42 protein-coding genes are annotated in these 47,024 nt (G+C 62.4%); 24 read left to right on the top strand and 18 right to left on the bottom strand.

Annotation, left to right across the window (positions count from 1 at the left end; all coding sequences use genetic code 11):
• Positions 1–201 (top strand): hypothetical protein (locus C8D99_RS15260; RefSeq protein WP_166670184.1); only part of this gene is annotated, 201 nt, incomplete at its 5' end.
• A 62-nt stretch (positions 202–263) separates the two neighbouring features.
• Here C8D99_RS15260 and C8D99_RS12940 read toward each other — a convergent pair.
• Complete coding sequence (locus C8D99_RS12940) at positions 264–737, bottom strand: Fur family transcriptional regulator (protein ID WP_133958922.1); 474 nt, start codon at positions 735–737, stop codon at positions 264–266.
• Between the two features lie 114 nt (positions 738–851).
• Positions 852–1,733, bottom strand: a complete 882-nt coding sequence (locus C8D99_RS12935; protein WP_133958921.1) for an NAD(P)-dependent oxidoreductase — start codon at positions 1,731–1,733, stop codon at positions 852–854.
• Between the two features lie 150 nt (positions 1,734–1,883).
• On the opposite strand from C8D99_RS12935, the gene C8D99_RS12930 reads away from it, so the two are divergent.
• A complete protein-coding gene (locus C8D99_RS12930) occupies positions 1,884–2,942 on the top strand; it encodes a class I fructose-bisphosphate aldolase (RefSeq protein WP_133958920.1) in 1,059 nt (352 codons plus the stop codon).
• On the opposite strand, the gene C8D99_RS12925 is transcribed toward C8D99_RS12930, so the two are convergent.
• Both C8D99_RS12925 and C8D99_RS12920 read right to left on the bottom strand, forming a co-directional pair.
• A complete protein-coding gene (locus C8D99_RS12925; RefSeq protein WP_133958919.1) occupies positions 2,890–4,686 on the bottom strand; it encodes a histone deacetylase family protein in 1,797 nt (598 codons plus the stop codon). The genes C8D99_RS12930 and C8D99_RS12925 overlap by 53 nt on opposite strands.
• A 12-nt stretch (positions 4,687–4,698) precedes the next feature.
• Positions 4,699–5,181, bottom strand: coding sequence for a pyridoxamine 5'-phosphate oxidase family protein (locus C8D99_RS12920; protein WP_133958918.1), 483 nt, complete (start codon positions 5,179–5,181; stop codon positions 4,699–4,701).
• 61 nt (positions 5,182–5,242) lie between these two features.
• On the opposite strand from C8D99_RS12920, the gene C8D99_RS12915 reads away from it, so the two are divergent.
• The 3 genes from C8D99_RS12915 (at position 5,243) to C8D99_RS12905 (ending at position 7,855) form a co-directional block, all read left to right on the top strand.
• Positions 5,243–6,055 (top strand): polysaccharide deacetylase family protein, encoded by an 813-nt coding sequence (locus C8D99_RS12915; RefSeq protein ID WP_133958917.1) that lies wholly within the window; start codon positions 5,243–5,245, stop codon positions 6,053–6,055.
• Positions 6,056–6,130: 75 nt separating this feature from the next.
• Positions 6,131–7,546, top strand: a complete 1,416-nt coding sequence (locus tag C8D99_RS12910) for a hypothetical protein (RefSeq protein ID WP_133958916.1) — start codon at positions 6,131–6,133, stop codon at positions 7,544–7,546.
• 27 nt (positions 7,547–7,573) lie between these two features.
• Positions 7,574–7,855, top strand: a complete 282-nt coding sequence (locus C8D99_RS12905; protein ID WP_133958915.1) for a hypothetical protein — start codon at positions 7,574–7,576, stop codon at positions 7,853–7,855.
• 8 nt (positions 7,856–7,863) lie between these two features.
• Here C8D99_RS12905 and C8D99_RS12900 read toward each other — a convergent pair whose 3' ends face one another.
• A complete protein-coding gene (locus C8D99_RS12900) occupies positions 7,864–9,423 on the bottom strand; it encodes a ClC family H(+)/Cl(-) exchange transporter (protein ID WP_133958914.1) in 1,560 nt (519 codons plus the stop codon).
• Between the two features lie 149 nt (positions 9,424–9,572).
• Positions 9,573–10,709, bottom strand: coding sequence for an aldo/keto reductase (locus C8D99_RS12895; protein ID WP_133958913.1), 1,137 nt, complete (start codon positions 10,707–10,709; stop codon positions 9,573–9,575).
• A gap of 114 nt (positions 10,710–10,823) precedes the next feature.
• Here C8D99_RS12895 and C8D99_RS12890 point away from each other — a divergent pair, with 114 nt between their 5' ends.
• Positions 10,824–11,630 carry a GNAT family N-acetyltransferase gene (locus C8D99_RS12890; protein ID WP_133958912.1) on the top strand — a complete coding sequence of 269 codons (807 nt, stop codon included), beginning with the start codon at positions 10,824–10,826 and terminating at the stop codon, positions 11,628–11,630.
• Here the strand turns inward: C8D99_RS12890 and C8D99_RS12885 are convergent.
• From C8D99_RS12885 to C8D99_RS12850, 8 genes are all read right to left on the bottom strand, one after another.
• Positions 11,627–12,727 (bottom strand): aspartate aminotransferase family protein, encoded by a 1,101-nt coding sequence (locus C8D99_RS12885; RefSeq protein ID WP_243833939.1) that lies wholly within the window; start codon positions 12,725–12,727, stop codon positions 11,627–11,629. The genes C8D99_RS12890 and C8D99_RS12885 overlap by 4 nt on opposite strands.
• Positions 12,724–13,929, bottom strand: coding sequence for an aspartate kinase (locus C8D99_RS12880; RefSeq protein WP_133958911.1), 1,206 nt, complete (start codon positions 13,927–13,929; stop codon positions 12,724–12,726). The genes C8D99_RS12885 and C8D99_RS12880 overlap by 4 nt, the downstream gene beginning before the upstream one ends.
• Before the next feature lie 30 nt (positions 13,930–13,959).
• Positions 13,960–14,661, bottom strand: a complete 702-nt coding sequence (gene dapD, locus C8D99_RS12875) for a 2,3,4,5-tetrahydropyridine-2,6-dicarboxylate N-acetyltransferase (RefSeq protein WP_133958910.1) — start codon at positions 14,659–14,661, stop codon at positions 13,960–13,962.
• Positions 14,640–15,293 carry a 4-hydroxy-tetrahydrodipicolinate reductase gene (locus tag C8D99_RS12870; RefSeq protein ID WP_133958909.1) on the bottom strand — a complete coding sequence of 218 codons (654 nt, stop codon included), beginning with the start codon at positions 15,291–15,293 and terminating at the stop codon, positions 14,640–14,642. Before C8D99_RS12870 ends, dapD begins: the two co-directional genes overlap by 22 nt.
• The gene (gene dapA / locus C8D99_RS12865) at positions 15,290–16,174 is read right to left on the bottom strand and encodes a 4-hydroxy-tetrahydrodipicolinate synthase (RefSeq protein WP_133958908.1); all 885 of its coding nucleotides are present in this window, start codon (positions 16,172–16,174) and stop codon (positions 15,290–15,292) included. Before dapA ends, C8D99_RS12870 begins: the two co-directional genes overlap by 4 nt.
• Positions 16,175–16,557: 383 nt before the next feature.
• The gene (locus tag C8D99_RS12860; protein ID WP_133958907.1) at positions 16,558–19,125 is read right to left on the bottom strand and encodes a hybrid sensor histidine kinase/response regulator; all 2,568 of its coding nucleotides are present in this window, start codon (positions 19,123–19,125) and stop codon (positions 16,558–16,560) included.
• Positions 19,126–19,142: 17 nt separating this feature from the next.
• The gene (locus C8D99_RS12855) at positions 19,143–19,724 is read right to left on the bottom strand and encodes a DUF1847 domain-containing protein (RefSeq protein WP_133958906.1); all 582 of its coding nucleotides are present in this window, start codon (positions 19,722–19,724) and stop codon (positions 19,143–19,145) included.
• A gap of 1 nt (position 19,725) precedes the next feature.
• Positions 19,726–21,993, bottom strand: a complete 2,268-nt coding sequence (locus C8D99_RS12850; RefSeq protein WP_133958905.1) for an FAD-dependent oxidoreductase — start codon at positions 21,991–21,993, stop codon at positions 19,726–19,728.
• A gap of 128 nt (positions 21,994–22,121) precedes the next feature.
• Between C8D99_RS12850 and C8D99_RS12845 the strand changes: the two genes are divergently transcribed.
• The gene (locus tag C8D99_RS12845; protein ID WP_133958904.1) at positions 22,122–22,415 is read left to right on the top strand and encodes a ubiquitin family protein; all 294 of its coding nucleotides are present in this window, start codon (positions 22,122–22,124) and stop codon (positions 22,413–22,415) included.
• On the opposite strand, the gene C8D99_RS12840 is transcribed toward C8D99_RS12845, so the two are convergent.
• Both C8D99_RS12840 and C8D99_RS12835 read right to left on the bottom strand, forming a co-directional pair.
• The gene (locus tag C8D99_RS12840) at positions 22,412–24,019 is read right to left on the bottom strand and encodes an amidohydrolase (RefSeq protein ID WP_133958903.1); all 1,608 of its coding nucleotides are present in this window, start codon (positions 24,017–24,019) and stop codon (positions 22,412–22,414) included. The two genes, C8D99_RS12845 and C8D99_RS12840, sit on opposite strands and share 4 nt — an antisense overlap.
• Positions 24,016–24,291, bottom strand: a complete 276-nt coding sequence (locus C8D99_RS12835) for a hypothetical protein (RefSeq protein ID WP_133958902.1) — start codon at positions 24,289–24,291, stop codon at positions 24,016–24,018. Before C8D99_RS12835 ends, C8D99_RS12840 begins: the two co-directional genes overlap by 4 nt.
• A gap of 98 nt (positions 24,292–24,389) precedes the next feature.
• Here C8D99_RS12835 and C8D99_RS12830 point away from each other — a divergent pair, with 98 nt between their 5' ends.
• The 13 genes from C8D99_RS12830 to xylB all read left to right on the top strand — a co-directional run bounded on the left by C8D99_RS12830 (position 24,390) and on the right by xylB (position 38,847).
• Complete coding sequence (locus C8D99_RS12830; protein WP_133958901.1) at positions 24,390–24,812, top strand: PaaI family thioesterase; 423 nt, start codon at positions 24,390–24,392, stop codon at positions 24,810–24,812.
• 50 nt (positions 24,813–24,862) lie between these two features.
• Positions 24,863–26,140, top strand: coding sequence for a serine hydroxymethyltransferase (locus C8D99_RS12825; protein ID WP_133958900.1), 1,278 nt, complete (start codon positions 24,863–24,865; stop codon positions 26,138–26,140).
• A 294-nt stretch (positions 26,141–26,434) separates the two neighbouring features.
• Positions 26,435–27,619, top strand: a complete 1,185-nt coding sequence (locus C8D99_RS12820; RefSeq protein WP_133958899.1) for an NAD(P)-dependent malic enzyme — start codon at positions 26,435–26,437, stop codon at positions 27,617–27,619.
• A gap of 48 nt (positions 27,620–27,667) precedes the next feature.
• Entirely contained in the window at positions 27,668–28,642 is a 975-nt protein-coding gene (locus C8D99_RS12815; RefSeq protein ID WP_133958898.1) for a TRAP transporter substrate-binding protein, read from the top strand.
• Positions 28,643–28,718: 76 nt separating this feature from the next.
• Entirely contained in the window at positions 28,719–29,192 is a 474-nt protein-coding gene (locus C8D99_RS12810) for a TRAP transporter small permease (protein ID WP_133958897.1), read from the top strand.
• Positions 29,189–30,481, top strand: a complete 1,293-nt coding sequence (locus tag C8D99_RS12805; RefSeq protein ID WP_133958896.1) for a TRAP transporter large permease — start codon at positions 29,189–29,191, stop codon at positions 30,479–30,481. Before C8D99_RS12810 ends, C8D99_RS12805 begins: the two co-directional genes overlap by 4 nt.
• 55 nt (positions 30,482–30,536) lie before the next feature.
• A complete protein-coding gene (locus C8D99_RS12800) occupies positions 30,537–31,292 on the top strand; it encodes an SIR2 family NAD-dependent protein deacylase (RefSeq protein WP_208321190.1) in 756 nt (251 codons plus the stop codon).
• Positions 31,293–31,479: 187 nt separating this feature from the next.
• Positions 31,480–32,829: a short-chain fatty acid transporter gene (locus C8D99_RS12795; RefSeq protein WP_133958895.1), complete on the top strand. Its 1,350-nt coding sequence runs from the start codon at positions 31,480–31,482 to the stop codon at positions 32,827–32,829.
• Positions 32,830–32,882: 53 nt separating this feature from the next.
• The gene (locus C8D99_RS12790; protein ID WP_243833938.1) at positions 32,883–34,376 is read left to right on the top strand and encodes an amidase family protein; all 1,494 of its coding nucleotides are present in this window, start codon (positions 32,883–32,885) and stop codon (positions 34,374–34,376) included.
• Positions 34,377–34,432: 56 nt separating this feature from the next.
• Positions 34,433–34,663, top strand: coding sequence for a hypothetical protein (locus C8D99_RS15465; protein ID WP_208321189.1), 231 nt, complete (start codon positions 34,433–34,435; stop codon positions 34,661–34,663).
• Positions 34,660–36,261, top strand: coding sequence for a bifunctional metallophosphatase/5'-nucleotidase (locus C8D99_RS12785; RefSeq protein ID WP_133958894.1), 1,602 nt, complete (start codon positions 34,660–34,662; stop codon positions 36,259–36,261). Before C8D99_RS15465 ends, C8D99_RS12785 begins: the two co-directional genes overlap by 4 nt.
• A gap of 14 nt (positions 36,262–36,275) precedes the next feature.
• A complete protein-coding gene (locus tag C8D99_RS12780; protein ID WP_133958893.1) occupies positions 36,276–37,361 on the top strand; it encodes an Ldh family oxidoreductase in 1,086 nt (361 codons plus the stop codon).
• A 16-nt stretch (positions 37,362–37,377) separates the two neighbouring features.
• Complete coding sequence (gene xylB, locus C8D99_RS12775; protein WP_133958892.1) at positions 37,378–38,847, top strand: xylulokinase; 1,470 nt, start codon at positions 37,378–37,380, stop codon at positions 38,845–38,847.
• A 55-nt stretch (positions 38,848–38,902) separates the two neighbouring features.
• Here xylB and chrA read toward each other — a convergent pair whose 3' ends face one another.
• Positions 38,903–40,117 carry a chromate efflux transporter gene (gene chrA, locus C8D99_RS12770; RefSeq protein ID WP_208321188.1) on the bottom strand — a complete coding sequence of 405 codons (1,215 nt, stop codon included), beginning with the start codon at positions 40,115–40,117 and terminating at the stop codon, positions 38,903–38,905.
• A gap of 26 nt (positions 40,118–40,143) precedes the next feature.
• Positions 40,144–42,195, bottom strand: a complete 2,052-nt coding sequence (locus tag C8D99_RS12765) for an NAD(+) synthase (RefSeq protein ID WP_133958891.1) — start codon at positions 42,193–42,195, stop codon at positions 40,144–40,146.
• Positions 42,196–42,758: 563 nt separating this feature from the next.
• Here C8D99_RS12765 and C8D99_RS12760 point away from each other — a divergent pair.
• The 4 genes from C8D99_RS12760 to C8D99_RS12745 are packed head-to-tail and all read left to right on the top strand — an operon-like array spanning position 42,759 to position 46,933.
• The gene (locus tag C8D99_RS12760; protein WP_243833937.1) at positions 42,759–43,847 is read left to right on the top strand and encodes an Ldh family oxidoreductase; all 1,089 of its coding nucleotides are present in this window, start codon (positions 42,759–42,761) and stop codon (positions 43,845–43,847) included.
• Positions 43,848–43,861: 14 nt separating this feature from the next.
• A complete protein-coding gene (locus C8D99_RS12755; RefSeq protein WP_133958890.1) occupies positions 43,862–45,154 on the top strand; it encodes a nickel-dependent lactate racemase family protein in 1,293 nt (430 codons plus the stop codon).
• The gene (locus tag C8D99_RS12750; RefSeq protein WP_133958889.1) at positions 45,151–45,645 is read left to right on the top strand and encodes a TRAP transporter small permease; all 495 of its coding nucleotides are present in this window, start codon (positions 45,151–45,153) and stop codon (positions 45,643–45,645) included. Before C8D99_RS12755 ends, C8D99_RS12750 begins: the two co-directional genes overlap by 4 nt.
• Positions 45,646–45,649: 4 nt before the next feature.
• Positions 45,650–46,933, top strand: coding sequence for a TRAP transporter large permease (locus C8D99_RS12745; RefSeq protein ID WP_133958888.1), 1,284 nt, complete (start codon positions 45,650–45,652; stop codon positions 46,931–46,933).
• Positions 46,934–47,024 lie beyond the last annotated feature (91 nt).

Here is a 47,024-nt window from a genome sequence, read left to right as displayed (position 1 = left end):
GGGGCGGACATCAGCGAGCAGGTGGAGAACATCAACCGGTCCATGGAAGAGCAGGGGCGTGTGACGGAGTCCATCGCGAAGGCGGCGGAAGAGCTCGTGAGCCTGTCGGAGGAGATGCAGAAGTCCGCGTCCCGGTTCAGGGTCGAAGAAGAGGCCGAATCCGGTCTCGTTCCCTCCGAAGAGGAAACGGAAAAAGCCTGATTTGTTCGGTTTGCGGTCATTACAAAAGGGGAGTCTCCGTCCGGAGCCTCCCCTTTTTCTGCTCAGAATTTCTTCAGGGCCCTCTTTCCCGCTCCCTTTCCCGGCGGCGGAAGCCCCTTGTCCCTGCAGTCGGGGCAGATGCCATAGAGAGTGAGCTGCTGCTTCAGCACCTGGAAGCCCTCCAGCGCACCGGAATAGGACTCCGGCCGGGGAAAATCCACATGGACGTCAATCAGGGACCGGCAGGAAAGGCAGAAGAAATGATTGTGGGAATCCGCGCAGGTATCGTACCTGATTCCTCCGTCGCTGAGATCCTGCACTTCCACTACCTCTCCAAGGGAGGCCATCTCCCGTATGGTGTTGTAGACCGTCGTTCGAGAGACTTCGGGCATGGTGGACACCACCTGGCGGTACACTTCATCCACCGTGGGATGGGTCCTGTCCCTGGAGAGAATTTCAATGATCAGGCGACGCTGGGGAGTGAGTTTGAGCCCCTTCTCCCGCAGGCTGGCAGCTATTTTGTCCACGGATCGCATGAAGCATCCCTCCTAGTTTCAAGAAACTACGTTGTAACCATTATAAATAAAAAAACTTTTCCGTCAACAGCAGTTCTGCCCTCCATCCGCAGAAGGAAGGCAGAGGGGCTGGTCCTAATCGCCGTAAAGCTTGTAGAGCGCCTGGGTGCCCTCGTTTTCAAGGCCAAGGGCGGCGACTTTCCCGTACTGCTCGAAAGCTTTCTTCAGTCCGGCGGCGTCCATTCCCATGCGCTCCGCCTCGTCGAGAGCTATCTTCATGTCTTTTATGAAATGCTTCACGAAAAAGCCGGGGGCGAAATCGCCCGCCAGAATCCTGGGGGCGAGATTGGAGAGGGACCAGCTTCCCGCAGCGCCGCCGGAGATGCTCGACAGCACTTTTTCCGGATCGAGCCCCGCCTTCTTCGAGTAGGCGAGGGCCTCGCAGACCCCCATCATGTTGGAGGCAATGGCGATCTGGTTGGCCATCTTGGTATGCTGGCCGCTGCCCGGCCCCCCCTGAAAGACGACGTTCTTTCCCAGAAGGGAGAAAAGGGGCATCATGTCATTGAAAACAGTTTCATCGCCGCCCACCATGATGGACAGGGTCCCCTCCCTGGCTCCTCTGTCGCCCCCCGACACGGGGGCGTCGAGGACAGGTACCCCTTTTTCGGCTCCCGCCGCGGCGATGCGGGCCGCCAGGTCCGGGCTCGAGGTGGTCATGTCGATGAGCACCGTTCCGGGCCGGGCCCCGGCAAGGAGACCTCTTTCACCGAGATAGACCTCCTCCACGTCGGCGGGGAAACCCACCATGGTGATGACCACGTCGCTTTTTTCCGCCAGGGAATGAATGTCGTCTTTCCACACTGCCCCCTGGGTCAGCATGTCCAGGGCCTTCGCCTTCGACCTGTTGTAGACGAGCAGGTCGTAGCCGCCCCTCATGATGTGTCCCGCCATGCTGTGTCCCATGACTCCGAGACCTGCGAATCCGACGACCGTTTTTCCCTTTTCGGGTTTCATGCAGTGCACCTCCGGTTGTATTCTGCCTTTATCGCTCCTTTCCCGTCCTATTGTTCCCAGATACTCCATTCTCGGGTACAATGCATGAAGGAAAGAAGGGTCAGTTTTGATTGTACCCTTATCATTACCGATTGAGAAGGAGGCAGATCCATGAACACTCTGGAACAGATCGAGCAGCTGCTTGGAAACGAGGCGGAATATCTGCTCGGGCACACATGCGGAACCATAGGCCGGGAGATGCTCACCATACCGGGACCTGATTTTGTGGACAGGGTGACGGCGCTCTCCGACCGCTCCATTCCGGTAATGCGGTCCATGCAGGCTCTCTTCGGCGCGGGAAGGCTGGCCGGAACGGGGTATCTTTCCATCCTCCCCGTGGACCAGGGAATCGAGCACTCCGCCGGGGCCAGCTTCGCTCCCAACCCCATCTATTTTGACCCCGAGAATATCGTGAAGCTCGCCCTTGAGGCCGGATGCAACGCCGTAGCCAGCACCCTGGGAGTTCTCTCGTCGGTGGCCAGGAAATACGCCCACAAAATCCCCTTCGTGATGAAGATCAACCACAACGAGCTGCTCTCCTACCCCAACAAGTACGACCAGATCCTCTTCGCCTCGGTGGAACAGGCCCGGGACATGGGAGCGGCTGCCGTGGGAGCCACCATCTATTTCGGCAGCGACGAATCCACCCGGCAGATCCAGGAGATCAGCACGGCCTTCGAGATCGCCCACAGCCTGGGCATGGCCACGATCCTGTGGTGTTACCTGCGGAACAGCGCCTTCAAGACGGCGGAAAAGGACTACCACGTGGCCGCCGACCTCACGGGGCAGGCAAACCACCTCGGGGTAACCATCGGCGCCGATATCATCAAGCAGAAGCTCCCCGAGAACAACGGCGGATTCTCCGCCCTGAAGTTCGGCAAGACGGCCAAGGCGGTCTACGAAAAACTTTCGAGCGACCATCCCATCGACCTGACCCGGTACCAGGTGGCGAACTGCTACATGGGCAGGGCGGGACTGATCAACTCCGGCGGCGCATCGGGAGCCAACGACCTCGCCGAAGCCGTGAAGACCGCGGTGATCAACAAGAGAGCCGGAGGCATGGGACTTATCCTCGGCCGGAAGGCCTTCCAGCGCCCCATGAAGGAGGGCGTGGAGGTCATCCACGCGGTGCAGGACGTCTATCTCGAGAAGCAGGTGACCATAGCCTAGCCCCGGCGGATCGGGACGCTTCAAAGAGCCCCTTGAAGAAGGACCGGACGTTCTCTCCCAGGAGGCGGGTGTTGTAGCCCCCTTCCTGGACCACGAGGACGGGAAGCCCCAGGCCGCCGATCAGTTTTCCGTTGTTTTCGAAATCCCTGGCGGCGAGGCTCCAGGTTCCCGTTGGATCTTTTTTGCAGGTGTCCCCTCCGAAGGGAACGACGAGAAAGCGGGCTCCGTGGTTTGCTATTCTCCTTGACGCCCTTCGAAGGGCGTCAAGGTATTCCTGCCCCGAAAGATGTTCGGGAAGGGGAAGGTTGAGGTTGAATCCCCGGCCTTCCCCTTCTCCTTTTTCGTCCTCGAACCCCGAGAAATAGGGGTAGGCGAACCGGGGGTGCCCGTGGAGGGAGACGGTGAGGACGTCGCTCCTCCCGTAGAAGATATCCTGCTGCCCGTTGCCGTGGTGGTAGTCGATGTCGAGCATGGCCACCCTGCCGAAGGCCGAGAGGTACTCGGCCGCCGCCGCCGCGCTGTTCAGGTAGCAGAAGCCCCCGAAGAGGCGCCGCTCGGCGTGGTGCCCGGGGGGCCGCACCAGGGCGTAGGCCAGGTGCCGTCCTTCCGCAAGGGCCTGGGCGCCCGACAGGGCGCAGTCCAGCGCTCCCAGGGCGGCGAGGAAGGCGTTTTTGTTCAAAGGGGTAAAGGTGTCCATGCAGAAGTACCCTGCCCGGACGGAGAGGTCCTGGGGGGGCCGGGCCGCGTTCCGCACGGGAAAAACATAGGGGTAGACGGACTCCTTCTCCGGCATGGCCATGCAGACCTTCCTGAGGTAGGAGAAAAAGACGGCGCTGTGGACCTTCAGGATATGCCGCTCGCCGAAATGGCGGGCCTTCTTTTCGGTGAAGAGCCCCGAGGGGAGGATCTCCCGGAGGATAGCCTCCACCCGGACGGGAGACTCCACGTACCCTCTTTCCCTGACGTGGTGGATGGCATGGTCCCGGTTGACGAAAAGGGCCACCCGCTCGCTCTCGGGAAGGGCCGCGGCCACGGCGGTCCGTTCCGGGGCGGTCACGTACTTCAGGGGACGGAGCTTCACCGGGTCGTCCCGGAAGGAGTCCATGACCATCCTGATATACTCGGGCGGGCAGAGATCTCCGTATTTCTTCCCGAGGATGGCGGCGACGATGAGCCGGGCCTTTTCCCTCCTCAGGGGGTCCTGCCTTCCCAGGCCGTCGAAGACCAGATAGGGAGGGTTGTCCCCTCCCGGCTCCAGGGGCGTCTCGTACTTCGTCCCCGCCACGGGAACAGCGCCGTACCGCTCGTAGAAACGCAGCCGGGCGGCATTCTGCTTCCTGGTCTCCCCGTCCCGGCAGAGTTCCGGGTCGTCGGGAAGGCACTCGAAGAACAGCCCCACGCACCCGAGGTCCAGGGCTTCCTTCCGCACCCTTTCGTAGAGTATTCCTCCCAGGCCTCCGCCCGCTTCTGCCCCCGGAACGGCGATATAATCCAGAAAGGTGAATTTCAGCAGGGGATCGTAGAGAGCGAGGGCAAAGCCGTGGACCTTCCCCGCCCCCTTCTCCGCGGCGAAAAGGATGGTCTGGAAGCCGTACTTGAGCTGGTTCCGCAGCTTTTCAGGGATAGATTCAGCCTCGCCGGGGCGGGCCCCCGGAAACTGCTCTTTCAGGATCTCCCCGATGCGGGCAAGAGCCTTCCCGTTGGCCGGGGAAAGATCGTCGAAGATTCTCCGGATCCGGAACACCCTACGCAGCTCCTAAGCGGGGCGCCTGGCCTTGCCCGAAAGCTCCTCCGGGTCGAGGCGGAGCACCGTCACGGAAGCGCATTCCACGGGCGAGAATTCATGGGAAAAGTCCTCCCCCGCGTATTTTTTCATGATCGCCAGAAGGGCGGCGCCCTTCTCCGGCTCGTCCTCCACTACCGTTACCGGTCCCGACATCATGACGCTTTTGTAGAACATCCCCCACCCGCAGGGCCGCTCCGCAGACGGAACGAGATCCTCGCCGCACTGGGCCTGGAAGCACCCCCTCGGGTTCTGCGCGATGATGTCGAGCTTCCGTCCCTCCCGGGCGCAGTGGAAATAGACGGCGCCGTTCATCACACCGAAACAGAGGGGCACCACGTAGGGTTCACCGCCGCTGCAGAGGGCGAGATGTCCTGTGAAGGACCTGTCCAGAATTTCGTATATTTCTGCCCTGTCGGTGATTTCCCTGTCTTTTCTGCGTACCGGATGGCCCATTGCCGAATCCTCCTCAGTTATAGCGAAATGATATACTGAACACAATGGAGGTATTTGAGAGATGATCCGATTGCCGACCGCCTCTGCCCTTGTGTTTCTGTCAATTCTACACTTTTTTAGCTTTGCAGGCGAGGGAACAACCCTTCCGCCGGAGGAATTAACTGAAAAGTACCGGAACACCGCCCCGGTCCAGTGGGGTGAGCATGTTTCCGGCACGGCCGCGAGAATCGCCTCCGAAGGGAAAGAGGTGGCCCTTACCTTCGATGCCTGCGGGGGGAAAAAAGGCTCGGCGGTGGACCGGGAGCTCCTGGATTTTCTGAAGCGGGAGCGCATTCCGGCCACCCTGTTCCTGAGCGGGCGGTGGCTTGCAAAGAACAGGGAGACCGCCCGGGAGCTGGCGGCGGACCCCCTCTTCGAAATCGGCAACCACGGCGCGGAGCACCGTCCCCTCTCCGTCACGGGACGGTCCGCCTACGGTATCCCCGGGACCGAATCCGTGTCCGGGGCGGCCCGGGAAATAGAGGCGAACGCCCGGCTCCTGGAGGAGATCACAGGAAAACGTCCCCGGTATTTCCGCTCCGGCACGAACCATTACGACGAGGTGGCCGTAAAGGTGGCGGCGGAGCTTGGTCACGTTTCGGTGAGCCATTCCCATAACGGCGACGGCGGGGCGTCCTATTCGAAAAAAAAGATCGTTGACGGCCTGCTTTCCCTTCGGGGAGGGGAGATCGTGCTCTTCCACATGAACCGGCCTGAAGGCCGGACTGCGGAGGGGCTGAAGGAAGCCGTGCCTCTTCTCCGGAAGAAGGGGTTCCGCTTCGTGAAGCTCGGGGAATGGCCCCTTGTCATCGAGGGGAGATCCCCCGAACCGTAAGGGCCGTATGGTATCATACAGGGGATTCCGCTTTTGAGCGGGCGGAAGGTTTTCGCGACGGACGGAGATGACGCCATGGACACGATCGGTTTTGCACGATGGAGTGATAACCAGCCCCTGCTGGAGGCCACCGAAAAGTTTGCCGCCGCGGCGAAAAACTACCTGGCCGTCAGGGATTCCACAGAGACAGACGACCGCATCGCCGCCAGGAAGCTGTGGCAAATACTCTCGACACAGTACTGGGACGTGCTGGTCTCCCTCGTGGACGCTCACACGGAAGACCTCCCCGACGAGCTGCTCTTCGACGACCGGGAGCGGCTCTTCATCGATTTCGGCTACGTGAGCGACGAACTCACCCCCGCCTCTCCCGCCCTCCGGGAAGCCCTCTCCCCCAAGGCGGCGCCTGGGCTCTTCCAGTACTACACATTCTCCGACTTCATTGCCGAGGCCTATTCCATGATCATGGGCAAGCCCGTCACCCCCCCCCGGAACGGCTTCTCCCCGGAGGGGAAGGCCGTCCAGATGCGGCGGCAGCTCGACGGGCTGAAGTCCAGGATCAAAATCATCCTCCCCGTGGTGCTGGCAAAGCAGGGAGCCCTGCCTTCCGAGACGGACCATCTTCTCTCGGACCTCCAGCAGTGCCTCGAATCCTACACTGAGGTCTCCATGCGGACCAGGGGCTACCGGGAGGCCCAGGAAAAGGAAAAGCAGCAGATGGCGGTGGACCACCACGCTTTCGTCGAGGCGGAGAAGCGCATCGCCTCCTTCCTCAAGGGGAACGGGGAGGAGGGCGGCGGGCTGGATGAAAACGAGATCCAGAAAGTCACCGGCCTGCTGGAATCCGCCAAGAACCTCGCACGGAACATCGTTTTCGCGACCCAGGAAATTTCGAAATGGGAGCGGAGGGTGAAAAAAACCGCCGCCGAGCTGGAGGGCATCCCGCCCGCCGTGCGCCGGAGAAAACTGAAGGACCTCATCTTCTCCAAGAAGGAATACATCTCCCTCACGGCCAAGTCCGCCCGGAGGGATCCGTCCCAGCTCTGCCAGAGCCAAAAACCTCCCCTCTCTCTCGACCGGGCGGCGGCCATCGTGGAGGAGCTGGCTGCCCTGGACCCGGAAATGCTGGTGGTGGCCAGAATACGGATGTACGGCATCCCCCGGGTGATCGTGGTGCCCGGACAGGGATACGGCACCTACGACTGGAGCGACCATACCCTGCTCCTGCCGGCCTTCCCGCTGAACAACCTTCCCGAGAAGGCCGCGGCCTATGCCCTGGGCACCTTCCGGTGGGACAGCGACGAGGACAGGGTCATAAAGAACAGTTACGAACTCATCAAGGAAAACCGGGGAAAATCCATCCTCGACCTGAGCTCGTCCTTCTACAGGGATTATTTTCTCTGGCTCACCAAGGAGAAAAAGGGCTACCGCATTCTGCCGAGAAATTCCCACAAGGTTTTCGTCCAGATGTTCTCGGCCAGAAGCCAGGAATAACTTTCACCAGGAACGGAGAGATTCGCCATGTTTGACAGGATCGCCATCATCGCCCTCGGAACCCTCATGATCTGGCTTCTCAGGTTCAAAATACTGAAGCGGGGACTGTCACCCCTGAAGTCGGCCGTGTATGCTTCTCTCATCATCATCGCCGGAATCCAGTATCACTACCACTTCCTTCCCTACGAAACATTCCGGGGAGGAGTCGCCTATACGTCCACAGGCTTTCTCGCCTTCCTCATACTCCAGTATGGCTACCGGAAGAAGGAAAGCACCAGGGGCGCCTCGGAGAAAGACCCGGGGAAATAGTCCGCCCGTCACTCCCAGAGGTGCTTTTCCGGAACGCACACTCCCGAGAGGTCCAGCAGTTTTTCCCTGATGCGCCTGGCCCGGCTCCCGTCGGCCAGGGCTATTATCCTGTCCCCTGCGGAGAGCAGCGTGTCCCCGTTGGGGAGAATCTCCTCCCCGGACCGGTGGATGCTCACAAGCAGGCAACCCTCGGGCAGGGACGCCTCCCTCACCATTCTGCCGTCGAGAGGCGACCCCGGGCAGACCGTTCCCTCGAGAAGTATCTTCCCGGCACTGACTGCCCCGTCGCTTTTCCGGAGCATCCTGAGGAGGAGAGAGTCGTATATGGGCCGTGCCCGTAGCAGGTCCGCCGTCACATGGGCAAGGATGACCACGGCGGAGACGGACAGCAGGTGGGTGAAGGACCCGGTCATCTCGGTGATGAGAATGATCCCCGTGATGGGAGCCCTGACCACCGCCGCGAAGAACCCCGCCATCCCCACGATGAGGAAGTTCACCACGAAGGCCTGGTCCATTCCCGTGAACAGGGCCGCAGCCGTTCCGTACAGGGCTCCCAGGGAGGCCCCCACGGCGAGCATGGGCAGGAAGATCCCCCCGGCCGCCCCGGAACCGAAGCAGAGGGCCGTGAAGAGCAGCTTGCCCGCGAAGAGGAGAAAGATGAGGGACAGGGTCTTCCCTCCCATGCCGAGATGCTCCACCAGGGCATGGCCGCCTCCCAGGATGTCGGGAAGAAAGGGCCCGATGCAGAGGGCCGCCAGGGCGGGAATGACCACCCTGTACCGTGCGGGGAAGGGGAGCCTGCCGTAGAGGGTCTGGACGTCGAGGATCACCCTGGAGAAGAGGGCGCCGCCGGCGCCGCAGAGCAGCCCTAGGAGGAGCAGGTGGCCGTAGAGGTTCAGGGGAAGGACCGAGGGAACGCCGAAAGAAAAAACCGGCCCGAGGCCGAAAAAGTGCTTCGACACGAAATCCGCCGCCAGGGAGGCCATCATGGCCGAAAGAAGCACCAGGGGAGAAAAACTCTTGTGGACTTCCTCCAGGGCGAAGATCACCCCGGCGAGAGGGGCGTTGAAGGCGGCGGAAAGCCCCGCCGAGGCCCCGCTTGAAAGGAAAAGCCGCTCCTCCACCTTTCCCCGCTTCTGCAGTACCGCCATCCCCTTGCCGGCGGCCGCGCCGATCTGGACCGAAGGCCCCTCCCTGCCGAGGGAAAGGCCGAGGGCGATGGCAAGTCCCCCTCCGAGAAATTTCGCCGCCAGCACCTTCCACCAGGACATGGACACCTGACCGAGAAGCTCCCCCTCCACCTGGGGAATGCCGCTTCCCCTCGCCATGGGCTCCCACTCCATAAGACGGCCGATGGCCACTGCGACCCCGCACCAGAGAAGCACCGTGACGGGAAAGGGAAGGGGCAGCCCGCCGGTGAGAGCTGCGAGGGAGAAGTCCTCCGCCATGCCGAGAAGAAGGCGGTAGCAGACGGCGGCAAACCCGGCGACGGCACCCACGGCAAGCCCCTGGGCGATCAGGTGGATCCGGAACCGGCTCTCTCCGGTGAGCAGTTTGTAGCGAACCATGACCAACACCTCTTCTGCGGGAATTTCTCCCGAGCCCGCTCTTCGCGGAAGATCCGGAAATAGGGGGTGATGCAGCACGGAACGGCGGAGGGAGGTTTCCCGGGAGAACGCCCCGGGCGCTCACTCCGCCGCCGTTTGCAGTGAAAAAGCTATTCCTTCGGCTCCAGAAGCTCCGCCACGGAATCCAGAAGGGTGCGGATCCGGAGGTTCTGGGGACACTTCTCCTCGCAGGCTCCGCACTTCACGCAGGCGCTCGCCCTTGCCCCCGGCTTCAGGAAGACGGGGTAAGTCATCCGGGCCTGTTCGAGGTTATCGAACATGAAGGCCATGTTGTACCGGTTGAAGCACTCTGGAATGTTCACCCCCGCCGGACAGGGCATGCAGTACTGGCAGCTCGTGCAGAGGACTTTCATCCTCGTCCGGTACTCCTCCTTCACCCGGGCGATCATGTCCCGCTCCCTTGCGGTCAGGCAGCCTGTGCAGGCGTCATCGGCGGAGGCGAGGTTGTCTTCCAGATCCTCCTCCGTGGTCATGCCGCTCAGGACCACGGAGACTTCCGGCTGGTCCCAGAGCCAGCGGAGCGCCCATCCCGCGGGGGAAAAGGGCTTCGGCGACCCGCTCCAGATCTTCTTCATCACGTCCGGAATGTTCCTGGCCAGATTTCCTCCCCGGAGGGGCTCCATGATCACCACGCCCATATTCCGCTCCGCGGCGTACTTCAGCCCTGCTGTGCCCGCCTGGTAGTTCGTGTCCAGGTAGTTGTACTGGATCTGGCAGAAATGCCACGGGTAGGCGTCCACGATCTCCCGGAAGAGGGGAAGCTGGTCGTGGAAGGAAAACCCGGCCCGCCGGATCCTCCCGTCCGCCAGGGCCCTGTCGAGGAAGGCGCCGAAGCCGTTCTTCCTCATGATCTCCCACCGTTCGGCGTTCAGGGAATGGAGCAGGAAATAGTCGATCACGTCCGTCTGCAGGCGGGCGAGCTGCTCGTCCAGAAAGCGGTCCATGTCGGAGGGGGTCTCCACCATCCACGAAGGCAGCTTGGTGGCGAGGAATACTTTCTCCCGGTAGCCGTCCCCGAGGGCCCTGCCCACGAAGGGTTCGCTCTCGCCACCGTGGTAGGGGTAGGCGGTGTCGATATAGTTCACTCCCCGGTCGATGGCGGTACGAACCAGGGCTGTTGCCCGATTCTCGTCGATTTTCCCCTCTCCGTCGAGGGGAAGGCGCATGCAGCCGAAACCCAGAATGGACAGTTCATCCCCTGTGCGGGGCATGGAACGGTACAGCATATAGGAAGACCTCCTTCACAAAGGTTCAATTATTTTTCGCAGGCAAAGATTTCCGGGGATACACTCCGTATTGTACAATTATCCCACAGATTTTCAAACTTCCGGAGGAACCGCATGGAGCATTTCAATGAAAAGCAGGCCGCCGCCGAAGCCGCCCAGACATTTGAGGCATCGCTGAGGCTCTGGAGAACCCTTTCTTCGTGCCGGGCCAAGGAGAGCCAAGGCGTGTTCCTCCTCTCCACAGGAACGGCCATCCCGGACCAGAACTACGCCCTGAGAACAAAAAAGGGAAACGGGGCAGCCATGGCCGCCGAGGCATTGTCCTTCTTCGCCTCGGAAAACATGCCCTTCACCTGGTGGATATCCCCCGGAACGGAAGCTCTCTCCGAAAGCGGCGAAGTTGCCCGGGCAGGGCTTCCCCTCCGGTGTTCGCCCCCGGCCATGCTTCTTCGACTCAGGGAAGGGCGGAACGCCGCGCCTCCGTTTTCCGGCGGGGACATTTCGGTCTGCCGCACCTCAGGAGAGGCCGCGGAGTGGGCCGCTTCCTCCCTTGAAGGGTTCGGATCGGAACCGCATCACCTGGAAGCCTTCGCCGCCTTTGCGGCGTCCATGACGGAAGAGCCCGTCCGGGACAGATTCCGGCTGCTGACCCTTTCCTTCCGGGGCAGGCCGGCTGCGACGGCCCTGCTGACCCTGCCGGGGAAGACCGCGGGACTCTTCTATTTTTCCGTGCTGCCGGAATTCCGCCGCCTGGGCCTGGGAAACCGGCTTCTTGACAGAACACTGAAGGAGGCCCGGGAGGCCGGCTGTTCCGCCGTGGCCCTCCAGGCCTCCCCCATGGGGTTCCCTCTCTACAGAAAATACGGTTTCCGGGAGTGCGGGCGGTTCCTGGTCCACTCGCCTCACCCTGACGCCTGCTAGAAGTTCAGCCTGTCAACCAGTTCGTCCAGTTCCTCGTCTGTGGCGGCGAGGGAGGGCAGGAACCGGAGTGCCCCTCCCGCCGCGTTGAGGAGCACTCCTTTTTCGAAGGCCCGCTGCTTCACTCCGGCGGCATCATCCGTGACGACGCCGATCATGAGGCCTTTTCCCCGCACCTCCCCGGCCCAGGGAAGTTCCGAAAGGCGCTTGCCGAACCTTTCCCCCTTGCGGGCAACCTCCCCGAGAAAGGCCGGGGTGAGATGGGAGAGCACCGCCTTCCCCGCCGCCAGGGAAACGGGATTGGGGGCGAAGGTGGACCCGTGGTCTCCGGGGCTGAAGGGAGACCATCCGCAGAAGACCGCCGCGCCGAGGGGCAGCCCTCCGCCGATGCCCTTGCCGATGGTGACGATGTCCGGGGCCAGTCCCCAGTGTTCATAGGAGAAGTTTTTTCCCGTCCGGCCGAGCCCGGCCTGAATCTCGTCGGCGGCGACAAGGACCCCCTTGTCCCGCTGCAATATCTTCACCGCCTCGGCCAGCTCGCCGGGGACAGGGATCACGCCGCTGTTTCCCTGGACGCACTCCAGGAAAACGGCCGCCACATCGTATTCTTCGGCGAAGTCGAGGAGCATGCCTCCCCGCAGGGGAAGGAAAACGCACCCGGGAACGAGGGGTTCGAAGGGTTTTCTCATGGAGGGGCCCCAGGTGACGGAGAGGGCGCCGAGGGTTCTTCCGTGGAAGTTCCCCTCGAAGGAGACTATGACCCCCTTCCTGTGCTTCTTCACCGCCTTGAGGGCGGCCTCGTTCGCTTCGGCGCCGGAGTTGGAGAAGTAGACCTCCCCGGGGCGCCCCGTCATGGCGACGAGCTGTTCCGCCACGGTGACTGCGTCGGGATCGAGAAAGTAGTTGGAGAGATGGGTAAACCGGGCAGCCTTTTCAGCCACCGCCCGGACCACGTCGGGATGGCTGTGCCCCAGGGGGAGGACGCCGATGCCGGAAAAAGCGTCCAGGAAGACGCCCCTGTCCGTATAGACCTTCATTCCCTCGGCCCGCTCCACTGAAAGGTTCCAGGGAGAATAGACGGGAGACAGCATCGGCATCATTCCCCCAGACCGAACTCTTCCACCAGGGCGCGGAGGGCTGCGTTGCCGTCCTCCGTGGCCACGAGGGCGGAAATTTTGATTTCCGACGTGGTGGTCCCCAGCATGGCGATCCCCTTCCGGCTCAGGGCGGAGATGAACCGCGCGGCCACTCCGGGGGCTGACTTCATCCCCACTCCCACGGCGGAGACCTTTACCACGTTGCGGTCTTCGGACACGGACCATCCTTCCCAGGGAGCAAGAACGTCCCTCACCGTCCTGAGCACCGCCTTTTCCGTGGCGTCCACCACGGTGAAGGTGAGATGGGAATGGCCGTTCTCGTTCACCGTGGAGATCATGTCCACGTTCACTCCCTGCTCAGCCAGCCCGGTGAAGAGCGCGCTCAGGGCCTCCATGGACCGGGGAAGGCGGGATATGGTGAGCCTCGTCTGGTTGCTGTCGGTGGTCACGCCCGAAACGACGGGCTGCTCGAGCCACTCGGGAAGGGAATTCACTACGCAGGTCCCCCTTTCATCGGAGAAGGTGGAGCCGCAGTACAGGTCCACCGAGTATTTTTTTGCGATTTCCACGGCCCTGGAATGGAGTACCTTCGCCCCCAGGGACGACAGTTCCAGCATTTCGTCGTAGGTGATGTAATCGAGCTTCCGGGCTCCGGGGACCCTGTTCGGGTCGCAGGTGAACACCCCCGGCACGTCGCTGTAGATCTCGCAGGGGCAGCCGCACTTGGCGGCGATGGCCACCGCCGACGTGTCCGAGCCGCCCCTGCCCAGGGTGGTGACATCGCCTTCGGGTGTGACACCCTGGAACCCGGTCACCACGAGGACGCTCCTCCGCTCGAGCTGCATCCTCAGCCTGGACAGGTTCAGGTCCATGATCCGGGCGTTGTTGAAGCTGCCCGTGGTGGTCAGCCCGAGCTGGAAGGCGTTGTAGGAGAGGGCCGGTATACCCATGTCGCACAGTGCCATGGCGAGGAGGGCGGAAGTCACCTGCTCCCCCGTGGCCAGGAGCATATCCAGCTCCCTGGGGGACGGCTCCTGCGAAACCTGCTCCGCCAGGGCGATAAGGGAGTTCGTGGTCTTCCCCATGGCGGAGACCACCACCACAAGCTTTTCTCCCCGGTCCACCCTCTGCTTGATTCTCTCGGCCACGCCCCGGATCTTCTCCGCCGTGGCCACCGACGACCCGCCATACTTCTGTACGATCACTTCCGGTCCTCTCCTCCGCCGCGTGTCCGGCTACTTCAGGTTGCGGAGATCCTGCACGATCTCCGTCTTGGATTCCGTCTTTTCGTCCACGTCCTTGACCACCCTGGCGGGGGAACCCGCCACCACGGTCCTTGGGGGAACATCCTTCGTCACCATGGCCCCCGCCGCCACCACTGCCCCGGTGCCGACCCTGACGCCCTCGAGGATGACGGCGTTCGCCCCCACGAGGACCTTGTCCTCGATCACCACGGGGGTGGCGCTCGGCGGTTCGATGACTCCCGCCACCACCGCCCCGGCGCCGATGTGGCAGTCCGCCCCGATCTGGGCTCTTCCGCCCACCACTGCGTTCATGTCGATCATGGTCCGCTCTCCGATGACGGCGCCGATGTTGATCACGGCACCCATCATCACCACGGCGGCCTTGCCGATCTCCACCATGTCCCGGATCACCGCGCCGGGCTCGATCCGGGCTTCGTATTTCGTCAGGTCCGCCAGGGGAACAGCGGAATTCCGCGCCCTGGTCTCCACGTGGACCGACCTGATTTTCGGGGCGTTCTCCGACAGGATTTTCTCGACCTCCGCCCGGTCTCCCGCCAGAATGCCGAAATCCTTCCCGCCGACAAAGGCAACGCCGCCGGCGTCCATTTCATCGAGGTCCCCGGAGACGTAGGCGATGCAGGGCGTTTTCTTCTTCGATTCCTTGATGAGCCTTATGATATCTTCCGTCCGCATGTGAGGACCTCCTCGAAAGAATAGAATCCGGGCTTCGCCCCGGCGGCGAATTCCGCCGCCCGAAGGGCTCCCAGGGCGAACACGCTCCGGGAGATGGCCCTGTGGGTCAGGGTGAACACCTCTCCCTCGTTGGCGAAGGACACCGTGTGGTCCCCGGGAACGCCGCCCATCCTGAGTGAATGGGTGGGGCAGTCCCGCCCGAGGGCCTCCCGAAGGAGGATGGCCGTCCCGGAAGGGGCGTCCTTTTTCCTGTTGTGGTGGGTCTCGCTCATCTCCGCGTCCCAGTCTGCGAAAAGGGGCCCGAATTCCCGGAGGATCATCTTGAACAGGGTCACCCCGGCCGCGAAGTTGAAACTCTGGACCACCGCCGCGGACCGGGCAACGTACCGCACCTCGTCCATCTGTTCCGGGGTGATCCCGGTGGTGCCCAGCACGAGGGCGCAGGAAAAGCGCCGCACCGCGTCCAGGGTGGCGCCGAGGGCAGAGGGCAGGGAAAAGTCCACCATGACCTCGGGCGTGCCTTCGCATGTCTCTCCGCCGATATCGAGGGTATAGCAGAGCTCATGGGAGGCGAAGGCCTTCCGGATCTCCGCCCCCATGCGCCCCGACGCCCCCACGAGGCCGTATCTCATAGGCTCACCCCGCACTCCTTCAGGGACTCGTCGATGACAGCCATGCACTTCTCCGTGGCGGGAACCAGGGGAAGCCGGAGTTCGTTCCGGCAGAGCCCGAGGCGGTTCACCGCATACTTCACGGGAATGGGGTTCGCCTCCACGAAGAGGTTCTTCATGAGGGGGAACATCCTGTGATGGAGCTCCCGGGCCTTCTCCACCTCCCCGGCGAGGGCCAGCCGGATCATGTCCGACGTCTCCCGGGGCATGACGTTGGACAGCACGGAGATGACTCCGTCGCCGCCGGAGTTCACGAGATGGAACGCCTGGTCGTCGTTCCCGGAAAGAACGGCGAAATCGGGACGGTCCTTTTTGATGAGCCGGACCAGGGTGTCGATCTGGGCCACGTCTCCGGCAGCTTCCTTTATTCCTGCCACGTTGAGCAGCCTGCTCAGCCTGTGGACCGTCTCGGGGAGGATGTTCGTCCCTGTGCGGCCCGGCACGTTATAGACGATGAGGGGGATCTTTATCGCCGCCGCGACTGCCTTGAAATGCTGGTACAGCCCTTCCTGGGTGGGCTTGTTGTAATACGGGGTCACCACGAGCACACCGTCGGCCCCCAGTCCCTCGGCCTGCTGGGACAGGGCTATGGTGCTGGCCGTGGAATTGGTGCCCGTGCCGATGACCACCGGCACTCTCCCCGCCGCCGCCTTCACGGCAAAGGTGATGATCTCCGCCCTCTCCGCTGCGGTGACGGTGGGACTTTCCCCGGTGGTGCCAAGGACCACAAGGAACTCAACACCGTTTTCGATCTGCCAGTTCAGGAAACGCCCGAAACTCTCGAAATCCACGCCGCCCTCTTTAAACGGGGTTACCACTGCAGTACCTGTTCCTCCAAACATCTCCGCACCTCCTGTTGTTGTCGGGATATAAAAAACGGCCCGTCCCCGAAGGGACGAGCCGAAACTCGCGGTACCACCCTAATTGGACATGAAATAAAACCCATGTCCCGCTCGGGCCCGATGACGGGAGCCCGGACCGGGAATGTACTCCGGGAACCGCTCTTTAACGGCTGCCCTTTCCATTCCGGCTCACCGGCCTTTTCGTCCATTTCCTCCCGGCGGGGACGCCTCTCAGCCGCTGAACGCCCCTCTCTGTCGCCGGACGACCGGAAAAGAACATACCGGTTCATCGCCTTTTCAGATATATTTGGAGATTTTATGCAAAGACCGCTTCTTTGTCAATAGCCAATCTGCCGTATGAAAATCTGCCGGGAATGCAGGGATCATTCCCCGGAAAGAAAACGTTCGAGTATTGACCGAACATCCTCCCTTTCCACGGGCTTGGTCAGGAAGGCGTTCATTCCCGACCGCAGGCACTCCTCCTCCGCCTCCCTGGAGATATCCGCTGTCAGGGCCACGATGAACGGTCCAGTACCCGATGCACCCTCCATTCCGCGGATCGCCGCCGCCGCCTCGCAGCCGCTCATCCCGGGCATGTGGATGTCCATAAATACAAGTCCGGGATGTCTTTCACGGAACAGCCGCACCGCTTCCCGGCCGTCGGAGGCCTCCAGGATTTCCGCTTCGGGAGCCAGGCGGGAGAGAAGGATCCGGAGGAGCTTCCTGTTCATCTTCACATCCTCCGCCAGCAGGATGACTTTCCCTGCGAAACCGGCGGCCTCCGTTCCGGGACGGCTTTCCCTGCTCTCCTGCAGGGGATGGGTCCCTGTCATTCCGCTGTCCGTCTGCTCTTCACTCATATTTCTGCAGGATGCCGCAATGGTGAAGAAGAATCGGCTTCCCCGGCCGGGGCTGCTCTCCACGGAGAGAAAGCTGTCCATTTGCTTCAGGATGCCGTCGGAAATGGCGAGGCCGAGGCCCAGTCCGCCGAACTTTCTTGTATTCGCCCCGTCAGACTGGTAAAAGGGCTCGAAGATTCTCTTCAGGTCATAGGAAGGAATACCGGGTCCCGTGTCCGAGACCGAGAAGGTGAAGAGACATTTTCCGCTCTGTCCCGGACGGAAGCTGACCGACAGCTTCACCTCTCCCTTTTCGGTGAACTTGACTCCGTTTCCCAGGAGATTCAGGAGAACCTGCCGTATCCTTACGGGATCAATCATTACCGCGGCCGGAAGGTTGTCGGGGAGGGAGAGGGTGACATCCAGCCCCTTCATCTCAGCTTCGTGCCGCACCATGACCAACGTTTCCCGGAGAAGGAGGCGAAGATCCGTCTCCTCCTCTTCCAGACTGAAGGTCCCCGCCTCGATCCTGGAGATGTCGAGGATGCCGGAAATTACGTCCATCAGCCCCGCTGCGGACACCTTCACATTTTCGAGGTACCCCTTCTGTTCCTCGTTGAGGGGAGTGTCACCGAGAAGGTCGGTAAAACCGATCACCCCGTTCATAGGGGTCCGGATCTCGTGGCTCATATTGGCAATAAAGGTGCTCTTCGCCCGGCTTCCCTCCTCGGCTGCATTTTTCGCCTTTCTGAGTTCCTCCTCGCTTTTTTCCCTTCGTTCGACTTCCTCCTCCAACCCCCGGATTGTTTCCCGGAGCCGGTCCGCCATCTTCCGGAAGGAAAAGGCCAGTTCCCGCACTTCCCTGATCCCGCAGTCCCCGGAAACATCAACGGGAGTCTCACCAAGGGCAAGTGCCCGGGCCGCCTCGTTCAGCCCACCGATCGGGGAGGCAATTTTCCTGGAGATCAGAACGCCGAGGAGCACGGCAAAGAGGAATGCCCCCGCCGCAAGAACACCTGAATCCCTGAAGTTCCTCCTGATTCCGCCGAGAAAGGCGCTTTCCGGAATAGCCACGACTACTATCCAGTCGAATGCTTCACCCTCTGAGAGCCGGGAGGCGTGGATATAGAAGGGATCCTCTTCCGACTGAATTTCCGTTTCGAGAGGAACACCCGAGGGGAAGAGTTTCTCCCCCCTGCGCCAGGCCTCCACCTCACGGGAAGAAAGCCGGACGTACTCGCTGGAGCTCTCCGTGCCCCTGATCCTGCGAACCCCTTCCTTGCTGTCGGCTGTAAAGGGTCTTTCTCCCGAAGAGGAGGCCACGAGGAATCCTTCGCCGTCGAGAATGAAGGCCTTCCCCGGAATTCCGGTCTCTAGGGAAGAGAGGAAAGCGGTGATTCGGGAGAGGAAAACGTCCACGGCGGCCACCCCCAGGAGAGTGCCCGCCGGGTCGTAGACGGGGCGGGAAGCTGTCACCGCCACGTCATGGCCCGTGAACAGAACATAGGGGCTGCTCCATGAAGGTTTTCCCTTTTTTTCCGCCGCCGTGTACCAGGCCCTTGTCCTGCCGTCGAATCCCGGCAGTTCGGAGAGAAGTCTCGTTTTATTACCGTCCCGGTCCACGGCATATTTCCTGAAGGTTCCTGCGGCGAAATCCTCCGTCTCGATGACATACGGCGGTTCCCCGGGTCCCTCCCTGCCGCTGTTCACGACTCCTCCCCGGGGGTTCCCGAAATAGATGCTGGACACCGTTGGAAAAGCGTCCAGCTGCTGCCTGAAAAAGGACTGGAGACTTTTCATGTCCCGGGGATCAAAAATCCCTTCAGCCAGGGCCCGGGAATTCATCCTGTTGATGATCTCGGGTGCGGCAAGGAAGGAGAGGACATGTTCCCTTACACGGACAGCCATGTCCCGGCACAGCATGGAGGCCATTCCCGACAGGGATTCCCTGGTGTTCCGGTAGGAGAGAAATCCTGCCAGGCCGGTCCCGAGGATGGTGACCGCCAGAAAGGAGAGGACAAGGACCGCCTTCAGGGATAGAGAGGGAGTCCTTCGCTCCCCTTTCCGGCCGGCCGGCGGAGGTGATCCCGAATTCCGGCTGTCCTTCGTCATGTCCCGGCCCCCGAAGATTACACGGTCCTCTCCGCAGGAGAACGCTTCAGGTTTTTCCTGAGGTACCGGCTGTAGAGCACCGCCGCGGGGTTGTGCCCAAGGACCCTGTCCTTGACCACGAAGGTCGTGACCGGGGCCTTTGAATGGCGGTAAAAGATGCTGTCGTGACCGACACAGAGACCGAGGACGATGCTGAATTGAGACCCCGCCTCGTCGAGAAGCCGGGCCTGCTCCGCCGGGTTGCAGGAGACGGCGCCGATCCAGGGACGCCTGACGGCGCCTATCTCGTCTTTCGTCATGGAGCAGACCTTGCAGCAGGCGGAATGAACCTCGAACTCCTGCGAAAGCATGTCCCCCAGAAGGGCCGCCTCGTCGGAAAAACCGACGCAGAAGGCGATCCCCAGGGTTTTGTACTCCATCCTCCGGGCGAATTCCATGATCTCCTCAAGACGGTTCAGGGTGCAATAGTAGAGCGCCTCCACGTCGGAAGCGGTTTTCAGGAGACGGAGGTCCTCCCCGTCATACAGTTCCGTTCCTTTCCCCGGGCTGCAGGGCTCTCCCCTGGAGCACCCCTTCGCCTCGCACAGGTGGCACTTCATGTCAATTTCCTCCTTTTGGGGCCGTAACCGCCCTCATGATCATATCGGCCGCCGCCCCCCTGGTGACGAAGGAATCTGGCATGAACACGCCCCCCCTGGCCGCCCGGTCGAGAACGCCCCGTTCGGCGAGGAAGTGTACCGGACCGAAGAGCCGGGACTCCTCCTGAATGTCAGCATAGCGGGGCCGGGTATCCCGGGGAAGGTTCCGGTAGCCCAGGGCCCTGGCCAGGGCGGAGCAGAATTCCCCCCGCGTAACGAAGGACGCCGGGCCGCTCCCGGGGTACAGCAGGGGGCCCGCCGCCTGCGGGCCGGAAAAGGCTTTCCGGAAAAGTTCTTCGGCCTCCGTTCCGGTCAGGGGTGAGTTTACCCCGAAGGTCCCCTTGTCAAGACCGTAGAGCCGGGCCCTCACTACCTTGTGGTTGTAAATATCGTCGATCTTCGCGGAGGGGGCCGAGGGAAGCTCCTCGGGGGCGATCCACCCGTAGAGGTTCGACATCTGGACTCCCGGCCAGAAGGGGTGGTCCCTCGGAACGTCGGAATAATCGCACAGGGAGAGGGCACTGCCTGCCTCGAGGAGGGATTTTTGAACCTTCCGGGGATCCAGCGCCCGGGGAGGGATGCCCGTCAGCACGGAGAGAGCGGCAGTGGTGCCGGCCGCCTGGCCCGTGAGCATGGAGATGGGCTGAAGCCTGAAGGCGCCGGCGACGAGCCGCGACATGGAGATGTTCTTTTCCGCCGCGAGAAGACCGTCCACGTTCCTGGACACAAGACTGCCGAAGGGAACCTGGAAGGGCCCCCGAGGCATGTCAGTTTTGATGGAGGAAGCGGTTTCACCGAATTCGGCTTCCAAATCCACATCTTCGTCCCCGGCATGAAGATCGAGAATGTAGCCTCCGATGGCAATGGCCCCGGCAACTTCCCGTCCGTCCCGTCCGTCCCGGTAGCTCTCGGAGTTCAGGCGCACGTCCCGTGACGCGGGGGTCTCGAGGCCGACGATCCTGCGGCTTTCCCTTACGTAGGGAATGGGGGGAAAACGGCGGAGGATTTCGGCGTACTCATCGGGAACGATTCCTCTGGCGGTGTCCAGCGGTGCGGACGAAGAGTACTCGTCGTCCGCCACGGACCAGGGCTCCCCGAGTTCGTTCTGGACATAATAAAGAAAAGAGAGGGTTTTCATCAGGGCAGCGGCGCCGGCCTTCCTGCGGAATTCCGGATCCTCCAGGTAGGCCGCGGGAAGGCCCCCCCGTCCCTCCCACTTCTCGCTTCCAGGGTAGTCGTTGGCCCAGTTGATGCCGGTCTTCGTGATGGCGGACCATCCCTCGGGGGTCGAGGCATCGTAGTTTCCGGGATTGGAGGAATCGGGAAGTCCCCGGTAGCCGTTGTGTGTGGCAAAATCCACGGGAAGACGGAGGGGATAGCTCCTGAAGGAGTTGCCGTTCTTCGTCACGATCTTCCTGAATCCGGGGAGGTACCGCTCATATCCCGGGGGGGGATTCCGGAGCTTCAGGGAGGAAGGGATCCCTCCGGGGTATTTTTTCATGACGGCAAGCCACGTGATGTCCTGGATTCGGCTCTTCGGCGAGATCATGGGACTCAGGGAGTTCCCCGCCCGGTAGAGGGCCCCCGCCAGGGGGATCACGTCGCCCCACTCGGTGGCATCGATGAGGACGGAACAGTCTATAATCATCCTTCGCCCGTCCATGTCCGCCGTGACTCCGCGGACTGCCGGTCCCTCCCTGCGGACAGCGGTAACCCTGGACCGGTAGAAAATGTCCAGGCTTCCTTTTTTTCCTCCTGAGGAAGCTTCCTTTGCCGCATCCTTCGCCATCCGGACAAGGATGTCCCTGCCCACGGAAGGTTCGAAGGCCATGGTGCTCCCGTCCCAGTAACATGTGGAGACGGACTTTCCCTTCATGAAATAATGGAACAGGACATTCTCGTAAAATTCGCCGTACAGGCCGGTCCTGTTTCCGCTGAGATCGTCCATGGTGGAGACACCCGCTGCAGTCATCTGACCGCCGAGCCATTCCGTCTCCTCGAGAAGGATCACCCTCACACCCAGCCTCGCCGCGGCTATGGCGGCGCTGATCCCCCCGGCACCTCCGCCGGCGACCACCACGTCGCAGGAGAGCCGTCCCGCCTCCGAGGCCCGTGCCTGGGACAGGGGAAAAAGCACCGCCGGGAGGAGAAGGAGGAGAAGAACCATTCTTCTGACCGTTGAAGGAGAAAAAACAAGGGTCCGGAACAGGCGCGGGGAAGTCTTATTCATGGCGAACGCTCCTTCTTGCAGATTTGTTATAGTTCAGCCAGATTATTGCATAATCCGGAGAGCCGTTCAATCCCGGAGACCGGCCATGTACAATAGAAGCCGGAGAGAGCGGGAAAGGAGGAATATCCATGCAATATACAGTCAGATTTTTCGGCGTCCTCGCCATGAACCTCGGGGTGACCTCCGGTGAAGCCGTCGTCCTCGAGCTTCCGGAAAACCCTGTCTACGGCGATGTCCTCGACGGAATCCGGGAGCGGTTCGCCGGCCATATCCCCCCGTCCATGTGGGACGAAGAGGCGGGGTGCCTCCACCGGGGCATCCTGGCCTTCGGCGCCGACGGGAAGTTCCTGGCCCGGAACAGGGACCTCCCTCTCCCCGGGGGAGGGGAGGTCCGATTTCATCTTCCCCTGTCGGGAGGCTAGAAATCCCGGAAGGTGATCTTTCCTCCCATCATGGTCAGCACGGCTTTCCCGGCGGGAATCTCCTCCAGGGGAACCGAAAAGATGTCCCTGTCGAGCACGGCCAGGTCGGCGAGCCTGCCCGCCTGGAGGGTTCCCTTTTTGTGCTCCTCGAAGGAGGCGTAGGCCCCTCCCCTGGTGTACAGGTCCACCGCCTCCTCCACGGTGAGCTTCTGGGCCGGGTTCCATCCCCCTTCGGGAACACCGTCCCGGTCTTTCCGCGTGACGGCAGTATAGATGCCCCAGAGGGGGTCGAAGGTCTCCACCGGGCAGTCCGAGCCCCCCGAGAGAAAAATCCCCAGGTCAAGGAGGGTCTTCCAGGCGTATCCCCTGCGGGCCCGGTCCTCCCCGATCCTCCGCAGGGCCATGGGACGGTCCGAGGGAACGAAGGGAGGCTGGATGGCGGCCCCCACGCCGAGGCGGGCCATCCTGTGGTACTGATCCATATCCCCCATCTGGCAGTGGACGATATAATGGCGGGCCTTCCTCAGGTTCCGTTCCCTGGCCTTTTCCAGGGCGTCGAGACACATGTCCAGGGCGCCGTCGCCGATGGCGTGGAGGGCTACCTGCATCCCCGCGCTGTGGGCGGTCCAGACGAGGTCGTTCAGCTCCTCCGCCCCGTAGATGGGCACGCCGTAGACTCCCGGCATGTCGGAGTATTCCTCCCGCAGGAAGGCCGTTCTCCCCCCCATGGACCCGTCGGTCAGGATCTTGAGGGGGCCGATGTGGAAGGCGGGGCTTCCGTCGCCGGTCCTCCACCCCGAAGCCAGGAACCGGTCAAGGGCCTTCCTGTTTCTGAGGAGGAGCTGTTCCGTTATCCTGACGGGCATCTTCCCTTCCGCGTCCAGGCCCAGATAGAGGCCGAGAATGGTTTCGAAGTCTCCCCCCACGGAGCCCAGGTCGTCGGAATGGATGGAGGTCAGCCCTGCCGCCGCCGCCGCCGTACCTGCCCTGGCCACGAGCCTCCGGAGCTTCTCCCTGTCCGGCAGGGGTTTCCGGGAATGGACCCATTCCACCGCGGTCTCCCGGATGACGCCCGTGGGATGCCCCGCGCCGTCCAGGTCCACCACCCCCCCGGGAAAGCGGCTGTCGCCGGTGATCCCCAGGATCTCAAGGGCTTTCGAATTGAGCACCGCCACGTGGCCGCACACCCGGGACAGGATCACGGGGTTTGAGGGAACCAGGTCGTCCAGGTCGTCCCGGGTGAAGATCCGGGGCTCTCCGAAATGTTCGTGGTTCCACCCCCGGCCGGAAACCCACTCTCCGGAGACGGGCTTTTCCCTGTCCAGGAAAGACTTCAGCCTGTCCCGGACCTCGGGGACGGAGCGGCACCCCGTGAGGTCCGCCTGCTCCAGTGAAAGGGCATAGGCAAGAAAATGCATGTGTCCGTCGATAAATCCTGGGAGCATGAGCCTCCCGCCCAGGTCTATCCTCTCGGCCCCCTCCGCCCTTTCGAGCACTTCCCTGTTCCGTCCCACTGCAGCGATGGTCTGCCCTTCCGCAAGGAGCGCTTCGGCCGTGCCTCGGGGCGTGTATATTTTTCCGTTGAAAAAAACGGTTTTGCTCATTTCTCTTCCTCCTCCTCTTTCTTTGCCGCGGAAAGAAGCATCCTTTCCAGGTCCTCCAGTTCGTCGGGGAAGAAAACCTCCTCCGCCGGAAGGGAGCACCGCTCCAGGAGCCCCTCCCGGAAAAGGGTTTCCGCCTCGGCCCGTTCCGCCGGACGGGCCTCCCTGCCGTTCTCGTCGTAAAGAAAAAGCAGCCTCTCCCCCGAGGGTGCTTCCCCCTCGACAAGGTACAGGCAGCTTCCGTCGTCATCTTCCCTCATGCCTGCGATGCGCATGTCTATCCCTCCCGGGCAGTGTGGTGGAATCCATTATACCGTCCGAGGCCCCTTCGGATATAATTGAATGAGCTACTTCCCGAAAGGAGCAGGATTCCATGGAAAAAATGCCCCGGTCCAGGGGATGCTTCGTCTGCGGTTCCCCGGAGGAAAACAGCCGGAGCCTCGGCGTGGAGATTTACTGGAACGAAGAGGAACACAGGACGGAAATCCGCATACGGCCGGATACCACGTGGTGCGGCTACGAGGGCATGGTCCACGGGGGCATCATCGCCTCGGTGTTCGACGACGCCATGGCGTGGGCCGTGAGGAAAACCATCGGCACATGGGCGGTGACGGGAGAGATGTCCGTCCGGTACCTCCGCCCCGTGCAGGAAGGAAAGGAATACGTGGTGGAAGGAAAGGTGGACAGGCAGTCGGGGCGGAAAATCACCACAGCGGCACGGATGGCCGATGACAGGGGGAAAACGGTGGCCGAAGCGACCGCCCTGTTCATCAGGATGCCCGGCGGCGGAAGCTGACCCGCCGAAACCGGGAGCCGAATATTGCCCAAGGAGGCTGACGAAGACCCATGAATCTCGTATCGTTCATCGACCCCGAACTCGCCGAGGCGATTGAGGGGGAAAAGGCACGGCAGAACCTCACCATCGAGCTCATCGCGTCGGAAAACTTCGTCCCGGAGGTGATCCTCGAAGCCCAGGGATCGGTGCTCACCAACAAGTACGCCGAAGGCTACCCCGGAAAGCGGTACCATGGAGGATGCCGGTTCATCGACGTGGTGGAAAGCCTCGCCATCGAGCGGGCCAAGACCCTCTTCGGAGCGGAGCACGCCAACGTCCAGCCCCATTCCGGGGTGAACGCGAACCTCGCCGTGTTCATGGCCATGCTCGAACCCGGTGACGTCATCCTCGGCATGGACCTCCGGCACGGGGGACACCTGTCCCACGGAACGGCTGTGAACATCTCCGGAAAGTTCTTCCGGGCCTTCAGCTACGGCGTGGACAGGGAGACGGGCCGGATCGACTATGACGAGGCCGAAAGGCTCGCCCTGGAACACCGCCCGAAGATGATCATCGCCGGAGGGAGCGCCTACCCCAGGGTCATCGACTTCGCCCGGTTCGCCGGGATCGCCGATAAAGTGGGGGCCTATTTCCTGGTGGACATGGCCCACATCGCCGGCCTCGTGGCGGCGGGAGTCCATCCCAGCCCCGTCCCCCACGCCCATTTCGTCACCTTCACCACCACGAAGACCATGCGGGGCGCCCGGGGAGGCAACATCCTCTGCCGGAAGGAATTCGCCTCCAGGATCGACAAGGCCATCTTCCCCGGCATCCAGGGAGGTCCCATCCCCCAGATCATGGCGGGAAAAGCCCTGACCTTCAGGCTCGCCATGACGGAGGACTTCCGGAACTACGGCCGGCGGACGGTGGAGAACGCCGCCAGGTTCGCCTCGGTCCTGACGTCCCGGGGGTTCAGCCTCGTTTCGGGCGGCACGGACAACCACCTGATGCTGGTGGACCTCCGCAGCAAGGGCCTCACGGGCAGGGAAGCCGAAGATCTCCTCCATGCCGCCGGGATCACGGTGAACATGAACCTCATCCCCTTCGACCCGGAAAAGCCCACCGTCACCAGCGGCATCCGCATCGGTCTCGCGGGCGTCACAAGCCGGGGCTTCACCGGCGGCGATGCGGAGGAAACGGCCCGCATCGCCGCCGACCTGCTGGAAAAGAAGCCCGCAGAAGGTCCATCGTACAGGGAGAGTGTTCTCCGTCTTTGCCTGGACCACCCGCTGTACATGACCCGGGAGGAGCTGGCGGCGTCTCCCTTCCTCTCCAGGGATCTCCTGTAGCGCAGAGCACTCCCTCTGCCTGGAAACACTGCTGATTTAGACAGGCGGCAGGGAAAAGTTTGACAAATTTGATGATTTGTGAATATAATCTGACTGAAAACATTTGGCTTCCATGGTATACCAGTCAGATGCTCTTCCTTATGTCGAAAACCGGCTTCCCTTGCCTCGCCGCACCATGAATCAGTCCTAAATGTACGGCGATTTTCCCTGATAGTGTTAGAATACCTGTTGTGGGTTCCTGAAATCTGCAGTGCGACCTTATATATTTTTCATTTCCGCGAAGGAGGTTCTTTCATGAGAAGCGAGGAAGTCTACGCAAAGTCCCTGGATCTGCACAGGGCGAAAAAGGGCAAGGTGGCCATCGAAAGCAAGATGCCCGTCAACTCCATGGCCGACCTGGCCCTGGCCTACACTCCCGGAGTGGCCGAACCCTGCAGGGAGATCGGGCGGAACAGGGATTCCATCTTCGAAGTGACCTCCAAGGCCAACATGGTGGCCGTCATCACCGACGGGACGGCGGTTCTCGGCCTGGGCGACATCGGTCCCGACGCGGCCCTTCCCGTCATGGAGGGCAAGTCCATCCTCTTCAAGCGCTTCGCCGACATTGACGCCTTCCCCATCTGCATCAATTCCAAGGATACCGACGAGATCGTCAGGACCGCCGCCCTCATCCTCTCCTCCTTCGGCGGGGTGAACCTCGAGGATATCGCGGCCCCACGGTGCTTCGAAGTCGAACGGAAGCTCCAGGAGATAGCGGACATTCCCATATTCCACGACGACCAGCACGGAACGGCCGTCATCGTTCTCTCCGGGCTGCTGAACGCCCTGAAAGTGGTGGGAAAGGACATCGGCAACGTTAAAATCGTCATGACGGGAGCCGGCGCCGCCGGTACGGCCATCTGCAAGTTCCTCATGTCCGCCGGGGCGAAGAACGTCATTCTCTGCGACCGGGGCGGCGCCATCTACAAGGGGCGCACGGAACACATGAACTGGGCCAAGGAAGAGCTCGCCGGGACTTCCAATCCCAACAGGGAGAAGGGCTCCGTGGCCGACGTGATGAAGGGCGCAGACGTGTTCCTCGGTCTCTCCGGCCCCGGAATCATCGACCAGGATATGGTGAAGACCATGGCCCCGAAGGCCATCATTTTCGCCATGGCAAACCCCACCCCGGAGATCTACCCCGACGAGGCCCTCGCCGCTGGAGCCGCCGTGGTGGCCACGGGAAGAAGCGACTTCCCCAACCAGATCAACAACTGCCTCGGTTTCCCCGGAATCTTCAGGGGAGCCCTGGACGTGCGGGCCTCGGTCATCAACGAGGAGATGAAGCTCGCCGCCGCCTACGCCCTCGCCGGGCTGGTGCCGGAGGACGAACTGCGGCCGGACAGAATCATCACCGAGGTCATGGACGAAAGGGTCGTCCCCGCCATCGCCGCGGCGGTCGCGGAAGCCGCCAGGAAGACGGGGGTGGCAAGAATCTGATTCGGGCCTTAATGGCATACTTCATTTCATAGAGGAGGCAGAAAAGGGATGAAACGTTTTTCGGTCGTGTTTCTTGCAGTACTGCTCGTAGCGGCGGCATCGGCCGCCTTCGCGGCGGAGCACACCCTCAAGCTGGGGCACATCGCCGACCCCCAGAACCCATACGCCCAGGGCGCGGTGAAATTCGCCGAGCTGGTGAAGGACAAGACGGGCGGCGCGGTTGAAGTCCAGGTATTTCCCAGCAGCCAGCTCGGAAACCAGCGCGACCTCATCGAGGGTCTCACCTTCGGAACGGTGGACATGACCCTCACCAGCACCGCCGTCCTCGGCAACTTCCTTACCGAGGCGGCCGTGTTCGACCTTCCCTTCATCTTCCGCGACATTCCCCACGCCTACAAGGCTCTCGATTCCGTGGGCATGGAGATCTGCCAGCCCCTCGAGAAGCGGGGTATCAAGGTTCTCTCCATGTGGGAGAACGGCGTCCGCCACATGACCAACAACAGGAACCCCATCCGGAAGCCCGAGGATGTGAAAGGCCTGAAGATCCGGGTCATGGAGCAGCCCATCTACATCGAAATGATGAAGATCCTCGGCGCAAGCCCCACCCCCATGGCCTTCGGCGAACTGTTCACCGCCATGCAGCAGGGCGTGGTGGACGGCCAGGAGAACCCGGCGGCCCACATCTTCACATCCCGTTTCTTCGAGGTGCAGAAATACATCTCCCTCACCGCCCACACCTACTCCGCGGAGCCTCTTCTCGTTGCCATGGGCGTGTGGAGCAAGCTCCCCGAGAACCACCGGAAGGCCATCCAGGAAGCTGCCGACGAAGCCCGTGACTGGCAGCGCGACCTGTGCCGGCAGCTCGAGAACCAGTATTGGGATAAAATCCGCGAGAGCGGAAAGAGCGAGATCAACGACGACGTAGACAAGGCCGCCTTCATGGAAGCCACGAAGCCCGTGTGGGCCATGTTCGAGGAAAAACTCGGCAAGCACAACATCGAAGCCATCGTCAACGTGAACTGATTTTCTCCGGACGGGAGCGGCCCCTTTGCGCCGCTCCCGTCTTTTTTCAACTCACCATCCGAACGGAGGCGGCTGAATGAAAAAATTCCTCGCGCTTATGGAAAAAACCTTTGCCTTCCTCTCCATGGCGGGCATCGGCCTTATGCTGATCATCATCTTTCTCCAGGTGGTTTCGAGGTACTTCTTCCACTACACGGCAAGCTACTCCGAAGAGCTCTCACGGTACCTTTTCGTCTGGGTGACCTTCCTCTCCCTGCCCGTGGTATCCCGGCAGGGAGGGCACATGGTGGTGGGGCTGCTCACGGAGCGGTTCACGGGCGAAAGACTCCGCAGGCTCAAAATCGCGGGATGCCTCTGCAGCATAGCTTTTCTGGCCGTCATGGTCTGGCAGGGAATCCGCATGGTACAGCTTGCAGTCTGGCAAACGTCGCCGGCCATGGAAATCCCCATGTCCTACATGTACATCTCCATCCCCCTGGGCTGCGGGGGCATGCTCCTCCTCGCCCTCGAAGAACTTTTCGATCTCGTCCGGAGGAGGGAAACGGCATGACGGATCTCACTCTCTGGCTTCTGCTCTTCTTCTTCATCACCGTTCTCCTGACGGGAGCGCCCATCGCGGCCGCCCTCGGCCTCTCGTCCGCCATCGTGGTCTACGCCACCATGAACGTTCCCCTCATCGTGGTGGCCCAGCGGATGTTCACTTCCATCGACTCCTTCTCCTTCATGGCGGTGCCCTTCTTTATGCTCGCGGGTTCCTTCATGTCCTCGGGAGGCGTGACCAGAAGGATTGTCAATTTCGCCAACGCCCTGGTGGGGGCCCTCGCCGGGGGACTTGCCCTCGTGGTGGCGGTGGCCGGCATGTTCTTCGCCGCCCTTTCCGGTTCCTCGGCGGCAACCACCGCAGCCATCGGCGTTGCCATGATCGACGAGATGGAAAAGCGGGGCTATCCCAAGTCATTCGCGGCGGCAGTGGTAGCCACGGGGGGCACCGTGGGCATCGTCATCCCCCCGAGCGTCACCATGGTGGTCTACGGGGTCATCGCCGGAACCTCCATCGGAGACCTCTTCATGGGCGGCTTCGCCCCCGGCATCCTCATGGGAGGAGCCACCTGCATTGTGAGCTGGTTCATCGCCAGAAAGAAAGGATATCTCGGCGAGGGAAAGGCCACCTTCGCACGGATAGCCTCCACCTTCAAGGAATGCATCTGGGCCCTTCTCATGCCGGTGATCATCCTCGGCGGCATCTACGGGGGCATCTTCACCCCCACGGAAGCCTCTGCGGTGGCCGCGGTCTACGGAGCGGTCATCGGCAAGTTCGTCTACAGGGAGCTGAAGTGGAAGGACGTTCCCAAGGTGCTCCTGAGCGCAGCCACCAGCACCACCATGATCATGTACGTGGTGGGGGCTGCCAACCTCTTCGGCTGGATCCTCACCAACGCCCAGGTTCCCCACAAGATAGCGGCCGGTTTCACCGCCATGACGGACAGCCCCCTGGTCTTCCTCATGCTGGTGAACGTGCTGCTCCTCTTCATAGGAACTCTGCTCAACGCCTCGGCGGCGGTGGTCATCCTGACACCTATCCTTCTGCCGGTAGCCCTCTCCCTCGGGATCGACCCCGTCTTTTTCGGCGTACTCATGGTGGTGAACCTCGCCATCGGGTGCATCACGCCCCCGGTGGGACTGGACCTCTTCGTGGTGTCCAGCATCACCAAGATCTCCATCGACAAGATCATGAGGGACGTGGTGCCCTACCTGCTTGCATTGATCGCGGTACTGTTTATCCTCACCTGGTTCCCGGACATCATCCTCTTCCTTCCCCGGCTGCTCAGGGGAGCGTAGCATACCGGTCCCGCCCGGCATGGCCGGGCGGGTTTTTTTTATAAGGAGGCCCGAAATGAACGACCCGATTGCACTTCTCGCGAAAGCCCTTCAGGAATCCCCTTCCACGGTGGTGTTCACGGGAGCGGGGATGAGCACCGAATCCGGCCTGCCCGACTTCCGCTCGCAGCAGGGCCTGTGGAAGCAGTACCGACCTGAAGAGCTCGCCTCCACGGACGCCCTGAACAGGAATTTCGAGCAGTTCGCCGCCTTTTACCGGCAGCGCATCGAGATCCTTGGTGAAGTTCAGCCCAACAGGGGACACCGAATCCTGGCAGAATGGGAGCGCCGGGGGCTGGTTTCGGCCGTGGTCACCCAGAATGTGGACGGACTCCACCAGGCGGCGGGGTCGAAAACGGTCCGGGAACTCCACGGCACCCTCACGAGAGTCCGCTGCCAGTCCTGCGGCAGCGAGTACCCGGCGGAACGGTTTTCATCGGAGGCCGCCTGCGGACACTGCGGCGGGAAGCTCCGTCCGGCGGTGGTCCTTTTCGGCGAGATGCTCCCGGAAAACGCCCTCTCGGCAGCCATGGACCTTGCCCTGTCATGCTCCCTCTTTCTCGTCCTCGGTTCATCCCTCGCCGTCTCGCCCGCCAACCTGCTTCCCGAGAGGGCAAAAAGACACGGGGCAGGGCTCTTCATCGTCAACAATACCCCAACCCACCTCGATCTTGTCGCTGACGGCACCATCAGGGATTCCATAGGCAACGTCCTGGAAAAAGTGAACGAAATAATCCGGAAAAACCAGCGCCTTACGGCCAATTCAATATAAAATCGAAAACGCCCCTCTCAGGTATACAATTGACTTTTCTGATAATGTCATAGACAATGTGTAGAGTCTGCTGCAATTCAATCATCCGATGAAGGGGGGGATTATTCCGCTCCTGCACCTGCATTGAAGCATTTCCGACGAGAGTCTGCACAACCCAGGAATTTCATCTGATCAAGGAGGGATGAGCATGTTCAGGAAACTCGGTCAGTCAATGGCGGCATGGTCCTTCAAGTATATCCCCGACCCCAGCATCTTCGCGGTTCTGCTGACGTTCATCGCGTTCGGCCTCGGCATGGCCCTTACCCCAAGCGGCCCCATGGATATGGTTCTCCACTGGTACAAGGGCTTCTGGGAGCTCCTCACCTTCAGCATGCAGATGGCCCTCATGGTCATCACAGCATCCACGGTGGCAAACGCTCCGGCGATCAAGAAGGGCATTTCCGCCCTCGCGTCCATCCCCAAGAACAGCAAACAGGCGGTGTATTTCGTCGCCCTGGTCTCCGTAGCGGTCTCCATCGTCCACTGGGGCCTCAGCCTCGTCCTCGGCGCCCTTCTGGCCCGGGAAGTGGGACGGTCTCTGAAAAAGCGGAACCTGACCTTTGAATACGGCCTCATCGGCGCCGCGGCCTACCTGGGGCAGATGACCTGGCACGGCGGCCTGTCGGCCTCCGTGGGACTCCTCATCGCCACCCCGGGACATTTCCTCGAGAAGCAGATCGGCATCATCCCCATCGCGGACTACATGATCAACCCCATGAACATCGCCGTCACCATCGGCGTCCTGGTCTTCCCGCCCCTCTTCGCGTGGATGATCCACCCGAAGGACGACGAGATCAAGCTCCTCGAGCCTGACGTGGCGGCACTCCTCGACAGGACCGACGAAGGCGCCCATAGGGCACGCCAGGTGGTCACAGTGGGCGACAAGATGAACAACAGCAAAATCATCGCCCTGCTCCTCGCCGCCCTCGGCTTCACCTACATCTACTACCACTTCTCCACCAAGGGATTCAACCTCGACCTGAACATCGTGAACGCCATCTTCTTCTTCGCCGGCATTGCCCTTCACGGCACCATGGCCGATTACGTCCAGGCGGTGAAGGACGCCACGCCGGGCGTGAGCGGCGTCATCTTCCAGTTCCCCCTGTACGCGGGCATCATGGGCATGGTCCGCTACTCGGGCCTGGTGGACGTGTTCTCCGCGGCCATCGTGTCCATCAGCACGCTGAACACCTTCTACCTCTGGACCTTCATCAGCTCCAGCGTGGTCAACCTCTTCGTCCCGAGCGGCGGCGGCCAGTGGGCGGTCCAGGGCCCCGTCGCCATGAAATCGGCGGAAATGATGGGCGCCAGCTACATCAAGTCGGCCCTGGCCGTGGCTTACGGCAACACCTGGACCAACATGCTGCAGCCCTTCTGGGCCATTGCGCTCCTCGGCATCACCGGCCTGAAAGCCCGGGACGTCATCGGTTACGCCACAGCCGTGATGATCCTGAGCTTCCTCGTCTTCGCCATTCCTCTCCTGTTCCTTCCGGTGTAGGAGGATAGAAGAAAGAGCAGGCAGACACGCCGGAATACACTGAACGAAAGGAAGTGGAACGATTGTCCGAAAAGGGTTTTCGCGTGGAAGAAGCCACCGTGAGGCAGATCCATGAGGCCATGAAGCGCGGTGAGACATCCTGCAGAGCCATCACGGAAGAGTATATCCGCCGCATTGAAGCCTATGACAGGAAAGGGCCTTCCCTCCACGCCGTCATCCTGGTCAATCCCAGGGCGCTGGAAGAAGCTGACGAGCTCGACCGTATCTTCCGGGAAAAAGGGCCATCGGGTCCCCTTCACGGCATTCCCGTGCTGCTGAAGGACAACGTGGAGACAGGGGACATGGTGACCACAAGCGGGTCCCTCTCCCTTGAGCACTACCTTCCCGACGACGACGCCTTCATCACGAAGAAGCTCCGGGAAGCGGGAGCCCTGATCATTGCCAAGGCGAACATGCACGAGTTCGCCGTGTGGGGAGAGAGCGTAAGCTCCATCCTCGGGCAGGTGATCAACCCCTATGACCTCACCAGAACACCGGGAGGGTCCAGCGGCGGCACTGGCGCCGGCATGGCGGCCAATTTCGCCGCCGTGGGCATCGGCACCGACACCATCAACTCCATACGGTCCCCGTCCTCGGCCTGCGGCTGCGTGGGCATCCGGCCCACCATCGGCCTCGTGAGCCGGGACGGCATCTCCCCCTACTCCCTTGACCAGGACACCGCGGGGCCCATCTGCCGCACCGTGGAGGATGCCGTCATCGTTCTTGACGCCATCGCCGGGTACGACCCGGCGGACCCGGAGACGGCATGGTCCGTTGGAAACACTCCCGGAAGCTACATGGACTGCCTTTGCCCGGACGGCCTGAAGGGAAAGCGCATCGGCGTTCTCCGGAGCCTCTTCGGCGACAAGCCGGAGCACGAGGACGTAAACGCAGCCATGAAGCGGAGCCTGGACGCCATGAAGGAGGGCGGGGCCGAACTCGTGGAGGTGTCGGAGCCTATCGACACCAACTACCTGGCGTCGAAGGTGAGCGTCCATCTCCATACCCTCAAGGACGACCTCGAGGGATACCTGAAGAGCCTCGGCGGCAAGTGCGCGTACCATACGGTGGATGCACTCATCGCTTCCGGCAAGATCCACCCCGGCATCGTGGAAAACATGAAGACCGCCGCCGGACTGAGCAAGGACAGTGACGAATACCGGTCCCGCACACTGAAGCGCCTCGCCCTGAAGACCCAGGTGATGAAGCTCATGGCGGACCTGAAGCTGGATGCCCTCGTGTACCCCCACCAGAAGCGGCTCGCCGTACCCGTGGGCGAATCCCAGGTGGAGCGCAACGGAGTCCTGGGCTCTGCCACGGGCTTCCCGTCAATCGCCCTGCCGGCGGGATTCTCCAGGTCCACGGAGTCGGCACCCGGCGGAGTGCCCATCGGACTGGAAATCCTGGGCCGGCCCTGGAGCGAGGGACTCCTTATCTCCATGGCCTATGCTTTCGAACAGCTCACCCGTTTCAGAAAACCGCCCTTCAGCACGCCACCGCTTTCCTGAGGTACAATAGGGGAAGGACCGGGGGGAGACCTTAAGGTCTCCCCCCTTCTCTTTTTTTGGCGGACCCCGCCCTCGAGGAGGAGTTCTTCCTCCTCTGTGAAGAGGCCGAAGGCCTGTTGCGGCAGCTCCTGAAGACACACCATGCGATGACCTTCCGGAGCGGCGGGGCCCTGGAATCTCAGGCCGGCATGGAGCCGGTGAAAAACGGTATGGACGTCCCGGAGGACGTCCCCGGCAGAAGGCAGCAAACAACCGGACGGAACTCAAAGAAAGGGGTACAGCCATGAAAATCCTGCGGAAAAGTTTTCTGACATTCCTGGCGTTCCTGGTTCTAGCGACCGCGGCCTTCGCCTCCGGCGGAAGGGTCACCCTGCTGTCTCTGAACGACATCCACGGCCACATTTATTCCGAGGACGGAGTTGGCGGCCTCGCCAAGGCCGCCACGGTGATCCAGGAAATCCGGGAAGAAAACCCGGGGAACACCTTCCTTTTCGAAATCGGTGACGTGAACGAAGGTCCCCTGTTCTTCTACTTTCACGGCCACGCCGAGATGAGGGGCCTCTCCCTGCTCGGCACCGACGGGGGCACCCTGGGCAACCATGAGTTCGACCTCGGTGAGGACGTGCTGTTTGAAACGGTATCCCGGGCCCCGTTCCCCGTGGTGGTCTCCAATCTGAGGTACAGGGACGGCCGTCCTGCCCCCTTCCCCACCCACGGGATCAAAAAGACCACCGACGGCCTCACCCTGGGCTTTTTCGGCCTCATCACCCCCGAGCTGGGCGCCATGACCTCGGGAAGGGGCGATTTCCGCGCCGGACAGGACCTTCCATCCGAGGCGGAACGGATGGTGAATCTCCTCCGCCGGGAAGGATGCGACGCCATAGTGCTCCTGAGCCACTGCGGCCTCGACGTGGACCGGATGATCGCCCGGTCCGTGGCGGGGATTTCCGCCATTCTCGGAGGACACAGCCACACGCTCATGGAGCGGGAAGAATTCGTGGAGGGCCCCGGCGGCTGGGTCACCGTCATAGGCCAGGCGGGATCCTACGCCAGGCACCTGGGAAGGATGGACCTTGTCCTTTCGGAAGGCATGGCGAACAGGGAGGGAACATCCTGGCGGGCGATTCCCCTGGGGAAGGACATCCCCGAGGATCCCCGGGTCGCCCTGCTCATCGAGCCCTTCCGGGAACGGCTGAAGGAGAAGCTGGACATCCCCCTCGCCCCCCAGCCGGAAGACTTCGACGCCCGGAGGGAGACCCTGCGGACGGGGGAGGCCCCCCTGGGGAACTTCCTCGCCGACGCCTTCCGGTGGAAGGCCGGCGCCGACGTGGCCTTTCTTGCCGGCGGCAGCATCCGGGGAGACAGGATCTACCCGGCAGGATCGGCCACCTACGCCACCCTCACGAACATGATGCCCTTCGGCGGTTCTCTGTGGAAGGGATCCCTCTCCGGCAGCGACCTGCTGATGGTGCTTGAAACGTCCGCTTCGGGCTACGCCCTGGGCGAAGAGAGCTACGACGCGGCCATGAGGGTTCCCACCGGGGGCTTTCTCCAGGTCTCCGGGCTGAGGTTCTCCATCGACCCGAAGAGGCAGCCCCTGCTCATCGACAACAACGGAGTCGTCCGGACCCAGGGGGCCAGGCTCGTGAAGGCCGAGGTGCGGCAGCCCGACGGGTCGTGGGCTCCCGTGGACCCGAAACGAATCTACACCGTGGCCACCACGGATTGGACGGCGGGTGGAGGAGACAAACACTACATCCTGAAGAAAAACGGCTCCGCCTTCTCCTCCATGGAGCAGATGTATCTCGAGGCGGCGGCGGACTATGTCCGTTTCCTCAAAGAAATGCGCGGGGAAGCGGAAGGCAGGATCACCATTCTTCGATGACGGAGGTGTTTTAGATGGAGAGAACGACGGTCGGATACGAAAAACTCAGAAACTACGTGGCGGACATGCTGGAGAAGGGGCTCGGCTATTCCAGGGAAGCGGCGGAGACCGGGGCCTGGGTTCTCGTTGAGGCCGACGCCCGGGGACATGCGTCCCACGGTGCGGCCCGGGTCGAGCTGTATCATAATCTTATCGCCAAGGGGAAGGCCGACCCTCACGGGCAGCCGGAAATTGTGTCTGAAACCCCCGTTTCCATGGTGATAAGCGGAAACAACGGCTCCGGGTTCGCCGCGGCGAAAATGGCCATGGAAAGGACCATCGAAAAGGCCCGGCAGAGCGGCACCTGCATGACCGCCGTCAGGGATTCCGGCCACTTCGGCATGGCCGGGGTCTGGGCGGAGATGGCCGCCGACGCGGGAATGATGGGGATCGCCCTCACCAATACCATCCGGGCGGCCATTCCGCTCTTCGGCCGGGAGCGCCTGCTGGGAACCAACCCCATATGTGTGGCCATTCCCCGGGGAAAAAAGCCCCACTTCATGCTCGACATGGCCACCACCACCGTGGCCATGGGCAAGGTGGAAGTGGCGGCCCGCCGCGGAGGAACCATGCCCGAGGGGTGGTTCGTGGACGAAAACGGAAAGGATCTGTGCGACGCCGGGAGGGCCCTGGAGATCGCGCGCCTCGGAGCGAGCCCCTACGGGGGAATCGTCTTCCTCGGAGGGAGCGGGGAGACATTGGGAGGACACAAGGGGTATGGCCTCGGCCTTCTCGTGGAACTCCTCACCGCAGGCATCTCTCTCGGCGCCCCCACCTTCGACGCCTACTCCGAACGGTGCGGCATCTGCCACTATTTCCAGGCCACCCGCCTGGACCTCTTCGGCGACAGCGGGGCCATCCAGGAACACGTGGAGTACATCCTCGAAAAGCTCCGCAGCAGCCCGAAGGCCGAAGGGCACGAGAGGATCTACATCCACGGGGAAAAGGAATACGAACGGCGGATGAAGTCTCTGGAAGAAGGGGTATACCTCGATCCCGCCACGTGGAAGAAGCTGGACGAATACGCGGCCCTCTTCGGGATGCCCCGGCTGGAACCCTGAAGGGAGGGCGGGATTTATGGACGTCTATCTCGGTCTGGACATCGGCACCACCAGCATCAAGATGATCCTGACCGACGGGGAGGGGAAAGTGGTGGAAAGCCGCTCCCGCCCCCTCGGAATTTCCACCCCCGGACACGGCTGGGCCGAGCAGGACCCGGAGGACTGGTGGACGGGAGTGACGGAGCTGCTCTCTTCCGTGCCAGGGAATGTCCGGGTGAGGGGGATCGGCCTTTCCGGGCAGATGCACACCCTCGTGCCGGTGGACCGGGAAGGAAAGGTGCTGCGGAAGGCGATTCTCTGGTGCGACCAGCGCACCGCCTCGGAGTGCGCCGGGGCAGAGACCCTTCTCGGCGGGGAATCCCGGGTGGTGGAAATGACCGGAAACCTCATCTATCCCGGCTTTACCCTGCCGAAAATCCTCTGGATAAGGAAGCACGAGCCGGAGGTCTACCGTAACATCGCCACCTGCTACATCGCCAAGGACTACATCGGCTGGCGCCTCACGGGCGAACGGGCCACGGAGTGGTCCGACGCCTCGGGAAGCTCCTGCTGGGACGTTTCCGCCCGGAAATGGCGGAGTGATCTCCTCTCCGCCCTGGGCGTGGACGAAGGATGGCTCCCCCCCGTGAAGGGATCGGCGGAAATCCGGGGAACCCTCAGGCCCGAGCTGGCGCGGCGTCTCGGCTGGGGAGAGACGAAGGTGGTCTGCGGCGGGGCGGACAACGCCGTATCCGCCTTTGGCCTCGGGGTTGCCTCTCCGGGAGACTGCATGATCTCCATCGGCACCTCCGGGACGGTCCTCGCCGTCACCGAGTCCACCGCCCCCGACCCCACCGGGCGGCTCCATTTCTTCAATTCCGTCCTTCCCGGCCAGTCCTACTACATGGGGTGCATGCTCGCCGCCGCAGCGTCCCTGAACTGGTTCCGGGACGCCATGGGAAGGGACCTCACCTGGGACGGCATCGGGAAGGCGGTCGAAGAGACACCCCCCGGTGCCGGGGGCATGCTCTGGCTTCCCTACCTTAACGGGGAGCGCACTCCCCACAGAAACCCCAACGCCCGGGGAGTGCTCTACGGCCTGTCCTCCATGAGCGACAGGCGCCATGTCTTCCGGGCGGTCATGGAGGGAATCACCTACGGCCTGCGGGATTCCTTCGAGCTGGTCCGGGCCGCCACCCCGGTGAAGCGGGTCGTCATGGCGGGAGGTGGGGCGAAAAGCGCCGTCTGGCGCAGAATGACCGCCTCAATGATGGGCTTTCCCGTCTCCGTGGCTGAAACGGAGGAAGGAGGAGCCTACGGGGCGGCCATGCTTGCCGCCCTCGGCGGCGGCCTTTCCCTGGACGATGTGAGGGAATGGACCCGGATCCTGGAAACGGTGGAACCGGACTTTGCGGAAAAGGAAGCCTACGACCGGGGATACGTTCAGTTCCAGGCCCTCTACCGGGACCTCAGGGAGCGGTTCGACGCCACGGCGGGAAACGGATAGAAATAAGACCGGGGGGCTCTGCCCCCCGGTCTTATTTGGCACGCCTTCCGCTTGTTCAGATGAGAGCCCCGGCGGCCAGGGAGGCGGCCACGATCAGGGGAGCCGGAATTTTTCCCGAAACCAGGAGAGCCGCCGTGGCCCCGAAGACGGCGAGGTTTTCGCCACTGAAGCCGGCGGCTCCCATCATAAGCGCTGCGGATGCGGCAATCATTCCTCCGGCGGCGGCGTTGATCCCCCGGAGTGAGATTCGGATCGCCCGGATTTCCCGGACGGAGTTCCATACAGGGTAGACGAAGTAGATGAGCAGCAGGCCGGGGAGAAATATTCCGACGCCCCCCGCGATGGCGGTCAGGGCCTGGAAGGGAATGCTCCCTTCCCGGGCGGCCATCCCCGCCGCATAGGCCGCAAAGCTGAACATGGGACCGGGGAGACCCTGAACAAGGCCGTACCCGGTGAGAAATTCCTGCCCCGTCAGAAACGAGCGGGCCTCCACCAGCTCGCTGAACATAAGGGGCACCACCACCTGCCCCCCTCCGAACACAAGGTACCCGTAGCGATAGAACCGCTCGAAGAGCTCCGCGGGAAGAAAGCCTCCTTCCCGCATCACCGCTCCCCCGGCGGCAAAAAGAAGAAAGAGGACGAGATAGCGCCAGGGAGGAGAAGCCTCCGCCCGGTGCCACATTCCCTGCTCCCCGCGGAGGAGAAGCATGACCGCTCCCCCCGAAAGAAGCACCGCCGGGAAAACCCAGGGATTCCGGAAAAAGAAAGTCACTCCGGCGCCGAAAAGAAGCAGGAGGGCCGTGACCCTGTCCGTGACCACTTTCCGCCCGATGCGGAAGGCCGCCACGGCGATGAAGCCGGCGGCCATGGGACCTACGTACCGGAGGACCGACCGGGAGATGTCCAGCATGTCCAGGAACTGGTAGAGGAAGGAGAGGGCGGTCATGACCAGGAGAACGGGGCATGCCCAGACTATCATGGTGAGCAGGCCCAGCAGCGGCCCACCCGTTTTGTGCCCGATGGCGACAATGGTCTGGGTGCTGGTGGGCCCCGGAAGAAGACTGCAGAGAGCGATAAGCTCGATCAGTTCCTCTTCGTCCAGGTAGCGGCGCTTCACCACCATCTGGTCGAGAAAGACCCCCATGTGGGCCTCCGGCCCCCCGTAGGCTCCCAGAGAACAGAGAAAGACATCCTTCAGAAAGGAAGCCCGGGACACGGTACCTCCTTCCCTGCAGCCGCTTCCTGCCGCTGAACCTTCTGTCCCTGTCACGGCCGTTTACCTCCGTCCACCGGCTTTCAGCGCTCTCCGCCGGGGATGTTCTCCAGGTCCTCCTCCCACGGGGCGGAACTCCCGTCGCTCGGGGCCCGGTAATCGCCCCGGGGAGAAAGGGATCCTCCCGAACCGACTTTGGGTCCGTCGGGAACGCAGGACCTCTTGTACTGGCTCATGGTGAAAAACCGGCGGAGAAAGACGGAAAGCCAGTGCTTTATTTCGGCAGGGGTGTACTCCGTCCGCCGCCCGGGGAGAATGTCCGGCCACACGCCCTTTGACGCGTCCCGCCAGGCGGCTTCCGCAAGGAAGGCGACCTTGGACGGGAGATAGCCGTACCTCAGGATGTAGAAGAGGTTGAAGTCCTGCAGCTCGTAAGGCCCGATGACGGCCTGGGTGCTCTGGGAGGGGCCGTCCTTCGCCGATCCCGGGACGAGTTCCGGGCTGATCTCCGTTCCGAGGACGGCTTCCAGCACCGGGGACACCTCTTTGCCGAGAACTCCGCTTGAGGCGGCCCACCGGACGAGATACTGGATGAGGGTCTTGGGAAGGCTGGCGTTCACGTTGTAGTGGGACATGTGATCCCCCACGCCGTAGGTGCACCACCCGAGGGCGAGCTCGCTGAGGTCGCCGGTGCCCACCACCATGGCGCTCCTGGCGTTGGCGATCCGGAAGAGGAGCGACGTCCTCTGCCCCGCCTGCACGTTCTCGAAAGCCACGTCATAGACCGGCTTCCCTTCTGCGAAGGGGTGCCCCATGTCCTTCAGCATCTGCATGCATCCGGGCCGGATGTCGATCTCCCCCGCCTCCACCCCCAGGGATTCCATGAGTTTCCGCGCGCTGGCGGCGGTCTTTTCGGAGGTGGCGAAGCCGGGAAGGGAATAGGCCTTGATGTTCGTCCTCGGCAGCCCCAGAAGGTCCATGGTCCTGGCGCAGACGATGAGGGCCTGGGTGGAGTCGAGCCCTCCAGACACCCCGAGGACGAGGTTCCGTATCCCCGACGATTCCATCCGGGTTGCGAGCCCCTGGACCTGGATGCTGTAAATCTCCCGGCACCGGCGCTCCCGGAGGGATGGATCGGATGGAACGTAGGGAAACCGGGGGACGGTACGGGCCAGGGGAATTATGCCCGAGGGTGCGCCGAGGGGAAAGGTGATCCTGCGGAAGGAGGGACGCTCCGTCCTTCCCCCGGCATCGGAGAAGGTGGTGATGGTCGCCCGGTCGCTGGAAAGGCGGCCAAGATCCACGTCGGCCAGGGTCACGGCCGGTTCGCGGGAGAACCGCTCCGACTCCGCCAGGATCTCCCCGTTCTCCGCCACCAGGGCATGACCGTCCCAGGCAAGGTCGGTGGTGGACTCCCCCGGTCCCGCCCCGGCGTAGACGTAGGCGGCGATGCACCGGGCCGACTGATTGGCGACGAGGGCCCGGCGATAGTCCGCCTTTCCGGTGGTGACGTTCGAGGCGGACAGGTTCACCGCCACCGTGGCCCCGGAGAGGGCGGCGTAGCAGGAGGGCGGAACGGGAGTCCAGAGGTCCTCGCAGATTTCGCAGAAAAGCCTGAAGCCGGGAATCCCTTCCGCTTCAAAGATGAGGTCCGCTCCCACCGGGATGTCCTTCTGCCCCAGGAGGTCCAGGGTGTCGGAGGGAAGGGCGGAGGCGGGCTTGAAATGCCTCAGTTCATAGAACTCACGATAGTTGGGGAGAAAGCTCTTGACGGCCACGCCGAGGATGCGGCCCCGGAACAGGACGGCCGCGCAGTTGAAAAGACCGTCCCCGATCTTCAGCGGGACTCCCGCGGCAATGACCATGTCCAGGGAAGCCGAGGCACCGAGGACAGCTTCAAGCCCCTTGAGGGCTGACCGCAGCAGGGCGTCCTGGAAGAAGAGATCCCCGCAGGAGTAGGCGGAGATCCCCAGCTCCGGGAAGACCGCGAGCACCGCCCTGCGGTCCGAGGCTTCCCGGAGCAGCCCGATGGTCTTCCCGGCGTTGCGGGAAGGGTCCGCGGTCCTGACGGCGGGAACGCAGGCCGCCACGCGGATGAAGTCATGGCTGTACAGGTTTGCGAATTCTTTCTTCATGGCGGGAACGTACCTCCCTGATCCTCCGAAAGCTCATTTGACCCTACAATACACCAATTCAGCGGTTTTATCATTACCCTTTTCCTTTCCCCAAACCTAAATCCGCAGGCAGCGGGGAGCGTCACCGGTGCTCGCTTGGGCCGCCGGTGCAGATTGTCGTCCTTGACAACTGCCCAAGCGATCAACTCGGCTCCCTTCGTTCGCCGGTTGTCTGCTTGTGAAACCGACATCCATGTCGGTTTCTCGGCCCGGGCGCTGTCCCCCAGGGGATATCTCCGCAAAGTGCGCGGAGCGAGATCTCTTCGACCCTAGCGGGTCGAATTCACCTTATGCCCGGCGACACTCCCTCTGCCAGGAGAACCTGCGGATTTGGGCCAAAGGAACGAAGAAAAAAAGGATTCATTTCACTTGCCGCCTTCCCATTCCTTTCTCCCAAAGAAGGTGCGGGAGGCAGTATAATTGAAAAGCCGGTTACCATAAGGCTTTTTCACTGAGCGGAACAGGGGGCCTTTTTCCGGCTCCTTTGGAGGACGATGAAATAATCCGAAAGGCAGGGATTCTGCGTGGCATATGATCGCATGAAGTACAGCGCGCTGGTGGATCTTTCAGCTTCCATCCTGGTGAACATCGGCTATCCGGAGCACAAGGCCAGGATCACCGCAGTGGTCCTCGCCGAGGCCGACGCCCGGGGAGTGTCCTCCCACGGCGTCACCCGGCTCAAGGTCTACCGGAACGAGCTTGAAGGAGGCCATGTCAAGCCGGGAGAGGACCCGGAAATTGTCCACGAAACCCCCATCTCCCTCGTGGTGGACGGCCATTACGGCGTGGGGGCCCACATTTCGGAGTTCACCATGGAAAAAGCCATTGAAAAGGCGAAGGCCCACGGGACCTGCTTCGCCTCGGTGCGGAACTCCAACCACTTCGGCATGGCGGGCCTGTGGGCCGAAATGGCGGTGAAGGAAGGGCTCATGGGCAGCGCCTTCACCAACACCATCCGGTGCGCCGTTCCCACCCTGGGAAAGGAGCGCCTGCTCGGCACCAACCCCATCGCCGTGGGCATCCCCTCCGACGGCGAACTTCCCTGGCTGCTCGACATGGCCACCACCACGGCCCCCCGGGGAAAGCTCGGCGTCTACAAGCGCCGGAATCTCGAGATGCCCGAGGGCTGGTTCGTGGGCGAGTCGGGAGAAACGGTGACCGATCCGTCGGAGGCCACGTCCATTCTGGCGGACCCCACGGGACAGTGGGGAGGCCTGCTCTTCCTCGGAGGAGCCGGCGAGCTCATGGGCGGGCACAAGGGATACGGCCTCGCCGTCCTGGTGGACATGCTCTGCGGCCCCCTGGCGGGAGGTCCCTGGACCCGGGACGTCTTCCAGACCATGGATGCCAACGTGGGGCACTTCTTCTCCGCCACAAGGCTCGACCTCTTCGGCGACGAGAAGGACATCCGCAGGCGGGTCGGGGAAATGCTGGACGCCCTCCGCTCCTCCGCTCCTTCCGAGGGGAACGAGCGGGTATACGTCCACGGCGAAAAGGAGACCCTCCGCAGGAAGGAGGCCCTGGAGACGGGAGTGCCCCTGGACGATGCCACCTTCGGAATGCTGAAGGACTTCGCCGCCGAATTCGGCCTCACTCCCCCCGAAAAAATCTGACGAGGAGGTGCGTCATGGCACGGATATCCTTCCCCTACGAGGGATTCGGAGACGCGGTCATTCCAGACGGCAATCTTCTTGCGGTGCTCGCCCCCCGGACGGCGGCCCTTTCCTCCGGGAGCGACCTGGAAGAAGTGAAGCGGGCCCTCGGAGAGCCCATCGGCTCCCCGAGGCTGCGGGACATGGTGAAAAAAGGGAACTCGGCGCTTATCCTGATCGATGACAACACCCGGAACACCCCCACGGCCCGGCTGCTCCCCCTGGTTCTCGAGGAACTTGCGGCGGGCGGGGTGGCCCTGCAGGACACCGCGGTCCTCATCGCCCTTGGGACCCATCGGGCCATGTCGGACGCCGAGGTGGAGACCAAGGTCGGGAAGGATCTCCTTGAGAGGGTCCGGGTCTACCAGCACGACGCCCATGACGAAAAGGGGCTGGCGAACCTGGGGACAACGGAGCACGGCACGGAAGTGTGGGTCAACAAACTGCTCCTGGAATTCGACCACGTGGTGGCCCTGGGCCACATAACCCCCCACAGGGTGGCGGGCTTCTCCGGAGGAGCGAAGATGGTGCAGCCCGGAGTCTCCGGGGTGGTCACCACCGGCCAGACCCACTGGGTGAGCGCCCTCTACGAAGGAGAAGAGATCATGGGGACCATCGACAACCCCGTGCGCCGGGAGATGAACGCCGTGGCGAAAAAAGCGGGGCTCTCCTTCATCGTGAACGTGGTGCTTGACCGGGAGGAGCGGATCTACCGATGCGTCTGCGGTGACCCGGAAAAGGCCCACGCGGCGGGCTGCGAGGCGTCCCGGGAGATCTTCGGCGTTCCCTTCCCGGAGTATGCCGACATCGTGATCACCGACACCTTCCCGGCGGACAGCGAACTCTGGCAGGCCGCCAAGGGCATCTACGCAGGAGATCTTCCCCTGAAGAAGGGCGGCGTCCTGGTGACGGTGACCCCCTGCCCCGAAGGGGTGGCCCAGGGACATCCCGAGCTGACGGACATCGGCTACCTTCCCTTCGCCGAGGCAAAGGCCATGGTGGACCGGGGCGAAATCGAAGACCTCACCCTGGCCGCCCACATCGTCCACGTGGGACGGATCATCCGGGACAAGGGCAGGGGAATCATGGTCTGTCCGTGCATCAGTCCGGAAACATCCCGGAAGCTGGGCTTCGCCCCTGCAGCAACTCCCCAGGAGGCCGTGGACCTCGCCTTCTCCATGACCGGCCCCGGAGCGAAGGTCATCATCCTGCAGAACGGGGGGGACCTCCTTCCCATCCACGAGCCCGAAGGGGGTCCCTCTTCATGAAGCGGCTCCTCCACTTCGGCATCGTACTGTACAAGGCAACTCTTACCGTGATGACCGTGGCCCTCTTCATCATCGTGGGGGTAAGCGTGTTCACCCGGTACTTCCTGAACAGCTCCCTGGGATGGTCAGACGAACTTTCCCGGTTCCTCTTCATCTGGGTGACCTTCCTGGGGGCAGCCTACGCCTACGGACTGAACGAGCACATCGGGCTGGACTTCGTGGTGGACAGGATCCGGAGCGAAAAGGCGAGGACCGTCATCCGCCTTTTGGGTGAGATCTGCATCGGCGCGGTCATCTTCGTCATCGCGTGGTTTGGCTGGGATGTGGCCGTATCAGCCACGAACCTCTCCCCCGCCCTGGACATCCCCATGACCTTCGTCTACGGAGTGGTCCCCCTGACCGGGGCGCTCATGCTCGTCCAGAACGTCCTGAAGATCCTGCAGTGGATCGGGCGCCTGCGGACCATGCCCACCGCTCAGGAAAGGAGGTAGGCCCATGCTCTGGCTCTTTCTCGGCATCCTGTTCTTCTTCACCGTCTTCGGCGTTCCCATCGTCTTCTGCCTCGGCATAGCCAACCTGGTGATGCTCTGGGTCATGGACATCCCCCTTATGGCCCTCCCGGCGAAGGTCATCCAGGGAGCGGACAGTTTCCCCCTCCTCGCCATTCCCTTCTTCATGTTCGTGGGCGAGGTGATGAACCGGGGAGGCATCGCCCGGAGACTGGTGGATTTCGCCGACGCGCTGGTGGGGCACATCACAGGAGGTCTCGGACACGTCTCCATCCTCAGCAGCATGTTCTTCGGCGGCATCTGCGGCTCGGCGGTGGCTGAAACGGCCGCCATCGGGGGGCTCCTCATACCCCCCATGAAGAAGCAGGGCTTTCCGGGTCCCCTGGCGGCAGCCATCTGCGCCTCGGCGGCGGTGATCGGCATCATCATCCCGCCAAGCATCCCCTTCATCCTCTTCGGCATCATCACCAGCACCTCCATCGCCAGGATCTTCCTCGGAGGGATCATCCCGGGGATCATCGTGGGACTCGCGCTGATGGTGACAACTTATTTCATCACGAAAAAGCAGGGGATCGCCCGTCCGGCACCCGACAGGACATTCTCCCTCCGGCGGGTGGGACAGACCCTCCTGAGTGCCGGGTGGGCCCTTACCATTCCCGTGATCATCGTGGGCGGCATCCTGGGCGGCGTCTTCACTGCCACTGAAGCCGGGGCCGTCTCCGCCTTCGTGGCCATGATCCTCGGCCTCTTCGTCTACAGGGAGATTTCCTTCAAAGACCTGCCGGGCATCTTCCTCGCCACCGGCAAGACCACGGCCACGGTCCTCTACCTTTGCGGCATGGCCATGTGCACGGCGTGGCTCCTCACCAGGGCCAGGGTTCCCTTCGAGCTGGCGGCCATGGTCCAGTCCATCACCGATTCCCAGCTCGGGGTGCTTCTCATGACCAACGTCCTGCTCTTCTTCGTGGGATTCGTCATGGACCTCACGCCGGCCATGCTGATCCTTGCCCCCATCCTTCTGCCGGTGATGCAGCAGGTAGGGGTCGACCCGGTCTACTTCGGCGTGCTCATGTCGGTCAACCTGGGTATCGGGCTCATCACCCCGCCCGTGGGCACGGTGCTCTACGTGGCCACCGGCGTAGCGGGGGTGAAGTTCGAGGAGCTGGTGAAGTCCATCGCCCCCTTCGTGGTGGCGGAACTGGCAGTACTGGTACTGCTCATCTTCTTCCCCCAGGTCATCCTGTTCATCCCCAATCTCGTCCTGCCCTAGGAGCCTGTCGGACTGGCCTTCAAAACTCCGTCTCATGAGCTCCATCTGCTCCGGAGTTCATAACTTCCAGGATACGAAAGCGTCATTTTAA

The sequence above is a fragment of the Aminivibrio pyruvatiphilus genome, from assembly GCF_004366815.1.
GTDB lineage: Bacteria > Synergistota > Synergistia > Synergistales > Aminobacteriaceae > Aminivibrio > Aminivibrio pyruvatiphilus.
The sequence above is the reverse complement of the archived record's forward strand: the minus strand, read 5'-3'. Positions and strand labels throughout refer to the sequence as shown.

Bases quoted from the DNA above. Each gene is read 5' to 3' on its own strand.
- C8D99_RS12940 (WP_133958922.1), bottom strand. From the start codon at position 737: ATGCGATCCGTGGACAAAATAGCTGCCAGCCTGCGGGAGAAGGGGCTC.
- C8D99_RS12825 (WP_133958900.1), top strand. From the start codon at position 24,863: ATGAATCTCGTATCGTTCATCGACCCCGAACTCGCCGAGGCGATTGAG.
- C8D99_RS12800 (WP_208321190.1), top strand. From the start codon at position 30,537: ATGAACGACCCGATTGCACTTCTCGCGAAAGCCCTTCAGGAATCCCCT.
- C8D99_RS12930 (WP_133958920.1), top strand. From the start codon at position 1,884: ATGAACACTCTGGAACAGATCGAGCAGCTGCTTGGAAACGAGGCGGAA.
- C8D99_RS12805 (WP_133958896.1), top strand. From the start codon at position 29,189: ATGACGGATCTCACTCTCTGGCTTCTGCTCTTCTTCTTCATCACCGTT.
- C8D99_RS12835 (WP_133958902.1), bottom strand. From the start codon at position 24,291: ATGCGCATCGCAGGCATGAGGGAAGATGACGACGGAAGCTGCCTGTAC.
- C8D99_RS12795 (WP_133958895.1), top strand. From the start codon at position 31,480: ATGTTCAGGAAACTCGGTCAGTCAATGGCGGCATGGTCCTTCAAGTAT.
- C8D99_RS12870 (WP_133958909.1), bottom strand. From the start codon at position 15,293: ATGAGATACGGCCTCGTGGGGGCGTCGGGGCGCATGGGGGCGGAGATC.
- C8D99_RS12860 (WP_133958907.1), bottom strand. From the start codon at position 19,125: ATGACGAAGGACAGCCGGAATTCGGGATCACCTCCGCCGGCCGGCCGG.
- dapD (WP_133958910.1), bottom strand. From the start codon at position 14,661: ATGCGGACGGAAGATATCATAAGGCTCATCAAGGAATCGAAGAAGAAA.
- C8D99_RS12885 (WP_243833939.1), bottom strand. From the start codon at position 12,727: ATGATGCCGATGCTGTCTCCCGTCTATTCTCCCTGGAACCTTTCAGTG.
- xylB (WP_133958892.1), top strand. From the start codon at position 37,378: ATGGACGTCTATCTCGGTCTGGACATCGGCACCACCAGCATCAAGATG.
- C8D99_RS12785 (WP_133958894.1), top strand. From the start codon at position 34,660: ATGAAAATCCTGCGGAAAAGTTTTCTGACATTCCTGGCGTTCCTGGTT.
- C8D99_RS12745 (WP_133958888.1), top strand. From the start codon at position 45,650: ATGCTCTGGCTCTTTCTCGGCATCCTGTTCTTCTTCACCGTCTTCGGC.
- C8D99_RS12810 (WP_133958897.1), top strand. From the start codon at position 28,719: ATGAAAAAATTCCTCGCGCTTATGGAAAAAACCTTTGCCTTCCTCTCC.
- C8D99_RS12850 (WP_133958905.1), bottom strand. From the start codon at position 21,993: ATGAATAAGACTTCCCCGCGCCTGTTCCGGACCCTTGTTTTTTCTCCT.
- C8D99_RS12755 (WP_133958890.1), top strand. From the start codon at position 43,862: ATGGCACGGATATCCTTCCCCTACGAGGGATTCGGAGACGCGGTCATT.
- C8D99_RS12830 (WP_133958901.1), top strand. From the start codon at position 24,390: ATGGAAAAAATGCCCCGGTCCAGGGGATGCTTCGTCTGCGGTTCCCCG.
- C8D99_RS12915 (WP_133958917.1), top strand. From the start codon at position 5,243: ATGATCCGATTGCCGACCGCCTCTGCCCTTGTGTTTCTGTCAATTCTA.
- C8D99_RS12910 (WP_133958916.1), top strand. From the start codon at position 6,131: ATGGACACGATCGGTTTTGCACGATGGAGTGATAACCAGCCCCTGCTG.
- C8D99_RS12895 (WP_133958913.1), bottom strand. From the start codon at position 10,709: ATGCTGTACCGTTCCATGCCCCGCACAGGGGATGAACTGTCCATTCTG.
- C8D99_RS12750 (WP_133958889.1), top strand. From the start codon at position 45,151: ATGAAGCGGCTCCTCCACTTCGGCATCGTACTGTACAAGGCAACTCTT.
- C8D99_RS12765 (WP_133958891.1), bottom strand. From the start codon at position 42,195: ATGAAGAAAGAATTCGCAAACCTGTACAGCCATGACTTCATCCGCGTG.
- C8D99_RS12820 (WP_133958899.1), top strand. From the start codon at position 26,435: ATGAGAAGCGAGGAAGTCTACGCAAAGTCCCTGGATCTGCACAGGGCG.
- C8D99_RS12815 (WP_133958898.1), top strand. From the start codon at position 27,668: ATGAAACGTTTTTCGGTCGTGTTTCTTGCAGTACTGCTCGTAGCGGCG.
- C8D99_RS12890 (WP_133958912.1), top strand. From the start codon at position 10,824: ATGGAGCATTTCAATGAAAAGCAGGCCGCCGCCGAAGCCGCCCAGACA.
- C8D99_RS12900 (WP_133958914.1), bottom strand. From the start codon at position 9,423: ATGGTTCGCTACAAACTGCTCACCGGAGAGAGCCGGTTCCGGATCCAC.
- dapA (WP_133958908.1), bottom strand. From the start codon at position 16,174: ATGTTTGGAGGAACAGGTACTGCAGTGGTAACCCCGTTTAAAGAGGGC.
- C8D99_RS12905 (WP_133958915.1), top strand. From the start codon at position 7,574: ATGTTTGACAGGATCGCCATCATCGCCCTCGGAACCCTCATGATCTGG.
- C8D99_RS12840 (WP_133958903.1), bottom strand. From the start codon at position 24,019: ATGAGCAAAACCGTTTTTTTCAACGGAAAAATATACACGCCCCGAGGC.
- C8D99_RS12935 (WP_133958921.1), bottom strand. From the start codon at position 1,733: ATGAAACCCGAAAAGGGAAAAACGGTCGTCGGATTCGCAGGTCTCGGA.
- C8D99_RS12780 (WP_133958893.1), top strand. From the start codon at position 36,276: ATGGAGAGAACGACGGTCGGATACGAAAAACTCAGAAACTACGTGGCG.
- C8D99_RS12845 (WP_133958904.1), top strand. From the start codon at position 22,122: ATGCAATATACAGTCAGATTTTTCGGCGTCCTCGCCATGAACCTCGGG.
- C8D99_RS12920 (WP_133958918.1), bottom strand. From the start codon at position 5,181: ATGGGCCATCCGGTACGCAGAAAAGACAGGGAAATCACCGACAGGGCA.
- C8D99_RS12855 (WP_133958906.1), bottom strand. From the start codon at position 19,724: ATGAAGTGCCACCTGTGCGAGGCGAAGGGGTGCTCCAGGGGAGAGCCC.